Origin of the sequence: Engelhardtia mirabilis (assembly GCF_007748095.1) — a bacterium.
Lineage (GTDB): Bacteria > Planctomycetota > UBA1135 > UBA1135.
Window position 1 is genome coordinate 2,190,849 of record NZ_CP036287.1, and the last position, 57,671, is coordinate 2,248,519.

The 57,671-nt window shown below is 71.7% G+C and carries 44 protein-coding genes (2 of these 44 cut by a window edge); 24 read left to right on the forward strand and 20 right to left on the reverse strand.

Annotated features, from left to right (window positions below; translation table 11 throughout):
- The 4 genes in view from Pla133_RS08000 to Pla133_RS08015 are tightly spaced (at most 9 nt apart) and all read right to left on the reverse strand, a layout consistent with a single transcriptional unit that may run on beyond the window.
- Positions 1-101 carry the start of an efflux RND transporter permease subunit gene (locus Pla133_RS08000; protein WP_145064392.1) on the reverse strand. It extends 3,091 nt beyond the left edge of the window, so 101 of the gene's 3,192 nt are visible here — the first part of the coding sequence; it begins with the start codon at positions 99-101; its stop codon lies off the left edge, out of view.
- Between the two features lie 9 nt (positions 102-110).
- The gene (locus tag Pla133_RS08005; RefSeq protein WP_419192238.1) at positions 111-1,268 is read right to left on the reverse strand and encodes an efflux RND transporter periplasmic adaptor subunit; all 1,158 of its coding nucleotides are present in this window, start codon (positions 1,266-1,268) and stop codon (positions 111-113) included.
- On the reverse strand, positions 1,265-2,695 hold the full coding sequence (locus Pla133_RS08010; protein ID WP_145064394.1) for an efflux transporter outer membrane subunit: 1,431 nt from the start codon (positions 2,693-2,695) through the stop codon (positions 1,265-1,267). Before Pla133_RS08010 ends, Pla133_RS08005 begins: the two co-directional genes overlap by 4 nt.
- On the reverse strand, positions 2,692-3,465 hold the full coding sequence (locus Pla133_RS08015; RefSeq protein ID WP_145064395.1) for a TetR/AcrR family transcriptional regulator: 774 nt from the start codon (positions 3,463-3,465) through the stop codon (positions 2,692-2,694). The genes Pla133_RS08010 and Pla133_RS08015 overlap by 4 nt, the downstream gene beginning before the upstream one ends.
- Positions 3,466-3,570: 105 nt before the next feature.
- Here Pla133_RS08015 and Pla133_RS08020 point away from each other — a divergent pair, with 105 nt between their 5' ends.
- Both Pla133_RS08020 and Pla133_RS08025 read left to right on the forward strand, forming a co-directional pair.
- On the forward strand, positions 3,571-4,680 hold the full coding sequence (locus tag Pla133_RS08020; protein ID WP_145064396.1) for a DUF429 domain-containing protein: 1,110 nt from the start codon (positions 3,571-3,573) through the stop codon (positions 4,678-4,680).
- Positions 4,592-6,046, forward strand: coding sequence for a hypothetical protein (locus Pla133_RS08025; protein WP_419195433.1), 1,455 nt, complete (start codon positions 4,592-4,594; stop codon positions 6,044-6,046). The genes Pla133_RS08020 and Pla133_RS08025 overlap by 89 nt, the downstream gene beginning before the upstream one ends.
- Before the next feature lie 534 nt (positions 6,047-6,580).
- On the opposite strand, the gene Pla133_RS08030 is transcribed toward Pla133_RS08025, so the two are convergent.
- The 6 genes from Pla133_RS08030 to Pla133_RS08055 form a co-directional block, all read right to left on the reverse strand.
- Entirely contained in the window at positions 6,581-8,269 is a 1,689-nt protein-coding gene (locus Pla133_RS08030; RefSeq protein WP_145064398.1) for a gamma-glutamyltransferase family protein, read from the reverse strand.
- 242 nt (positions 8,270-8,511) lie between these two features.
- Positions 8,512-8,760 carry a hypothetical protein gene (locus Pla133_RS08035; RefSeq protein WP_145064399.1) on the reverse strand — a complete coding sequence of 83 codons (249 nt, stop codon included), beginning with the start codon at positions 8,758-8,760 and terminating at the stop codon, positions 8,512-8,514.
- A 109-nt stretch (positions 8,761-8,869) separates the two neighbouring features.
- Positions 8,870-10,045 (reverse strand): lipocalin-like domain-containing protein, encoded by a 1,176-nt coding sequence (locus Pla133_RS08040; RefSeq protein WP_145064400.1) that lies wholly within the window; start codon positions 10,043-10,045, stop codon positions 8,870-8,872.
- Positions 10,038-12,608 (reverse strand): FtsX-like permease family protein, encoded by a 2,571-nt coding sequence (locus Pla133_RS08045; protein WP_145064401.1) that lies wholly within the window; start codon positions 12,606-12,608, stop codon positions 10,038-10,040. The genes Pla133_RS08040 and Pla133_RS08045 overlap by 8 nt, the downstream gene beginning before the upstream one ends.
- Complete coding sequence (locus tag Pla133_RS08050; protein WP_145064402.1) at positions 12,608-13,315, reverse strand: ABC transporter ATP-binding protein; 708 nt, start codon at positions 13,313-13,315, stop codon at positions 12,608-12,610. The genes Pla133_RS08045 and Pla133_RS08050 overlap by 1 nt, the downstream gene beginning before the upstream one ends.
- 194 nt (positions 13,316-13,509) lie before the next feature.
- The gene (locus Pla133_RS08055) at positions 13,510-14,376 is read right to left on the reverse strand and encodes an SDR family oxidoreductase (protein ID WP_145064403.1); all 867 of its coding nucleotides are present in this window, start codon (positions 14,374-14,376) and stop codon (positions 13,510-13,512) included.
- Positions 14,377-14,560: 184 nt separating this feature from the next.
- On the opposite strand from Pla133_RS08055, the gene Pla133_RS08060 reads away from it, so the two are divergent.
- Genes Pla133_RS08060 through Pla133_RS08075 form a run of 4 tightly spaced genes read left to right on the forward strand, consistent with a single transcriptional unit; the run spans position 14,561 to position 17,653 of the window.
- Positions 14,561-15,172, forward strand: coding sequence for an NUDIX hydrolase (locus Pla133_RS08060; RefSeq protein WP_145064404.1), 612 nt, complete (start codon positions 14,561-14,563; stop codon positions 15,170-15,172).
- Positions 15,169-16,038 carry a hypothetical protein gene (locus Pla133_RS08065; protein ID WP_145064405.1) on the forward strand — a complete coding sequence of 290 codons (870 nt, stop codon included), beginning with the start codon at positions 15,169-15,171 and terminating at the stop codon, positions 16,036-16,038. Before Pla133_RS08060 ends, Pla133_RS08065 begins: the two co-directional genes overlap by 4 nt.
- 31 nt (positions 16,039-16,069) lie before the next feature.
- A complete protein-coding gene (locus tag Pla133_RS08070; RefSeq protein ID WP_145064406.1) occupies positions 16,070-16,978 on the forward strand; it encodes a hypothetical protein in 909 nt (302 codons plus the stop codon).
- A gap of 42 nt (positions 16,979-17,020) precedes the next feature.
- Positions 17,021-17,653, forward strand: coding sequence for a class I SAM-dependent methyltransferase (locus Pla133_RS08075; protein ID WP_145064407.1), 633 nt, complete (start codon positions 17,021-17,023; stop codon positions 17,651-17,653).
- 132 nt (positions 17,654-17,785) lie between these two features.
- Here the strand turns inward: Pla133_RS08075 and Pla133_RS08080 are convergent, their stop codons facing one another.
- The 3 genes from Pla133_RS08080 to Pla133_RS08090 form a co-directional block, all read right to left on the reverse strand.
- Positions 17,786-19,345 (reverse strand): hypothetical protein, encoded by a 1,560-nt coding sequence (locus Pla133_RS08080; RefSeq protein ID WP_145064408.1) that lies wholly within the window; start codon positions 19,343-19,345, stop codon positions 17,786-17,788.
- 89 nt (positions 19,346-19,434) lie between these two features.
- Complete coding sequence (locus Pla133_RS08085; protein WP_145064409.1) at positions 19,435-20,121, reverse strand: PH domain-containing protein; 687 nt, start codon at positions 20,119-20,121, stop codon at positions 19,435-19,437.
- A gap of 190 nt (positions 20,122-20,311) precedes the next feature.
- Positions 20,312-20,869 carry a hypothetical protein gene (locus tag Pla133_RS08090; RefSeq protein ID WP_419192239.1) on the reverse strand — a complete coding sequence of 186 codons (558 nt, stop codon included), beginning with the start codon at positions 20,867-20,869 and terminating at the stop codon, positions 20,312-20,314.
- Positions 20,870-21,004: 135 nt separating this feature from the next.
- On the opposite strand from Pla133_RS08090, the gene Pla133_RS08095 reads away from it, so the two are divergent.
- The 3 genes from Pla133_RS08095 (at position 21,005) to Pla133_RS08105 (ending at position 26,376) form a co-directional block, all read left to right on the forward strand.
- Positions 21,005-22,642: a gamma-glutamyltransferase family protein gene (locus tag Pla133_RS08095; RefSeq protein WP_145064410.1), complete on the forward strand. Its 1,638-nt coding sequence runs from the start codon at positions 21,005-21,007 to the stop codon at positions 22,640-22,642.
- 18 nt (positions 22,643-22,660) lie between these two features.
- The gene (locus Pla133_RS08100; protein ID WP_145064411.1) at positions 22,661-24,484 is read left to right on the forward strand and encodes a cation:proton antiporter; all 1,824 of its coding nucleotides are present in this window, start codon (positions 22,661-22,663) and stop codon (positions 24,482-24,484) included.
- Positions 24,485-24,726: 242 nt separating this feature from the next.
- Positions 24,727-26,376 carry a hypothetical protein gene (locus Pla133_RS08105; protein WP_145064412.1) on the forward strand — a complete coding sequence of 550 codons (1,650 nt, stop codon included), beginning with the start codon at positions 24,727-24,729 and terminating at the stop codon, positions 26,374-26,376.
- Positions 26,377-26,488: 112 nt separating this feature from the next.
- Here Pla133_RS08105 and Pla133_RS08110 read toward each other — a convergent pair whose 3' ends face one another.
- Both Pla133_RS08110 and mog read right to left on the reverse strand, forming a co-directional pair.
- Positions 26,489-28,219 (reverse strand): 4Fe-4S binding protein, encoded by a 1,731-nt coding sequence (locus Pla133_RS08110; RefSeq protein WP_145064413.1) that lies wholly within the window; start codon positions 28,217-28,219, stop codon positions 26,489-26,491.
- Positions 28,220-28,224: 5 nt separating this feature from the next.
- Positions 28,225-28,764: a molybdopterin adenylyltransferase gene (mog, locus tag Pla133_RS08115; RefSeq protein ID WP_145064414.1), complete on the reverse strand. Its 540-nt coding sequence runs from the start codon at positions 28,762-28,764 to the stop codon at positions 28,225-28,227.
- Positions 28,765-28,848: 84 nt separating this feature from the next.
- On the opposite strand from mog, the gene Pla133_RS08120 reads away from it, so the two are divergent.
- The 5 genes from Pla133_RS08120 (at position 28,849) to Pla133_RS08135 (ending at position 36,588) form a co-directional block, all read left to right on the forward strand.
- A complete protein-coding gene (locus Pla133_RS08120) occupies positions 28,849-30,600 on the forward strand; it encodes a glycosyltransferase family protein (RefSeq protein WP_145064415.1) in 1,752 nt (583 codons plus the stop codon).
- 172 nt (positions 30,601-30,772) lie between these two features.
- Positions 30,773-32,068 (forward strand): PAS domain-containing protein, encoded by a 1,296-nt coding sequence (locus tag Pla133_RS08125; RefSeq protein WP_419192240.1) that lies wholly within the window; start codon positions 30,773-30,775, stop codon positions 32,066-32,068.
- 459 nt (positions 32,069-32,527) lie between these two features.
- Positions 32,528-34,273: an Hsp70 family protein gene (locus Pla133_RS08130; protein ID WP_145064417.1), complete on the forward strand. Its 1,746-nt coding sequence runs from the start codon at positions 32,528-32,530 to the stop codon at positions 34,271-34,273.
- A 567-nt stretch (positions 34,274-34,840) separates the two neighbouring features.
- On the forward strand, positions 34,841-35,008 hold the full coding sequence (locus Pla133_RS26095; protein ID WP_419192241.1) for a hypothetical protein: 168 nt from the start codon (positions 34,841-34,843) through the stop codon (positions 35,006-35,008).
- The gene (locus Pla133_RS08135; RefSeq protein WP_145064418.1) at positions 35,005-36,588 is read left to right on the forward strand and encodes a J domain-containing protein; all 1,584 of its coding nucleotides are present in this window, start codon (positions 35,005-35,007) and stop codon (positions 36,586-36,588) included. The genes Pla133_RS26095 and Pla133_RS08135 overlap by 4 nt, the downstream gene beginning before the upstream one ends.
- Before the next feature lie 25 nt (positions 36,589-36,613).
- Here the strand turns inward: Pla133_RS08135 and Pla133_RS08140 are convergent, their stop codons facing one another.
- Together Pla133_RS08140 and Pla133_RS08145 are read right to left on the reverse strand one after the other, a co-directional pair.
- On the reverse strand, positions 36,614-38,056 hold the full coding sequence (locus Pla133_RS08140; protein WP_145064419.1) for a hypothetical protein: 1,443 nt from the start codon (positions 38,054-38,056) through the stop codon (positions 36,614-36,616).
- The gene (locus Pla133_RS08145) at positions 38,053-38,793 is read right to left on the reverse strand and encodes a metallophosphoesterase family protein (RefSeq protein WP_145064420.1); all 741 of its coding nucleotides are present in this window, start codon (positions 38,791-38,793) and stop codon (positions 38,053-38,055) included. Before Pla133_RS08145 ends, Pla133_RS08140 begins: the two co-directional genes overlap by 4 nt.
- 227 nt (positions 38,794-39,020) lie before the next feature.
- On the opposite strand from Pla133_RS08145, the gene Pla133_RS08150 reads away from it, so the two are divergent.
- A complete protein-coding gene (locus Pla133_RS08150; protein ID WP_145064421.1) occupies positions 39,021-39,635 on the forward strand; it encodes a hypothetical protein in 615 nt (204 codons plus the stop codon).
- Positions 39,636-40,101: 466 nt separating this feature from the next.
- Here Pla133_RS08150 and Pla133_RS08155 read toward each other — a convergent pair whose 3' ends face one another.
- A complete protein-coding gene (locus Pla133_RS08155) occupies positions 40,102-40,944 on the reverse strand; it encodes an SDR family oxidoreductase (RefSeq protein WP_145064422.1) in 843 nt (280 codons plus the stop codon).
- Between the two features lie 131 nt (positions 40,945-41,075).
- Between Pla133_RS08155 and Pla133_RS08160 the strand changes: the two genes are divergently transcribed.
- Complete coding sequence (locus tag Pla133_RS08160) at positions 41,076-42,632, forward strand: 3,4-dehydroadipyl-CoA semialdehyde dehydrogenase (RefSeq protein ID WP_145064423.1); 1,557 nt, start codon at positions 41,076-41,078, stop codon at positions 42,630-42,632.
- A gap of 160 nt (positions 42,633-42,792) precedes the next feature.
- Here the strand turns inward: Pla133_RS08160 and Pla133_RS08165 are convergent, their stop codons facing one another.
- The gene (locus Pla133_RS08165) at positions 42,793-43,992 is read right to left on the reverse strand and encodes a HEAT repeat domain-containing protein (protein WP_145064424.1); all 1,200 of its coding nucleotides are present in this window, start codon (positions 43,990-43,992) and stop codon (positions 42,793-42,795) included.
- A gap of 11 nt (positions 43,993-44,003) precedes the next feature.
- On the reverse strand, positions 44,004-46,382 hold the full coding sequence (locus Pla133_RS08170; RefSeq protein WP_145064425.1) for a ComEC/Rec2 family competence protein: 2,379 nt from the start codon (positions 46,380-46,382) through the stop codon (positions 44,004-44,006).
- 66 nt (positions 46,383-46,448) lie between these two features.
- Here Pla133_RS08170 and coaD point away from each other — a divergent pair, with 66 nt between their 5' ends.
- The 8 genes from coaD to Pla133_RS08210 all read left to right on the forward strand — a co-directional run.
- Positions 46,449-46,952 (forward strand): pantetheine-phosphate adenylyltransferase, encoded by a 504-nt coding sequence (gene coaD, locus Pla133_RS08175; protein WP_145064426.1) that lies wholly within the window; start codon positions 46,449-46,451, stop codon positions 46,950-46,952.
- Positions 46,953-47,081: 129 nt separating this feature from the next.
- The gene (locus tag Pla133_RS08180; RefSeq protein ID WP_145064427.1) at positions 47,082-47,471 is read left to right on the forward strand and encodes a RidA family protein; all 390 of its coding nucleotides are present in this window, start codon (positions 47,082-47,084) and stop codon (positions 47,469-47,471) included.
- Positions 47,472-47,486: 15 nt separating this feature from the next.
- Entirely contained in the window at positions 47,487-49,472 is a 1,986-nt protein-coding gene (locus tag Pla133_RS08185; protein ID WP_145064428.1) for a carboxypeptidase-like regulatory domain-containing protein, read from the forward strand.
- Between the two features lie 6 nt (positions 49,473-49,478).
- Positions 49,479-51,440 (forward strand): carboxypeptidase-like regulatory domain-containing protein, encoded by a 1,962-nt coding sequence (locus Pla133_RS08190; protein WP_145064429.1) that lies wholly within the window; start codon positions 49,479-49,481, stop codon positions 51,438-51,440.
- A gap of 8 nt (positions 51,441-51,448) precedes the next feature.
- Positions 51,449-52,813, forward strand: a complete 1,365-nt coding sequence (locus Pla133_RS08195) for a carboxypeptidase regulatory-like domain-containing protein (RefSeq protein WP_145064430.1) — start codon at positions 51,449-51,451, stop codon at positions 52,811-52,813.
- 268 nt (positions 52,814-53,081) lie between these two features.
- Positions 53,082-54,266, forward strand: coding sequence for a hypothetical protein (locus tag Pla133_RS08200; protein WP_145064431.1), 1,185 nt, complete (start codon positions 53,082-53,084; stop codon positions 54,264-54,266).
- Between the two features lie 125 nt (positions 54,267-54,391).
- Positions 54,392-55,516, forward strand: coding sequence for a carboxypeptidase-like regulatory domain-containing protein (locus Pla133_RS08205; RefSeq protein ID WP_145064432.1), 1,125 nt, complete (start codon positions 54,392-54,394; stop codon positions 55,514-55,516).
- Between the two features lie 213 nt (positions 55,517-55,729).
- On the forward strand, positions 55,730-57,671 hold the 5' portion of the coding sequence (locus tag Pla133_RS08210) for a carboxypeptidase-like regulatory domain-containing protein (RefSeq protein ID WP_145064433.1). Its footprint extends 23 nt past the window's final position; the window shows 1,942 of its 1,965 coding nt (coding positions 1-1,942); its start codon is at positions 55,730-55,732; its stop codon lies beyond the right edge, outside the window.

The window sequence follows — 57,671 nt, forward strand, 5'->3', positions numbered from 1 at the left end:
TGGATCGTCGGGATGGTCACCACGCCGGCTACCAGGATCAGGGCCATCAGCAGGTTGGCGGCGACGCCGTTGCCTGCGAACCAGCGAATCCACTTGTCCATGGCCTGGCCTCAGTTGCGCGCGGGAGCGTCGGGTTGCTCGACCGCGACGGCCATCCCGTCGACCGCGAGGTCCAGGGCGGAGGTGATCACCCGCTCGCCATCGGACAGGCCGGACTCGATCACGACATCGTCGGTGCCGCGTTGGACGACCTGCACCGTGCGGCGCTGCAGCCGCTGGTCGGCGTCGACGATCCAGACCTGATCGGCGCCACGCAGGGCTTCGGTGGGAATCGTGGCCGCGCGCTCGATCTCGCGGCCCGCGATGCGCGCGCTTGCGAAGGCACCCAGCCGCAGGGGCGCGGAGCCCTGGTCCAAGGGGGCGTCGATGCGCGTGATCGCCATTAGACTCCTGGAGCGGGGATCGAGCTGCGCCGCGGTGCGCACGACGCGGCCGCTGAAGGTCGCCGGTCGCCCGTCGACCTCCACGCTCAACTCCACGGCTGGGCCGTCGATCTCGCCCACGCCGAGGGGCTCGAGGCGCGCCAGGTCGGCCGCGCCCAGGGGCAGGGCCACCTCGTAGGCCTCCGTCGCGATCAGTTGCGCCAGGGGCGTGCCCGCCGCGATCACCTGCCCCGCGTCGACCAGGCGGCGATCGACGACCGCGTCGAAGGGCGCGCGCAGCACCGTGCGCTCCAGATCGAGGAGCGCCTTCTCGCCAGCCGCCACCGCGGAGTCGAAGCGCGCCTGGGCCCGGGCCAGTTGCGGCTCGCGGCGCGCGAGGGCGCTGGGTTCGTCCACGCCCGAGGCCAGCAGGTCGCGGCGCGTGATCTCGGCTTCGGCCTGCTCGAGCTCGAGCGCGGCGCGCGCTTCCGCCACGGCCGCGGACGCCGCAATGCGCGCGATCTCGAGGTCGCGGCGATCGAGCTCGACCAGCACGTCGCCCTGGTGCACCCGCGCGCCCGACTCGAGCGGGGCGGCGATGCGGGTGATGCGGCCACCGACCTCGGCCGCGATCGTCGCCTCGCGCGCCGACTCGACCATGCCCTGGCTCTGGACCTCGAGCACCAACGGCGAGAGCTCGATCCACTGGACTTGGACCAGGGGCACCACGGCCTCGCGCGGCTCGACCTGGACCTCGCCACGGGAGGCGACCAGGGCGCTGACGCCTGCGGCGCCCAGGGCCAGGATCACGGCGCACAGGGCCACTTGGAACAGAACCGGCTTCACTCCTGCACCTCCGCGGTGGCGTCGAACCCGCCACCCAGGGCCAGGTGCAGGTCGATCCGGTTCTCGAGCCAAGCGCGCCGCGTGTCGAGCCAAGCGCTCTCGGCGTCGAGTCGGGTGCGCCGCTCGATCAAGAGCTGCAGCAGGTTCTCGAGACCGGAGCGGTAGCGCTCGTCGACCAGCGCCTCCGAAGCGCGTGAACTCTCGACCGCCGACGCCAGGTGCGTCACCTGCAGTGCCAGGTCGTCCTCGGCGTCCAGGGCGATCTCGACCTCGGCGCAGGCGCGCAGCACGGCTCCGGCGAACTGGGCGCTGGCCTCGCTCGCGAGCGCGTCGCTCGATGCGATCTGCGCGCGGATGCGACCGCCCTCGAAGATCGGCTGGACCAGGTTGCCGGCCAGGCTCCAGACGCGGAAGTCGCCGTCGAGCAGGTCGCCGAGCTCGTTCGAGCTGGTGCCGCCCGACGCCGTCAGCGCCAGCCGCGGGTACAGGTCGGCCCGGGCAGCTTGGAAGCGCTCGTCAGCCGCGCGCAGGCGCAGTTCCGCGGAGAAGAGGTCCGGGCGCCGGGAGACGATCGTGGCGGGAATGCCGACCGGCGGGCGCTCCGGCGGGTTCGGCAGGCTGTCCGCCACCTGCAGATCGCCGGAGGGATAGCGGCCCATGAGGATCTCCAGCCGCCGGATCGAGGCCTCCGCCGCGCGGCGCCGCCCGGCGACGAGGGCCTCCGAGTTCGCGAGCTGGGTGCGGGATTGCTCCAGCTCGAGCCGCGGCGCGAGGCCGCCCTCGAAGCGGTCCTGGACCAACTGCAGCGAGCGTCGGCGAATCTCCACTGCGTCGTCGGCCACCCGCAGCTGGGCCTTTGCCTCCACCGCGCTCACGTAGGCCTTGGCCACCTGACCCGCGATGGACAGGCGCACCCCAGCGAAGTCGGCGGTGGTGGCGTCGCGCTGCAGCTCCGCGGCCCGCTCGAGCGCCGACAGTCGGCCCCACAGGTCGAGCTCCCAGGAGAGGTTGAGCGACAGGCCGAAGGTCGTCGCAGTCGAACTCAGCACCCCGCCCGAACCGGGGATCGGCAGGCCCACGTAGTTGCGTCGCGAGCGATCGGCCGAGAGCCCGGCGCTGACCTGGGGCCGACGGGAGACGCCCGCGAGCTCCGCCTCGGCGTCGGCCTGGGCCACCCGCTCGAGGGCCGCGCGCAGGTCGTAGCTGCGCTCCAGGGCCTCGACGATCAGCGCGTCCAGCTCGGGTGTTCCGAGCTCCTCCCACCAAGCGTCGGCGGCCTGCTCGGCGGCGGGCGGGGCGCTCTCGTCGGCCACGAACACATCGGGCAGGGGCGGCGCCTCGACCCGAGCTCGGGCCTCGGGCGGATCGATCGCGGCGCAGGAGCCGAGGGCCAACAGGCCGAGCAGCGAGGTCGCAAGTTGCTTCATCGGTCGGAATCCAGGTTCGATGGACGGCCGGCACGGGGACCGGTCGGCGAAGCGGTGGCCGGGGCGCGCAGGCCCGCGGCCGTGAAGGAGACGATCTGCTCGACGACGGTGCCCACGTCGTCCGGATCGCACAGGCCCCCGGTCGCCAGTCGCAGGCGATCGGTGTCGGACAGCACCATGCAGAGCGAGGCCAGCCCGAAGTGCAGGCGCCAGACCAGGTCGGCGGTCGAGAGCTCCGGGCAAAGCCGCACGAAGACCGGCATGAACTCCGCCTTGACCCCTTCGAACTCCCGTTCGATGGTCTTCCAGTGGGGACCGTCGGCGCTCAGCGAGCGTCCGATCAGGCAGGCGAAGGAGCGCCCGGCCGGCGTGGCCCGCAACGCCGCCGCGGGTTCGACCAGGGCGCGCAGCACGTCCTCCAGACTCGGCTCGGCGGGCGCGGCCGCGGTGAGCAGCGCGCGCAGCCCTTGCAAGCGTCGGTCGTTGACCGGTCCGACGCGCCGGTGGAACACCGCGCGGAACAGCTCGTCCTTGGACCCGAAGTGGTAGTGGACCGCGGCGATGTTGGCGTCGGCCGCTGCCGTGATCTGTCGCAGGGACGTCGACGCGAAGGTGCGCTCGGCGAAGAGTCGCTCGGCGGCGTCGAGCAGGCGCGTGCGGGTGTCGCGGCTCACGTCGGACGACGGATCGACCTGCCCCCGGGCGGGCGACTCGGCCGCGGGCGAGGCCGGGGGCTGAGCGGGCGGCTGCTGATCGTCGGAGTCCAACATGTGTTTCAAACGATCGTTTGATAGCGGGCTCCAGGTGCGCCTGCAACACCAAATTTCAGCCTGGGGGCCGGATTCCGCCGGCGGCGGCCGGCAACCTCGGGAGCCATGAAGCGCCTTCGCAGGTTCCCCCGAGGTCCCTGGACCGGGGTCGACGGCTGCCGGGCGGGCTGGGTCCGGGCCCGGCTGAGCCCCGCGGGTCGGATCGAGATCGACCTCGTCAAGTCGGCTCGGGCCCTGATCGCGGACCCCGCCGATCCCCTGGTGATCGACATGCCGATCGGCCTCTTCCCCGGCGGCCGCGCGCGCGCCCGGGACTGCGACCGCGCGGCGCGCGAACGCCTGGGCCCGCGCCGCTCGAGCGTCTTCAACCCGCCGACCCGCGCGATGCTCCGCGCGCGCGAGCACGGCGAGGTGGGGCGCCTGGGCCTCTCGATCCAGGCCTTCCACCTGATCCCCAAGATCGCCGAGCTGGATCGAGCTCTGAGCGCGGACGACGCGTCCCGAGTCCTCGAAGGCCATCCGGAGCTAGCCTTCGCGTGCCTGGCCGGCGCGCCGCTCGAAGCCCCCAAGCGCACCACGGCCGGCCGGCACGCGCGCGCGCGCCTGCTCGAGGCCGCGGTCGCCGGATCCCTCGACGCCTTCGCGGACTTCGCCGCCGCGACGCGGCGCAAGGACGTAGCCCTCGACGACATCCTCGATGCGATGGTCCTGGCGGTCGCGGCCCGCGACGTGGCCGCGGGCACGGCGTTGCGATTGCCCGAGGGCGAGCTGGACCGTGATCGACGCGGCCTGCCGATGCAGATCTTCGGCGCGTCGTCGGTCCCGACGCCGGTCGACGATCAGCGAACTCGGATCGACACCCTTCGCCCGTTCGGAATGGCGCGACGGCCGGCTGTGCGGGGCCAGACGGACGAGCGCAGAGCACGCGTCCTGGCCACGGTCGACGCGATCCCATCGGGGAAGGTGGCGACCTACGGTCTCGTTGCGACCGAAGCGGGGCTCCCGCGTCGTGCGCGCTTCGTCGGCGGTTGCCTGCGCGACTTGCCCCCGGGCACCTCGCTGCCCTGGTGGCGAGTGGTCAACGCCTCGGGTGGCATCAGCCCCCGCGGCGACGGCTCGAGCACCGGTGAACAGCGACGACGTCTCGAGCGCGAGGGGGTCCAGCTCACCGGGGGTGGGCGCGTCGACCTCAGTCTCCACCTCTGGCGGCCCTGAGGCGGTGTCCTCGAGGAATCTCGCGCTGGGCTCCAGCGGCGTCACGCGCCGCGCCGAAGTGGCGTGCGGGACCAATCAAAGGGGGGCCCACATGTTTCAAAGAATTCCTGCCCCGTTGCCCGGGGACCAGGCGCCGCGCCCGATCTCCGAGGTGCGGCAAGTCGATCAGGCGGCTGGGGGGCCGCCGGATCGGCGGACGGCTGGTGAGCTGCCGAAGGCTCGGCGCGTCGACGAGATCGCCATCTCACGTGAGGCGGAAGACCGCCTCTTGCGCGAAGATCAGTCGCGCGCCGCCGCGACCCAGCGGGACGGTACGTCATCCCTGCGCGAACGCCCGCAGGGGACCGAGGCGCGCGAGCGCACCGAGGGTATTCAAGCGCGCGAGCGACCCGAGGGCGTTCAGACGCGCGAGGGACCCGAGGGGCCCGTGGAGCGTGAGCGCCCCGAGGGGCCAGCCGCGCGCGAGCGGGTGGATCGCCCAGAAGCCCGCGCTGAACAGGCGCGGGAGCGAGAGGTGAGTCGAAGCCGGCCCGATGACGGGGTTCGGACGTCCGCTTCGCGTGGCGAGGCGACAGATCGCTCCGACGCTGCGCCGCAGAGGGACGCCGAGGGCCCGAGGGCACCTCGGGAAGTCGCCACGGAACGCATCAACGAGCGGATCCAGGCCGCGCGCGCGGACGAGGAGACCCGCACCGAATCGCGCCAGGACGTGGTCGCACAGCAGCGTGCCGTGGTGGAAGAGCGAGGGATCGGGGGCGATGCGCCCCGCGGTGTCGCGGCCGTCGACGAGGCGACTCGCATCGACAACCAGGCCGCCGACCGGGCGCGCCGGGGCGAGGCCGACACCTTCGAGGTCGAGCGCAACCGAGACAGCGTCGAGCTCGTCCGCGAGGACGTCGAGCGCGGCATCGAGCGGCAGGCGTCGACCGAGCGCCAGATCGAATCGGAGGCTCGCCTTCGGAGCGACGACGTAGCCGTGGACGAGCGGTCGAGGGAGGGCAGCGAGCGCGTGGCCGCCGAGCGTTCAGAACGCGAAGCGGCGACCCGCGACGGGATCCTGCGCAACCGCCTGGACGAGGCCAGGGCCGTGCGGCCGAGCGATTCGCGCTCGGTCGAGGCCACTGCGGTGCGCGGCGACGATCTGGACCGACTGCGGGAGTCCGCCGCGAGGCAGCGGGTCGCGGCCCAGGCCGAGTCGCGCCCGAACGGGGCGATGGGGGAGGAGCGTCAAGACCGCGAGGTCAAGCTGCCCTTCCCGGACGGCGGCCGTACCGACTTCGGGCCCGATGCGGCGACGCTGCTCGAAGAGCTCGACGGTCGACCGGATCCGCCCGAGTCGACGCTGCCCGAAGAGTTGTTCGGCTGAGTCGCGACGACGGCCGGCGCGCGGACCCAACTCCCCGCGTCGGTCGTCGTCGGTGCCGATCTCGCCGCGGTCGTCGTGCCACTCGCGCGGGGCGCCCTGTCGCCAGCGGTGGCCCGCGCCTGGCCCTGGCCGTCGACGCCCGATTCCAGGTCACCGGTCCGCGTCGATCCCCTGGATCCACAGCCGGCGAGTTCGGCTGGCCCCGCGGGGTTGTCCCGCGGATCGACGAGCACTCCGGAGCGCCGTCGAATCCAGCCGGGCTCGGCTCGCGGACCTGCGCCGGGCGCGAGGGTCGGCAATCGAGACAGGTCGAGCCGATCGACAGCCAAGATCCACTTCGCGACCGCCCAGGGGCGTGCCCGAGAGTGCCAGCCGTTCCGGGCTAGTGTCCTGGATCAGAAATTCGGCGTCACTTCCCGGGCTCCGATCGCCGCTGGCGTCACCAGCGCCTCCTCCGAGTATCGCAGCGGATACGCGTCTAGCCAGCATCGATCGGACCTCCGGGAAGTGACGCCGAATTTCTGATCCAGGACACTAGAACCCAGCCGCGTGACCGTCCTTGCGCGACTCGCTGGCACCGCGCAGGACACCCGTCTGCGGATCTCGCCAGATGGCCTGGTAGCCGCCGTAGGGGCCTCGAGCCCATTCGATCCGGTGACCGCGATGCATCAGCTCGCGCACGACCTCGGGCGCGAAGCCGCTCTCGAGGTTGACCACGCCGCCGTCCTCCATGCGCTCGCCGGTGGGCTGCGACGAGCCCGAGTGGATCAGTCGCGGCGTGTCGCCGGCCTCCTGCAGGCCCAGGCCGAAGTCCACCAGGTCGACCACGATCTGCGCGTGCATCTGCGGTTGGGTCGCGCCGCCCATCACGCCGAAGGCCATGCGCGCGCCGTCGGCGCGGGTCAGGAAGGCGGGGATGATCGTGTGGAAGGGACGCTTGCCGGGGGCGTAGCTGTTCGCCCGCCCGGGCGTCAGGTCGAACAACTCGCCGCGATCCTGCAACACGAAGCCCAAGCCCGTGGGGGTCATGCCGGAACCCATGCCGCGGTAGTTGCTCTGGATCAGCGAGACCATGTTGCCGGCGGCGTCGGCGGTGCAGAGGTAGACCGTGTCGCCCTGGTCGGGAAAGCCCGAGGGCAGGTGCTTCGACGCCCGCTCGCCGATCAGGGCGCGGCGTTCGGCCGCGTACTCGTCCGAGACGAGCCGCGCGATCGGGGTCTCGAAGAAATCCGGGTCCGCGTAGAGCCGCGCGCGGTCCTCGAAGGCCAGCTTCTTGGCCTCGACGAACAGGTGCAGGTACTGCGCGCTGCCCAGGCCCATCGCGGCGATGTCGTAGCCCTCGAGCACCTGCAGGATCTGCTGGGCCGCGATGCCCTGGCCGTTGGGCGGCAGCTCCCACAGGGTGTGGCCGCGGTAGTCGACGCCGACGGGCTCGACCCATTCGGAGTGGTGCGCGGCGAGGTCCTCGTAGGTGAGGAATCCGTCGTTCTCGGCCATGAAGGCGGCGATCGTGCGGGCGATGTCGCCCTCGTAGAAGGCGTCGCGACCGCCGGCGACCAGGACCTCGTAGGTCCGTGCCAGGTTCTCGTTGCGCCAGATCTCGCCCTCTTCCGGCCCGCGCCCGTCGATCGTCATCTGCTCGCGGAAGCCCGGATAGGGGTGCAGGATCCGCGCGGACGCCTGCCAGTAGTAGGCGATGGTCTGGGTGACCGGGAAGCCCTCGCGCGCGTAGCCGATGGCCGGGGCCAGGATGCGCTCCATCGGCAGCTCGCCGAAGCGCTCGTGCAGCGTGAACCAACCGTCCACGCAACCGGGCACGCTCACCGGCAGGGGACCGTGGGGCGGGATCGATTTCAGCCCCCGCCGCTCAAACTCCTCCAGCGTCAGGGAGCGCGGACTGCGACCGCTGCCGTTGAGCCCGAAGAGCCGGCCCTCCTCCGCGTCCCAGACGATCGCGAACAGGTCGCCGCCGATGCCACTGCCCGTGGGCTCGGTCAGGCCCAGCACCGCATTGGCCGCGATCGCCGCGTCCACCGCGTTGCCGCCGGCGCGCAGGATCTCGAGCGCGGCCTGGGTCGCGAGGGGTTGGCTCGTCGCCGCCATCCCACCGGTCGCGAGAACTTCCGATCGCGTGGCGAAGGGCGCGCCCGTGATCCGGTCCTGGGCCGCGAGGGCGGTGGGTACGAGGAGCGCGAGGCCGAGGGCGATCGACGTGGGATTCATCGCCGCAGCCTAAGGATCCGGCCCGCAGGGCCCCACGGGGTGGAGACAATCGGGCCCGCGGTACAGGTCCCGGGGCGTCCCGGCGTCCGAGTCCGCGCCCGCCATGTACGGCATTCGGAGACCTCCGTTGCTCGGCCCCGATCGCCAGCCGCGGATCGTGACCGGGGGCTCCTCCGCGGCCAGCCTTCAGTGGGCGGTCGTCCGGGGCCGGACTTCAGCGGCCCTCCTCCAGCGTTCAGTCGTCAGTCGCCCAGGCCCTTGGGCACTCGCAACTGCACCGGCCCACGCTCGTCGCTCGAAGGCTTCTCGTCGTCTCGACCGAAGTTCGGCACCGCGACCTCGGGAATGGCGACCTCAAGCAGCCCCGAGGCGGTCCCGCTCGCCATCGAGTGTCTCTCACGCTCGGGCCCGGCCTCCGGCGCCGACGTCAGCTCGACCAGGGCCGCCACCGCACCGATGGCACCGAGCAGGATCAGGATCTTGTTCTTCATGGGGTTCTCCGCCGCGCCGGCCCGCGAGGAATCGCAGCCGCGCGGCCACGGTCCGACGCCCCTCGCGGTCGCATCTTCCCGAAGAAGTCGGGGCGCCGGACGCGGCGCCTCAGCGCGGCGCTCCGCCCTCGCCAATGTCCGCATAGCCCGTCAGCTCGACGAAGCCCACGCCGCGGACCGGGCGGCCGGCGCGCGTGCCTTCGATCTGGACGGCGCCTTCCCAGTAGACGACGGAGAGGGGCAGCTCCTGGTCGGGCAGGAGCGGTGTGATCCGCAGCTCGAGACCCTTCTCGGGCACCACGGCGGTCCAGCCGCTGGGGTAGGGCGCGCCCGAGCGCGGGCTGTGCCAGGTGTCGGCCGAGCGGAGCGTGTAGCCGCTGCCCTCGAGCTTTGAGTGCGAGCCGTCCTTCTCCGTGATCGATCCGTGACTGGTGGCGTCGACGCCCCCGTCCGCTAGGCGCATCTGGTACAGCATCACGTCGGTGCCGTCGTCCAGTTGCAGGGCGAACCAGTCCCAGCCGACCTGGCCCTGGCCGAGCACCGAGGTGCTCCACTCGCGGTCGAGCCAGGCGCTGCCGTCGACGGCGAAGGTCTCGCCGCCCACTTCGACGGAGCCCGAGGCCGTCAGCCGAGTCACGGCGTAGTAGTACGAGGCCTGGCCGGGCGCTGAGCCCTTGATCGACAGGCCCGCGTCGCCCTGGAGCACCGCGGGTTTGCGCGCGGCGAGGTTCAGCTCGAGGGCGTCGTCCCCAGCGCGGGCGACCAGGCGCAATCGCGGCAGCTCGCCCGCGCCGAGTCCGTCGACGAAGGCCAGCTCCCAGTCCTCGAGCCAGACGCGCAGTTGCGAATCGCCAGCACCATCGTCGCTCCACGCCGCGCCTGCCAGCCCGCCAGCGCCGCGCGCGGTCCGCTCGTGGGCGTGGACCTCTCGGCCCGCGCCGTCGGCGATCGCGAAGTGCGCCATCCACAGGTCGCTGGGGGCCAGGTCGCTCGCGCGACCCTCCGGCTGGGCCAACCCGCGGCGGAAGAGCGTCAGGTGGAAGCCGAACGGGCGGCCATCCGCCGAGGTCAGGTTGCCGGTCACGTACCACCACTCGGTCCGAAACCCCGGGTGGGGTCCGTGGTCCGCGGGGAAGGTGAAGTCGCGTGGTCCGTCCGCGCGCGCGAAGCTGGCCGTGTCACCGGCTCCCAGGAGGTCGGACAAGGCGACCGCCGGTGTCGAGGGCTTGGAGCCGCCGCAGGCGGACAGGGCCAACAGAGCCAGAAGGAGTGAACGTCTACTCATCGCGCAGGGCCTCCACCACGGACGAGCGCGACACGCGGCGCGCGGGCCAGGCTCCGGCCAAGACCGCGACGACCACGCTTCCGACCACCGCCGTGGCCACGGCACCGTAGGCCGGCTCGAGATCGAGCAAGGTCCAACCGAACGCCTGTCGATTGATGACCGCGACCATGCACCAGGCCAGGGCATAGCCGAGGGGGATCGCGTACAGACCCGCCGCGGCGCCCAGGAGGGCGTGTTGAGTCGACAGGGTGCGCCACAGTTGGCCGGGGGTCATGCCCACGGCGCGCAGGGTCGCCAGCTCGCGTCGCGCGTCGAGGCCCAGCGCGGACAGGGCCGAGAAGACGCCCACCAGGGCCACCACCAGGGTCAGCGCGCGCAGGACCGACGTCACCGCGAAGGTGCGATCGAAGACCCTCAGGGTCTCGGCGCGCAGGGAGCGGTTGGAGCGGATCTGCAGGTCCTCGTCGGGAGCGAGTCGCTCGCGCAGGCCGGCGATGACCGCGTCGACTGAGGCGTCCTGGGCCACTTCAAAGGTGAACGAACTCAGGCGCTCGTCCTCGAGCAGTCCGTTCAGCAGCTCCAGGTGGACCACGACCACGCCGCTGTCGGAAGCGTAGTCGCGAGTCACCGCCCCGATCGGCAGGGTCAGCGCGCCGCCCGGCGACTCGATCTCGAACTCGTCGCCCAGGCTCAGGCCGTGGTGGAAGGCCAGGGGCTCGGTCACCACGCAGGCGCGCCCGGCCGCGAAGTCGTCCCAAATGGCCGCGCTGCCCTCGGCGAACAGGTAGCGCTCGAAGCGGGCGCGGTCGATGCCCACACCGATCACCTGCACGCGGCCCACGGAGGTCTGCAGCACTCGACCGCGGAAGGTCTGGGTGCCGACGATTCCCGGCGTGCGCTCCAGCCGTTCAACCAGCGACGGATCGATGCTGCCGGTGGTGCGGGTCGCGGTCAGGCTGGGCGAGGTCACGAAGACGTCGCCGACCAGGGCGGAGTCCAACCAGGTCACCACCGTGGCCCGGAAGCTGGTCACGAGCACCGCGACGCCCAGGCTTGCGGCCAGGGCCACCGAGAGGGCCGCGACGGCAACGGAGGTGCGCGAGAGAGAGCGTCTCGCCCCGCGCGCCGCCATGCGTCCGGTGCCGCCGAGCAGGCGCGCAAGGGGACCCTCGGCAAGACCCAGGAGCAGGTCGGTGGCGCGCGGCGCGATCAGCGCTGCGCCCACGAGGCCGGCGAAGAGGCCCGCGTAGCTGATCTGGATCGAGCGGCCGGCGGCGGCGATCACGGCGGCGCCGAGGATCAGGAGCACGGCGCCCAGCACCAACCCCAGTCGCGCTCGGGATTGGGCGCGTTGCTCGAGACTCGAGCGTTGCAGTGCGCGGTGGGGCTCGATTCGCAGGGCCTCGCGCAGGGGAGCGAGCACGGCCACCATGCTGGTGACCAGACCGAGCACCGCAGCCTTGCCGAGGGACCCCGGCGCCAGGGTGCTCGCGCCGACCTCGAGGCTGAAGTAGAGATCGTTGATCGTGCGCAGCACCAGGTGCACGAGGCCCGCGCCCAGGGCCGTGCCGAGCACGAGGCCCAGCACCACGCCGACACCCGCCAAGAGGCCGGTCTCGATCAGTATCGCGACGCTGACCTGGGCCCGGGTCGCACCGAGCGTGCGCAACAGGCCCAACTCCTCGCGCCGCTCGACCACGGCGAAGGACAGGGCGTTGAAGACCAGGAACCCGCCGACCACCAGGGCCAGGAGCGAAAGGGCCTGGAGGTTCAGCCGAAAGCCGCGGGTCAGTCGGGCCAGGGTGCCGACGCGCGCTCCGGTGGATTCGATGCGCTCGCCGGGGCCGAGCAGGGCTTCGACCTGTGCGCGCTGGGCCTCGCCCGCGGGCCCGTCGTCGAGCACCAGGTCGATGCGGGTCAGACGTCCCAGGCTCCCGGTCAACTCCTGGGCCGTGGCGATGTCGCACAGCATCAAGCCCCGCAGCAGCTCGGCGTCGAACCCGTCGCGGGGCTCGAGCACGCCGATCAGCTCCACCGACCGGCGCTCGGCGCCCAGGCGCAGGTCGAGGCGCGCGCCGACTTCAACGCCCAGGCGCCGCGCCGTCTCGGCGCCGAGCAGCACGGCATCGGGCGAGGCCAAGAAGCGGTCCAGGTCCACCGCGAAGCCCGATTCGGCCGAGGCCAGGTAGGGGCGAAAGGGCGCTTCGCAGAAGGGATCCAGGCCGAGCAGGCGCAGGACCTCGTCGGGCGCGGGGGCCGCGGTCGACTCGGCCGGAGAGAGGGCCACGTCCCGCTCGACCACCGGCGCCGCGGCTCGCAGGCCGAGATCCGCCCGCAGGGTCCGCAGCAGTCGCTCGTCCACATCCGGCGATCCGACGACGGAGTGGGTCGCACGGCCCGCCGCTCGCTCGACCGACAGCTCCATCGCGCGCAGGGACGCAGCGTTGGCCAGGTCGATGCCCAGCACCACCGCCACGCCGAGGGCGACACCGAGGATCGCCAACAGGGCGCCGCCCGGCCGGCGCCGCGCGTGGCGCGCGGCGCTCGAGAGCAGCGCGAGCATCAGCCCCCGACCAGCCGGCCGTCGTCCATCTCGAGGGCGCGGTCCGCCCGGCCGGCGGCCTCGGCGGAGTGGGTCACGACCAGGAGCGTCACGCCACGCTCGCGCACCAGGCGCTCGAGCAGGTCGAGTACCCCGTTCCCGGTCTCGTGGTCCAGGTTTCCGGTTGGCTCGTCGGCCAGCACCAGGGCCGGCTCCCCGGCCAGGGCGCGGGCCACGGCCACCCGCTGCTGCTCGCCGCCGGACAGGCGGTCCGGGAAGCTGTCCGCGCGATCGCCGAGACCGACGTCGACGAGCAGCTCACGGGCCCGGGCGCGGGCCGCGCGGTCCGCGCGCCCGTCGAGCTCCAGGGGCAGCAACACGTTCTCGAGCACGGTCAGGGTCGGCACCAGGTTGAAGGCCTGGAACACGAACCCGATCCGCCGCCGCCGCAGGACCGTGCGCGCGGTCTCGTCGAGGGTGTCGACCCGCTGGTCGTCGATCCAGATCTCGCCCTCGTCGGGTGCATCGAGCCCGCCGAGCAGGTTGAGCAGGGTCGACTTGCCCGAGCCGCTGCGGCCCAAGAGGGCCACGAACTCGCCACGCTCCAGGCGCAGATCGACTCCCCGCAGAATCTCGCGTTCGACCCCGCCCTCGGACACGCGCCGCACGAGTCCGTGGGTCTGCACGGCCGCGGGTCCGCCGGTGTTGTGGATCTCGGGGGCAGTCATCGATCGGCTTCCGAGGCAATCTGGGGCGCCCGCTCGGCTCCCACAAGGACCTCCCAGCGATACCGCTCCGATGTGGCCTCGGCTCCTGCGACGCAAGCGAGCCGTCGTCTACGGAGGGTCTGGCTCCCGGCGCGACGGAGATCAACGCGCAGCGCCGCCGACAGCCGCTGCTGCGGGCTCGATGCCCCGCGGACTCATTCAGCCTCTTCGCGGTTCCACAGGGACGGTCCCTCGGCCGCGATGACCTGCTCGTAGCCCTCGCGGAAGGTCGGGTACTTGAACCGGTAGCCGGCCGCGCGCAGGCGGGCGTTCGACACGCGCTTGTTGCCGCCGCGACCCAGGACCGGTTGGGCCACGTGTCGCGGACGGGGCGCGTCGAGCCGGTTGGCGAGCCAGCTCAGCACCTCGCCGCGGGGCGCGGGCCCGTCGTCCACGCCGCAATAGATCGGGGCCGGCCCCTCGGCTTCGAGCAGGTGCACGGTCGCCAGGGCCGCGTCGTCCCGGTGGATGCGGTTGGTGTAGTTGGGGGGCTCGGCGCGAAAGTCGCTCTCGCCGTTGAGCACGCTCTCGATCAAGCGCGTGCGCCCCGGTCCGTAGAGGCCGCCCAGGCGCAGGCTGATCGGCGTGTCGACCCGCGCGCGCAGGTGGGCCTCGGCCTCGAGCAGGGTCGCGCCGCGGTAGTCGGCCGGGACCGTGGGCGAGTCCTCGTCGACCCATTCGCCGCCATCCTGGCCGTAGACCGCGGTGGACGACACGAACAGGGCCCGGGAGGGCAGCGCGCCCGCGCGCTCGAGGGCGTCCAGGACCCGCGCGAGTCCGTCCACGTAGATCGCCCGGTAGCCGGCCTCGCCGCGGGACGACGGCGCGGCCGCGAAGACCAGCCAATCGGCCGGCGCGAGCTCCAGCCCAGGGTCGGTCAGGTCCCCCCGCACGGGCTCGATCGAGTCCGGCAGGCCGGCCGGATTCCGGCGCAGGCCGCGCACCGGGTAGCCGAGGCGCGCGAGCAGGGCGCCGACGGTGGTCCCCAAGTAGCCACAGCCGGCGATCAGGATGGTCTGCATGGTGGTCGGCAGCCGATCCGCCCGGGCCGAGTGCCGCAAGGGCTATAGCACGCTCGGAGCGCGGATCCCGTGGTCATTTCGGCGCCCGGCGGATCCGCTCGGTTCGTGGCTTTCACGCGGGGGAGCCAGGGTCCAGAATCCCGGGGCGCGCGGGCGGGCCCCGGGGGTCCGCGCCGGCCAGGCCATGAACTTCTGCTCCCACTGCGGCGACGCCGTCGACCTGGCCGTACCCGTGGGCGACGACCGGGCTCGGCGCGTCTGCTCCGGTTGTGGGGCGATCCACTACGAGAACCCGCGGGTGGTCGTGGGCTGCGTGATCGAGGAGGGCGGCAAGCTGCTCTTGTGTCGGCGCGCGATCGAGCCGATGGTCGGGCGCTGGACGGTGCCGGCGGGGTTCCTCGAGCTGGAGGAGAGCCTGACCCAGGGCGCCGCGCGCGAGACCTGGGAGGAGGCCTGCGCGCGGGTGCGCGTGGCCGCGCCCCTGGCGAGCTTCGACCTGCTCCACATCGGTCAGGTCTACACGCTGTTTCGCGCCAGCCTGGCGGAGCCGGGCTTCGCGGCGGGACCGGAGAGCCTGGAAGTGCGCCTGTTCGAACCCGAGGCGATCCCCTGGGACGAGTTGGCCTTCCCCGTGATCGACTTCGCCCTGCGGCTGTACCTGCAGGACCGCGCGTCGGGGCGGCCGAACCTACACCTGGGTCACCTGCGCTGGAACGGCGAGGGGTCGCGCTTTCGGGCGGCCAACTACGAACTCGGCGACCACCGGCGCGTGGGATTGGATCCGGACGGCACATGAGCGGCCCGGCGATCGGGCACGCCCAGCCGCGGTCGGGGCCGGCGGCGCGCTTGCTGCTGGCTCTGAACGTGGCCAGCCTCGATGCGCCCCTGGTCGCCGTGGTCTGGGCCGCGCTGCTGGCGCGGGCGGCCGGGCGTCGGGCCGAGCCCGCGGAGTTGGCCCTGCTCGCCGCGGGGGTTTGGCTCGGCTACGCGGCCGATCGTCTGCTCGACGGCCGGCGGCTGGGAGCGCGGGCGGCCACCGCGCGCCATCGCGCCGCCGCGCGCCATCCCCTCGCGATCGGCAGCCTGTGGCTCGTGGTACTCGTCGCCGCGATGGTCGCGGCCTGGACCCAACTCGCGCCCCAAGTCCTTCAACGGGGCATCGCCCTGGCGGCCCTCGTTGCGGCCTACACCCTGGCGGTGGCCCTGTGGCCAGGTCAGGTGCGACGGCTGATTCCGCGCGAGTTGGTGGTGGGGGCCCTGTTCGCCGCGGGCACTTCGGTCTTCGCCTTCGGGGCGACCCTGCCCTCGGCGTCGGCGCTGCTGTTGGCCTCGGGGTTCACGGCCCTGTGCGTCGTCGATTGCGCCGCCGTGGCCCTGGGCGAGGCCGCCGGCGATCGTGCCGCGGGTGAAGTGTCGTGGGCCACGGAGTGGCCGGGCCTGGCGTCGGCCTTCGCGCCGGTGGCGGCGAGCCTCGGCTTCGTCGCGCTCCTGGCTGCCACCCTGGCGAGCGGATCGGCCGTAGCCACGGGCTGGCTCGCCCTCGCGGCGGCGGCGGCCGGCCTGGTCGCGTTACACCGCTCCAATCGGCCCATCTCGACCCTGCCCACGGCCGCCGACCTGTGCCTGTGTGTTCCCGCAGCACTGGCCCTGCTCCTATCCTGAGCGCGAAACTTCGGCCCACGAACATCGATCCATGCTGACCGCCGCCCTGTTTGTACTCGCCCCCCTCGTCGCTGTCCCTCAGGAGCAGGACTCGGGCTACCTGCCGGGGTACATGGACTTCCTCGACGGCGTCGAGTTGGTCTCGCCGTGGGCCAACGGCCTCAGCTTGGAGCTGGCGCTGGAGCGCCGGATGGAGCGCCTACAGGTCGGCCAGTGGACGACGGTCGGCGGCAAGTCGTCGACCATCGCCGTCGATGCCGTGCGGTCGACCGAGAACGGCCGCTGGCTGCTCGACATGACCCTGTCGAGCAGCCGCTCGCTGCTCGCCGCGCCCGGTGACGACGGGTCCCTGGCCCATCGCTTCGCCGCCCTGGCTGACGGGGTGGAGTTCCACCTGCTCTGCGACGAGTACGGCGTGCCGGACACCCTGGTCGAAGTCGAGGGCACGGTCGACGCGTTGAACCGGCGTCGCGGCGAGCTCGTGGCCGGTCTGCCCGCAGACCTCGGTCCTGTCGCAGCGGAGTTGGCGCCGACCCACGACGTGCTGGCAGCCGAGCTGATCGATCTGTGCGAGGCCTGGTGCATCCCGATCGGCTACTTCCTGGTCGCGGACGAGCCCCTGGACCTCGAGTACTACGAGTCGCCGGCCTGGTCCGTGGTCAGCTCGACCCGCACGCTGACGTACCGGCTCGAGGATCATGACGAGCTGACGGGACGGTGCCGGGTCAGTTGCGACGACCGTCCCAGCGCACAGGATTCGCTCCTGACCGAGCGGCTCGAGGACGCGGGCCTGGCGGGGCAGACACCCCTGGGTCCGATCATCCGCACCGAGTGGGACTTCGACCTCGACACGAGCCTGCCGACGCGCGTGAAGCGCGTCAGCCTGGAGTCCACGGGCGCGATCTCGACCCGCGAGACCCTGACCCTGAGCGTGCGCTAGGCGCACCCGATCGGGCCGACCCTGACCGCCGACTTCGACCCCGTGGCGCGGGCCTTCGCGCCCCTCGAGCGGCTGGCGTTCGGCGGCGCGATGCAGCGTTGCCGCGTGCGCTTCCTCGATCGGGTCGTTGGGGCGCGGCGCGCGTTGACGGTTGGGGAGGGCGACGGGCGCTTCCTGCTGGCGCTGCTCCGCGCGGCGCCGGGGGCGCAGGTCACCGTTGTCGACGCCAGCGCGCGGATGCTGGAGCTCGCCCGTTGCCGCCTCGAACGCGAGGCGCCCGACTGGCTCGCTCGGGTGGAGTTCGTGCAGGGGGATCTATCCGCGGTCGCGCTGCAGCGCGGGGCCTTCGATCTGGTCGCGACCTGCTTCTTCCTCGACTGCTTCGAGGGGGACTCCTTGACGGAGATCGTCGAGGGGCTCGACGCGGCGGCGGCACCCGAGGCCACCTGGATCGTGGCGGACTTCCACCGACCGCCGTCGGGCTGGCGCAGCCTGCACGCGCGGGCCTGGTTGGCGCTGCTGTACGCCTTCTTCGGCGTCACGACCGGCTCGAGCGCCCGCCGCCTGGAAGATCCAGCACCCCGCTTGGAGGCGCGCGGATGGCACCGCACCGCGACCCACGACGAGCGCGCGGGCCTGCTGCACTCAGAGGTTTGGCACCGAGCAGCGCGCTAGCGCGGCTCGCAGTGGGCACCGAGCAGCGCGCTAGCGCGGCTCGCAATGGGCACCGAGCAGCGCGCTAGCGCGGCTCGCAGTGGGCACCGAGCAGCGCGCTAGCGCGGCTCGCAACGGGCACCGAGCTGCGCGCTAATGCGGCTCGTCCGAACTGTCGTCGGCTCCCGCCTCTGGGGATCCGTCGCCGCTGGGGTCGGATTCATCGTCCTCGACTTGCCCGTCCTCGACTTGCCCGTCCTCGACTTGCCCATCCCCGACTTCGCCATCTCCGACCGCGGGTGGGCGCAGCGCCGCTTCCAGGGTGGCGCGGCCCCACTCGGCCAGGACGTTGTGTTCCTCGGGCGCGAACACCGCGGACACCTCCACCAGCAGGGGCCCGTTGACCAGCAACACGGTCGTGACCTCCAAGGAGTCGATGGGCGTCTCGACGGTCTTCATCGCGGCCAGGCCGCGTTCGCCGCCCTCGAGGGCGATCTCGAGGTACTCGGACTCGGCGATGTGGATCGGGCCCTCGGCCATCTGCTCGTCGCGGAACTTCAGCAGGGCGCGCTCGAGGGCCAAGCCAGCCAGGGCCTCGCCGGCCGTGCCGAACTGGAACAGGCCGATGCTCCGCATGGCGCCCGGCTGCTCGGGGTCCGTGGCCACGACCAGACGGCACTCGATCATGGCCTCCTGGAAGCGCCGTACCTGGAGCTCCGGGAGGCCCGCGAAGATCGCCCGGACCTGGCTAGGCAGCAGATTCAGCCGCTGTTCGCGCTGGCCCTCCTGGACCACCAGCTCGACGAACCGATCGAGGCCGCGTTCGAGGTCGATCTCCGAGGCTGGGCGCAGGCTGGGGTCCAGGTACCAATCGGGCCGCAGCACCTCGATCGGGCTGCGGGGCGGGGAGCTGAACAGCGCCTCGATGCCCTCCTGCCCGCGGGCCGCCGCGACCGCGTCCACGAGCCGCTCGCCGTCGTAGTAGGCGAAGGCGAAGGACTGGGCGGCGACCTCCATCGTCATGCGCGCGATCGGATCGTCGATCCCCGGCGGCACGGCGTCGATCAGGTCGGTGAACTGCAGGAACCCGGCGCTCCAGCCCTGATCGGCACAGACGGCGCGGGCGACGCGCTGGGCGTGGCCCTCGATCACGGCATTGCGCGCGTGCAGCGCGTCGACGTCGGACGAGCTGTTCAAGAACTCGGCCAGGTCGTGGGTGCGGCTGTCGTTGGCGTGAACGAACTCGTGCACCAACACGGCGCGCAGGATTCCGTCGTCGGTCAGGGACTCGTCCTCGAAGAGCTCGGCCATGAAGTCGAAGTTCTCGGGACAGACCAGGATGGCCTGCTCGGTCCAGCAGTAGCGCGCGAGGACGGCGAAGCCGATGGTCTCGGCGAAGCTCCGGGCCTGGTTGGCGGCGACCTCCTCGTCCTCGAACTGCATCCTCATCTGCGGTCCGAGGTCGACGGTCATGGTCGCCACCAGGCGGTCGCGGTCGACGATCTTCACCGCGACGGGCTCGGCCCGCTGCTGCTCGCCGTAGCGCGCGGCCACCGCGAGTCGGGCCTGTTCGATCAGCGCCAGCAGCTCGGGGTCTCGGGCCCGTTCCGCGTCGGCGACCGGGGCGGACGCTGCCGGGGGCGTTTCCTGGAGCGGCGCGGCGGGGAGCCACAGGAGCGGCAGGAGCAGAATCGTCGAGTGCAGTCGTTGCATTGCAGCGGGGACCTTCGGAGCTGGTGGATCGAGCCCGTATGCAGCGTCGGCGCGACGCTCGGTGCTGGGTCGAGGGCGCCTGGCGTCGCTCAGTCGTCGCTGGACTCGGCCCGGTCGAGGATGCGCTCCTTGATCTGCTCCGCGTCCGGCACGCCGACGAAGCGCACCTCGATGCCCGCATTGCCGGCCGAGGAGATGTCGATCGAGCCGATGCCGAAGATCCGCTGCCACACATTCTGGTGCAGATTCACCAGGCGGATGTCGCTCACGTGGAGCTCGGCGGTCATGCGCGTCAGGAGGCCGTGCTGCTCGCGCACGTAGCCGTCGTGGGTCAGGGCGTAGCGCGTCCCGAGGCGTCGGATCAGCGCGCCGCCCAGCAGGAACAGGCTGATCGCCAGTAGGCCGAGACAGACGTACCAGACCCACGGCGAGTGGATCTGCAGGCCGCTGCCCGCGGTCTGGGCCGCGACGGCTCCCTCGGCGGGTGCCGCGCCCTCGGTGCCCTCGGCCCCGGGAGCCCCGCCCCCGCCCAGGAGCAGATTCCAGATCAGCGGCAGCAGCGGCAGGACGGCGGCCAGGATGTAGCGCCACACGAAGTAGATGTGGCTCATGCGCCAGATGTGCTCCGTGCCCTCGGCCACCGCCGCCGCGCGGGGCGGCGCGCCCCCGTGGCTGGCGGGGCGGTCCATGGGGTGCCCGCAGTGGGGGCAGGCGGGCGCGGCGAGGGAGACCAGCCCGTCGCAGGCGGGACAATTGGTGGTCTTGGGTTCGGTCATGGCTGGCTCGAGTCTCGATGGGTTGCCCGGGAGGAACCGCGGGCCTACGCGCCGCCTTGGCGCGCATTCTGGCGCCGTCGCTCCACCGACGGCCCTGCCGGAGTCCTTGGGCAGACGGTCGTGCTCCTTGCGGCGGTCCGAGCCTAACCGGCGGGTGGGCCGGAACCACGGGCGTGGGCCGATGGCGGGCTCAGCGGCCCGCTCGGCCCACGGCGTCGACCAGCTCGGGGATCAGGGGCGCGGCGTAGCCCTGGTCGTGGAACCAGGTCACGCGCCCCTGGGCGTCCAACAGCAGTACGCGGGCGTTGCGCGGTCCCTCGGTGCCCGTGAAGCGGGCGATCTCCGCCGCGTCGCCGTAGACCGTGACCACGTCACCCCAGAAGCGCTCGGGAATCCCGCCGCGCATGCCCTCGTCGATGGTCCCGGACAACAGGCCGGGGACCAGCCCGCGCACCGTGGGCACCTCCACCGTGCGCACCGCCACCTGGGCCTGAATCAGCCCCAGCAGCCAGCGATCGATGTCGAACTGGGCGTCCTGCACGTAGCCCACGAGCAGTAGGGCCGGCTCGCCCAAGAGGTCGTTGGGCAGGGCCACTTCCTCGCCTTCGAGGGACTTGCCGACTGCGGCCGGGAAGAGCTCGCCGGTGGGGTCCCGACGGGGCAGGGGCGACGAGCAGGATGTGACGGTGAGCAACCCGAGCAGCGCCAGGGCAGCCGCACCGATTCCGACGCGAGCGAGTTTCGACATTGCCTGGGTATGGGCCCGGCGGACCGCTGATTCCAGTCTCTGGCGGGCGGCCGATGGCACGGCGAGTCCGCGGTGATTAGAACGAGCGTCGCCAGCGCTCTCTTCTTCCGAACTCGGCGCGCGCCCCTCCCAACCATGGACCGTCCCATCGGCCGACCGTTCGCCGCCCGCTCGACCGTCTACGCGCGGGGTGGTGTCGCCGCCACCAGCCAGCCCCTGGCGACCCAGACGGCGATCGAGCTGCTGCGCCGGGGCGGCAGCGCGGTGGACGCGGCCATCGGCGCCAATGCGGTGCTCGGTCTGGTCGAGCCCACGGGATCCGGCGTCGGGGGCGACCTCTTCGCCCTCGTGTGGGACGCGGAGAATCGCAAGCTCTCGGGCTACAACGGCAGCGGTCGGTCGCCCCTGGGCCTTTCTCGCGAGCACCTGCTGGGATTGGGCCTCGATCGGATTCCGGCCCACGGCCCCCTGTCGGTCAGCACCCCCGGTTGCGTCGACGGCTGGGTCGCCCTGCACGAGCGCTTCGGTCGCCTACCCCTGGCGGACCTCCTGGAGCCGGCCATCGCCTACGCCCGCGAGGGCTTCCCGGTCTCGCCGGTGATCGCCCACGAGTGGGCCGCAAACGCGCGGCGCCTGGGGGGCTTCGACGGCTTCCGCTCGCAGTTCATGCCCGGCGGTGCCGCGCCCCAGGCTGGGCAGGTCTTCAGTAACCCGAATCTCGCGCGCACCTACCGACGCATCGCGACCCACGGGCGCGAGGGCTTCTACCGCGGCGACGTTCCCGAGCGCATCGAAGCGGCCATGCGGGCCGAGGGCGGCTTCCTGTGCGCGCGCGACCTGGCCGAGCACCGGGGGGAGTGGGTCGAGCCGGTGGGGGCCAACTACCGCGGTGTGGACGTGTGGCAGATCGGTCCGAACACCCAGGGCATCGCGACCCTGCAGATGTTGGGGCTCCTGGAGCACTTCGCCCTGGACCGGCGTGGGCCCGACGACCCGCGCTGGCTGCATCTTCTGGTCGAGGCCAAGAAGCTGGCCTACGCGGACCGCGCGCGCTGGTACGCGGACCCCGACCAAGCCGAGATCCCCGTGGCCGAACTCGTCTCGAAGGACTACGCCGCGGCGCGGGTGGGTTCGATCGACGAGCTCCGCGCGGCGACCGACGTGGCGCCCGGCGATCCCCGCTTGGACGCGGGCGACACCGTCTACCTCGCGATCGGCGACGGCGACGGGAACTTCGTGTCCCTGATCCAGAGCAATTTCCGCGGCATGGGCTCGGGGATCGCGCCCGAAGGCCTCGGCTTCGTGCTGCAGGATCGGGGCGAGCTCTTCGACCTGGCCCCGGGACGACCGAACACCTACGCCCCGGGCAAGCGCCCGTTCCACACGATCATGCCGGGCTTCGCCACCCGCGACGGCGAGCCCTGGATGAGCTTCGGGGTGATGGGCGGCGCGATGCAGCCCCAGGGGCAAGTCCAGATCCTGGTCGGCCGAATCGATTTCGGCCTCGATCTCCAGGAGGCGGGCGACGCGCCCAGGGCCCTGCACGAGGGCGGACCGGAACCGACCGGCGCCGAGCGCCGCGGGGGCGGCCGCGTGTACCTCGAGAGCGGATTCTCCCAGGGGACTGTTCGCGATCTGCTCGCGCGAGGTCATCGTGTCGGCGCCGCGCGCGGCGTCTTCGGTGGCTACCAGGCCGTCGGTTGGGATCCGGTGGCGCGTGTGCTGAGCGGGGCCTCCGAGTCCCGCAAGGACGGCCACGCCGCGGGATTCTGATCCGCACCCCTTCCGACGATGGAACTCTCTCCCACCTCCCAGCTCGGGCTGGTCGCCGCCCTCGGCGTCGGCAGCCAGTGGCTCGCGACCCGCCTGCGGTTGCCCTCGATCCTGCTCCTGTTGCTGGTCGGCTTCGCCGTCGGACCGGTCCTGGGCTGGCTCGATCCCGACGAGCTGATGGGGCCGATGCTGTTCCCGCTGGTCTCGCTGTCGGTGGGCACGATCCTGCTCGAGGGCGGACTCAGCCTGCGGCGCTCGGAGCTGACCGAGATCGGCCCCGCCTTCAGTCGCCTCTTGACCATCGGCGTGGCGGTGACCTGGACCCTGTCGAGCGTGGCGGCCCACTGGACCCTGGGCTTCTCCTGGCCCCTCTCGACCCTGATCGGCGCCCTGTTGGTGGTCACGGGTCCCACGGTGACCCTGCCGCTGCTCAATTTCGTGCGGCCCAAGGGCCCGGTGGGCTCGCTGGTCAAGTGGGAGGGCATCGTCAACGACCCCATCGGGGCCGTGCTCGCGGTGCTGGTCTTCGGTTGGATCAGCGCCGGAGGGGGCAAGGCCGCGACCGGTGACGCGTTCATCGAGCTGTTCGCGGCCGGTGCCGTGGGCGTCGTGATCGGACTGGCCGTGGCCGAGGGCTTGGCCGTCGTGCTGCGGCGCCACCTGATCCCGGACTACCTGCAGAGCGCCGTGGTGCTGATGACCGGGCTGACGGCGTTCGCCCTGTCCAACGAGCTGGCCCACGAGTCGGGCCTTCTGACCGTGACCGTGCTCGGCATCTCCCTGGCCAACGCCAAGGGCGCGCGCATCGAGCACATCGTGGAGTTCAAGGAGAACCTGCGCGTGGTCCTGATCGGGACCCTGTTCGTGCTCCTGGCCGCGCGCCTGCGATTCGACGACTTCGCCCCCCTCGGTTGGGGCAGCGTCGGTTTCCTCGCGCTCCTGATCCTGGTCGTCCGGCCGCTGGCCGTGTGGCTCTCGTGCATCGGCACGGGCCTCAATTGGCGCGAGAAGGTGTTCCTCTCGGTCATGGCGCCGCGCGGGATCGTGGCGGCGGCGATCTCTTCCCTGTTCGCGATCGAACTGTCGCACGCGGGGGTCGATCGCGCCCGGGAGTTGGCCCCGGTGGTGTTCGTCGTGATCGTCGGTACGGTCGTCGTCTACGGCCTGCTCGCAGCGCCCATCGCCCGCAAGCTCGGCATCGCCGACATGGAGCGTGGGGGCCTCTTGCTGCTCGGGTCCCACCCCTTCGCGCGCCAGCTCGGGGTGACCCTGACGAAGTTGGGCGTGCCGGTGATCCTGATCGACACCAACCGCACCCAGGTGGCCACGGCGCGGCTCGACGGGCTGAAGGCCTACCACGCCAACGCCCTTTCGGAGTACGTCGACCAGCGTGTGCCGTTCGACGGCATCGGTCGACTGCTGGCGCTGACGCCCAACGATGAGGTCAACAGCCTCGCGGTGGCTCGCTTCGCCGGCCGCTTCGAGCGCTCGGGCCTCTACCAGCTCCCGCCCGAGTGGCTCAGCGACGGTGAGCCGCAGTCCGAGGCGGCCCGCAATCGCATCACCCAGGAGATGCAAGGGCGCCTGCTGTTCGCTCCCCAGGCGAACTTCTGGGAGCTGGATTCGCGCCTGGTCCAGGGCGCCCGCATGCGCGTGACGCCCTTGACCGAAGACTTCGACTTCGCGTCCTACAAGGAGCACCACGGGGACCGGGCCTTGCCCCTGTTCCGCATCGATCGCAACGGCGAGCTGTTCGTGGCCTCCGTGGACGTGCCCTTCGATCCCAGGCCGGGTGACCAGGTCGTCGCCTTGGTTCTGGAATCGGACACCGAGGTCACCTGATCCCAAGGGGGCCGTTGGAACCCGCCCGCCGGCCCCGGCAGGCGCGGTCGCCAGGCCGCCGGGGGCACCGGCGACCCCGGCGACCCCGGCGGCAAGCGGGTCGGGATAGGCTCTGGGGGCGTTCCGCCCAGGCGGTGGGAACCAAATCGTCCCCAGGACCTTCCAAGGGGACTCCCCTCGCATCGGGAGCGGCCACCGGCGGCTCTCACTCGAATCCCAACACTACCCACACGATCACGTTCATGAGATCCCACGCCGTCCTGGCGGCCCTCTTCGGGGCCGCCCTTTCTTCGTTCGCCAGCGCGGCACCGCAGCAGAACGTGATTCCGGGCACCGATGTCGCCCTCGGCTTGCTCAACGACCTGACCGCCGTCAACCGCTCGGGGACCTTCCCCGGGGGCATGAACGCCGTCGCCATGTCGACCACCTCCTGCAACAAGGGCACGGTCGACGTGCCCTGGCTCGCGCCGATGCAGGAGGACCACCCGATGATCGCCTTCCTCGTCGTGCGCCACGACGACTCGGGACGGATGATCCAGATCTCCGACTACTCCTACGTCAAGCACGGCTTCTTCGCCCTGGCCAGCAGCCAGTGCGACACCTGCACCGTGAGCCCCTTCGGCCACGACGGGACGTACCTCGGGATCGGTTGCTCGGACACCTACGCGGTGTCGAACAACAGCAACAACTTCTACCTCGCGCCCCCGGACGAGATCGATCCGTGGCTCGGGCAGTGGACCGCCCAGTGCTCGTTCTTCGACGCCGGACTGAACCCGACGCCGGGCACCATGTGCGACGGCAACCGCAGCTTCACCATGGGCCAGGCCGGCAGCCTGGGTCCGATCGGCAACCGCATCCACATCCCCGATGCGGCCTTGGATCCGGTTCTGAACCCCAGCTTCGCCTACTCCAGCTACTACGTGATCCGTGGTGAGCCCGAGGCCCGTCGCGGCAACAACCTGGGCTTCCGTCCGTTCAACCCGACCTGGAACGGTTCCAAGTGGAACTTCTCCAACACGGGGCCGCTGGTGAACGACACCGTGCTGTCGATCTGGCCCGGCGCGTCGGTCGATTCGAGCACCAACGGCAACGACGACGGTCGCGTCTTCGTGGCCTCGAAGGTCACCGGTCCGAACGCGAACGGCCTCTACCACTACGAGTACGCGCTGCACAACCGCGACAACGCGCGCGGCATCGACGAGCTGCGCCTGCCCCTGTGTGCCTCGGCCCAGGTCTCGGGCTTCGGCTTCAAGGACGTGGACCTCGACCCGGCCAACGGCTGGAGCTTCAACCACGTGGGCGGCGAACTGGTCGTCTCGACCGGCAACAACCCGCTCAACTGGAACTCGATCTACAACTTCTGGTTCGACTCCTCCGCGGCGCCCGAGTCCGGCCTGGCCTCCCTCGGCCAGTTCCTGCCCGGCACCGGCGCGGACAGCTTCGCCGTGGCGACCCAGGTGCCCACCGGCCAGTACGACCTCGTGCTAGGCCCGGGTTGCGGCAGCTCGAGCGTGCCGACCTTGGCGGCCAACGGTCAGGCGACCCTCGGCAACGCCGGCTTCGCCCTCGACATGACCGACAACGCCCCCGGCGCGACCTCGGTCCTGTTTGCCAGCCCCCTCGCGACCAACCTGCCCCTGGGCAGCGGCTGCACCCTCTACCTGGGTGGCGTCTTCGGTGCGCAGATCTCCCAGGTCGGCTCGGCGATCAACGACGGCGCCGGCGACGGTTCCTTCGCCCTGCCGGTGCCGAGCGACGTGGCCCTCGAGGGCGTCGACCTGAACTTCCAGGCCTTCACCCTGACCGGCAGCGGTCCGGCCTTCGCCCTGGGCGACCTGACCAACGGTCTGCTGGTGCGCCTGGGCAACAACACTGCCGGCTGCGCCAACTGAGCGCGGCGACCCGCTCCGGTGACCGCGCTCGCGCGCTGACCGAAGCGGGCGATCGACGGGGCCGCGTCCGGCACTTGCCGGGCGCGGCCCCGCGCCATTCGCGGTCGGCCGATCAGAGCTCGGAGGCGCGCGCCTCGTCGAGCAGTCGTACCAACCGGGGCTCGCCAGGGAAGCGTTCCAGGGCGCGCTCGAGGTTGGTGATCGCCGTGTCGCGATCGCCCAGGGCCAGCTGGATGCGCGCGATGCAGAGCCGGGGCTCGACCGCGTCGGGCAGCTCCTGGACCAGCCGCACCACCAGCGGCGCGCGGGCGGCGGCCTGGGCCGCGTCGGGCGGCGCAGCTTCGAACTGGTCCCACAGCACCGCGGCGGCTTGCGCCAGTCGCTCCTGCCGCACCAGCAGTTCGAGCAGGACCTCGCGGGCGACCGTCATGGTCGGGTCGGCCTCGACGGCGGCGCGCAGGTCGGCCTCGGCTTCCTGCTCGCGCCCCAGGCCGAAGTAGGCCTGACCGAGCTGGTTGTGAAGTCGCTTGGGCACCAGCAGTCCGAGGTGACGCGCGCGTTCGAGGTGTACCAGGGCCGACTCGATCGCGGCCGTGCGCTGCGGTTCGGCGCCGGGAGCCGTGCGCAAGAGGCGTTCACCTTCGATCGCGCTGAAGCGCACGAGCGCCGAGTGGACCGCCAGCAACAGGAAGCCGCAGCTCGCCACGAACGCCACGCCGCCGCGGGGCGTCCAGCGGCCATTCGACACGAGCACCGAGCGTTGGAAGCGCAGCTCGACCCGGCGGGCGAGGCGCAGGCCCAGCACCGCAGCGAGGCCGGCGAAGCCGCCCAGGGCCAGGGAGAGGAGGAAGGGCACTTGGTCGTAGAGCCCGCGGAAGGCCCAGACCGACGCCAGCGAAACGCTGCCGAGCAGGAACTCCTCGGGCCAACTGAAGTCGAAGGTGCGTGCCGGCTTCGCGCGCCCATCCGCGGGTCGCTTCGGTGGCAAGCTACCGAAGCCGAAGCTCAGCGCGTCCTTGGGACAGGCGCTGACGCAGTCCATGCACTTCATGCAGCCCGGATCGGTGACCTGGCCAAAGAGCGCCACCTCGCGGTGCACGACCACGTTGCTGGTGCAGACGGCGGTGCAGTGCCCACAGCCCTCGCAGGCGTCAGCATCGACGCGGATGCGCCCGGGCGCCACCCGATCGGCGAGCCCGAAGATCGCGCCGTAGGGACAGGCGTAGGTGCAAAAGCCCTTGGCGCCGAGCAGCCAAACCGCGACGAAGCCACACACGACGAAAGTCGCCAGGGCCACCGGCCAGTCCGGGAAGCGTGCCCACAGGTCGTCGGTGAACAGGTGCCACTGCCAGGCTGGACGCGGGCCGTCGCCGACCATTCGCAGCACGCTCGGCACCACGAACATCTCCAGGGCAGCGACGGCCGGGAGCCAGGCCAGGAGGCGCGAGCGCAGCGGCCGGGGGCGCAGACCGAGGCGCCCCAACAGCCACGCGGCGCCGTCCTGCAGCGCAACCAAGTGGCAGGCCCAACCGCAGAAGAAGCGACCCACCACCAGGGTGGAGAGGGTCAAGAGCACCATGAACACGAGGCCGGCGTTGATCACGCCTTGGGCCAAGGAGTGGCCCGCCTCCGAGGGTTCGAGGGCGCTGAGCGTGCGCTCGGTGGCCAGCCAATGGGCTACGCGCACCGCGATCACCGCGTGGACGGCGACCAGCACCGCCGCGCGCCAGCGCCCGCGGGTCGAGCGCGGGCTGGCCGGGACCCCGGCCTCGGGGCCACAGCCGGCGCGGTGCTCACTCGCCCGCGGCAGGTCGCGGGCCGTTGCGCTCGGCGTGGCGGCCATCGGCGCTACTTCTGCTTCGGACGGAAGACCTCGACCACCTCGGGGTTGCCCTCGAGCCAGGCCCCGCCGATCAGGTCGATGCAGTAGGGGATGGCCGGGAACACGGCGTCGAGGCAGACGCGGATCGCCGCCGGCTTGCCGGGCAGGGTCACGAACAGGGTCGAACCCAGGGTCCCCGCGGTCTGGCGCGAGAGGATCGCGGTGGGCACGCCCTCGTCCAGGGACGCGCGGCGCATCTGTTCGCCGAAGCCCGGGAAGAGCTTGTCGCACACCTCCTCGAGGGCCTCCGGTGTGACGTCGCGCGCCGAGGGGCCGGTGCCGCCGGTGGAGCAGACCAGCGAGCAACCCTTGGCCGCCAGCTCGCGCAGGGCGGCGCAGATGCCCTCCCGGTCGTCGGGGATCACCACCCGCAGGTACTCGCAGGGCGTGGCCAGGTAGTCGCGCAGGGCTGCTTCGATGGCCGGGCCGGAGAGGTCTTCGTACTCGCCGCGGCTGGCGCGGTCGGAGATCGTCAGGACGCCGATCTTGGGGCTGTCTTCAGTCATGGGGAGCACGGCCCTCGTTCCGGCCGGCGGCGCACTGTAGAAGGGGGGCGCGCGAGCCGTCCACCGCGGCGCGCCGGTCCAGCCTTGCCCCCGACCGAATCCAACCCCCAGCCCGCGACCGGGACCCCGGCGGTTCTCGAACGCAACGTCCTCGCTCTGCAGCGCCGCGCGCCGGCCCTGCTCGCGCGTTTGGATCTGCCGGCGCGGGAGGACCACCTGCGCGCGGAGCCCGGCGGCGTCGGGATCGACTGGCGCGGGACGTGGCAGCGGCTCGATCTCGAAGCGGCGGCCGCGGACGGCGCCACGCTGGACTTGGCGGCGCGCTCGGGCAGCCGGGCCGAAGGGAGCCTCCTGTTGTTCGGCGTCGGCCTGGGCGAGACCCTGGCGCGCGCCCTCGCGGGGCCTGCGACCCGGATCCTGGCCTGGGACCGCGATCCGCGCCTGCTGCGGCTCTTGATCGAGCGCCTGGACCTGGCCGAGGCCATCGACGGCGGGCGGCTCGAGTTGCTGCTGGGCACGGACCTCTTGGCCTGGACCGGCCAGCAGATCCCGGCGCAGGTGCGTGCCCACCCGATTCTGGGCTCCATGTGGGCCCGCGAGCGGCGGCTGGTCGAGCGCGGCGCCGTCGGTCGCCCGATCGCCCTGGGCGAGGGGCGCCTGTTCGTCGATCAGGTCGGGGAGTGCCTGGAGCGCCTGGGCTTCTGGCCCTGGACGGTCGACATCCAAGGCCTGGCCGTGGAGGAGATCGAGCACCAGGTCGACGCCCTGGACCCGGTGGCCCTGGTGACCGTCAACCACACCCATGGTGTGGCCGAGTTCTGCTCCGCGCGCGGGCTCCCCGCGCTGACCTGGGAGATCGATCCCTCGACCGACTCCCTGGCGCGGCTCGAACGCCCCTGCCCGACCAGCCATGTGTTCACCTACCGGCGCGCCCACGTGGACGCCTTCCGCGCCGCCGGCTTCGAGCACGTCACCTACCAGCCCCTGGCCGCGGACACCCTCGCGCGCAGGCCGGCGCAGCTCGCCGGCGCCGAGGCCGAGCACTACCGGGCGCCGGTGGCCTTCGTGGGCGCGAGCATGGTCGAGCGCGGGCGACGGGCCCAGGACCAGTTCCTCGAGCTCTACGGCGCCTGGGCCCGCGACGAGGGGGCCACGGACGCGAGCGGTCGCGCAGCCCTCGAGCAGGCCCTCGCGGACCAGCGGGGGGATTTCTCCCGCTACCGCCTGGCGACCCTGCTGCGCCCGACCTTCGGCAAGTTCCTCGACGACTGCGCGGCCGAGGCGGAGGCGGGGCACTCGACCCTGCGACCGGAGTCCCTCGCCGCCGAGGCGGCGGCCGCCGAGAAACGCCTGTCCTGGGTGGGTTCCCTGGCCAGCTTCGACGTCCAGGTCTGGGGCGACGAGGGTTGGAAGGCCCTCGAGCCCCACGGCGTGCGCTACCGCGGCGGGGCGGGCCACGCGCTCGAGCTCAACCGGGTCTACTCGGGCGCGTCGATCAACGTGGACATCGGACGCCTGTACCAGGCGGACATCGTCACCATGCGGGTCTTCGACGTGCTGGCCTGCGGGGGCTTCGCCCTGGTCGAGGCCTCCGAGGCCCTGGCGGAGTGCTTCGCGGTGGGGGAGGAACTCGCGGTCTACCGTGACCTGGCCGAGCTGCGGGCCAAGATCGCGCACTACCTCGAGCACCCCGACCAGGCCCGCGCCATGGCCGAGCGCGGCCGGGCGGCGGTGCTCGAGCGGCACGACATGACGGCGCGCCTGGCGTCCATGCTGCGCTCGGCCGGGGTCGATCGCGGCACCGGGGCGACCGATCCAGAGCCGGCCGGAGCCTGAGCGGGCGGGGAGCGGGTCGCCGCAGGGCTCCGCGACCCTTCGAAGTCGCTTCCGGGCACGGGGTCCCGGGAATCGGAGCCGAGGGTGGGAAATGGGTGAACTCCGGTGGGTGCCGCGGCCGATGCAAGGGTGGCCGTGGTGCGTCTGGCCGATTTCCCCTGATCAACTCTCCATGGCCCGAAGCAAAGTCGTCCCCGTCGACCGCAGTGCGGATTTCGACCTCTCGGAGCTGTTCTTCTCCACGACGGACCCGAAGGGTCGCATCAAGTCGTGTAACGACGTCTTCCTTCGCATCGCCGGTTACCCGGCCAGCGAGGCGATCGGCGCGCCACACAGTCTCGTGCGGCACCCGGACATGCCGCGCTGCGTGTTCCGGCTCCTGTGGAGCTACCTCGGCGCGGGCAAGCCGATCGGTGCCTACGTCAAGAACATGACCAGCAACGGCGAGTTCTATTGGGTCTTCGCCGTGGCCTTGCCGATCGAGTCCGGCTACCTCTCGGTGCGACTCAAGCCGACCTCGGGGGTGATTCCGGCCGTGGAGGAGCTCTACGCCAAGCTGCTCGCGACCGAGGCCGGCTTCGGCACGGACACGCCGGCGGCGATGGACGCCTCCACCGCCCAACTCGTCGAGGCCCTCGGGACCCTGGGCTACGAGAGCTACGACCGCTTCATGGTCAAGAGCCTGCGTAGCGAGATCATGTCGCGGCGCACGCTGATGCCGCGCACGAGCGCCGCAGAAGGTTCGAACAAGACGGGCCGCATGTTCGCGATCCTCGAGGATCTCGAGCTGCTCGATCACCTTCGCGACGTGGCCAACGACCAGGCCCGGTCCTCGGACGGCGTCAGCCGCTCGGTCAACCGCATCGCCCTCAACTCGAGCATCTGCGCGGCGCGCATGGATGAACGCGGTCGCGCCCTGGGAGTGGTCAGCGAGCAGACCTCGATCATCTCCGGGGACATCTCCCGCGAAGCCCGCATCCTGGAGACCGAGCAGTCCGTGCTCGACGAGACCATCGAGCAGACCTCGCTGCAGGTCTCGGTGGCGACGCTCCTGGTCGAGACCGAGGCCTACTTCCTGTCTCGATCGCACATCGCGGATGCGGACCGCGCCCAGCAGATCGAGGACTTCGGTGCCACCTGCGAGGAGCTCTCGTCGATGCTCAAGCAGAGCTACTCGGCGGTGGCCGGATCGGCAGCCGAGGGCGTGGCCCAGCTCCGCAAGTCCCTGCGCACCTTCGGGGCGATCACGGACCGCTTCAGCCGCATCCTGCTGACCGCCAAGGTCAACCACGTCACCGGGCGCTCGATCTCGGAGACGGTCGAGGGCGGGCAGCAGTTCTCGGGGCTCTTGGACGAGCTCGCCGGCGTCTCCAACGCCGCCCGCGCGTCCTTGGACGAGCTCCAGGACCTGGTCGATTCGGTCGACCGGCGCGTCAAGCGCTGGAACCTCCAAGCCGTCGGCGCCTGAGATCAGCCCGCACGCACCGCCGATCGCGCCCCCCTGGGATCGGTGGCGAGACCGCGGTGCCCCGACATCGGGGGCAGGGCGAGCGGAACCGTTGCCCGGCGCTCCTCGGCAGGGATCATTCGCCGCCTGCCCCGCCGACGACGAGTGCCGATTCCGTGCGAGGCGGGAGTCTCTGCCCGCCAAGTGTCCTGGATCAGAAATTCGGCGTCACTTCCCGGGCTCCGATCGCCGCTGGCGTCGCCAGCGCCTCCTCCGAGTATCGCAGCGGATACGCGTCGTCGGCGCGCCTAGCCAGCATCGATCGGACCTCCGGGCAGTGACGCCGAATTTCTGATCCAGGACACCAGCTCGATCCGCTCGCGCAGGACCGTTCCGAGTCGCTGGACGCCGACACCCTGGCGGTAGAATCCGCCCGCCCCCCTCCCGGCGCCCTTGGCCCGGGACCTGGATGGGCGCCCCATGGCACGCATCATCGGCATCGACCTCGGCACGACGAACTCCCTGTGCGCGGTCTTCGGGCCCGGTGGGCCGCGCCTTCTGCCGACCGCCGGCGGCGGACTGCTGACCCCCTCCGTCGTCGCCCTGCTCGACAGCGGCGAAGTGCTGGTCGGACAGGCGGCCCGTGAGCACCGGGTGGTGCAGCCGAGAGCCTGCGCTTCCTTCTTCAAGCGCCTGATCGGGACGCCCCGGCAGCTCAGCCTGGGCGACCTGAGCCTCGATCCGATCGAGCTCTCCAGCGTCGTCCTGAGGTCGCTCAAGGCCGACGCCGAGGCGGCGCTGGGCGAGGCCATCACCGAAGCGGTGATCACGGTCCCGGCCTACTTCAACGACCACCAGCGCCTGGCCACCCGTCAGGCGGGCAGGCTGGCCGGCCTGAACGTGCGGCGCATCGTCAACGAGCCCACCGCGGCCGCCCTGACCTACGGCTTCCACGACCGGCATTCGGAGCGCTCGCTGCTCGTGTTCGACCTGGGCGGCGGGACCTTCGACGTGACGCTGATGGACGTCTTCGAGGGCAACCTCGAGATCGTCGCCACCGCTGGTGAGAGCCAACTGGGCGGCGAGGACTTCACCGACGCCCTGGCCGCCTGGGCCCTGGAACAGTTCGACCTGCAAGCCGAGGCCACGGCCCTGGGCGAGCCCGAGCGCTGGGCACGGCTGCGGCTGGAGTGCGAGCGCTACAAGTGCGCCGGCGCCGCCGCGCAGGCGATCCGTCTACCCGCCGCCGACGGGACCATCGGGCCCGACGCGCCGAGCCTGGCGCCGGACGGCGAGGTCATCGATGCAATCTTCGCGCCTCTCGTCGAGCGGCTGGTGGGGCCCCTGACGCGGGTGCTGCGCGACGCCGGACGGCAGCCGCGGGAGATCGACGAGACGATCTTGGTCGGAGGCGCCACGCGCCTGGCCCAGGTTCGCGCCATGGTGGCGGCGTTCACCGGCGGCGAGCTCCTGCAGCGCTTCGACCCCGACCACGTGGTGGCCCTGGGCGCCGCGGTTCAGGCGGCCCTGATCGCGGACGATGCCGCGGTCGAAGACCTGGTGGCGACGGACGTCTGCCCCCACACCCTGGGCGTCGAGACGGCCAAGGAGATAGCCACCCAGTTTCGCAGGGGCTATTTCCTCCCGATCATCCACCGCAACACGACCATTCCGGTCTCCTGCGAGAAGTACGTCTCGACGGTCCATGCGGGTCAGACCTGCGTCAAGCTCGAGATCTACCAGGGCGAGTCGCGCCGCGTGGAGGACAACCTCCGCATCGGCGAGCTGGAGGTGCGGGGCATCCCGTCCGGGCCGCCGGGGCAGGTGGTCGGCATCCGCTTCACCTACGACTTGAACGGTCTGCTCGAGGTCGAGGCGCGCATCGAGGAGACCGGTCAGGTGTTCCAGACGGTGATCGAGCACGCCGTCGAGGGCCTCAGCGAGGCGGACGTGGCCCGAGCCGTCGAGCGCATGCAAGCGATCAAGTTCTACCCCCGCGACGAGCTGGCCAACCGCGAGCTGTTGGCCTTCGCATCCCGAGTGGTGGGGGAGGTCGAGCCCTTGCAGCGCGAGGGATTCGAGGGCGTCGTCGACGACTACGAGCAGGCCCTGGCCGGCAGCGAGCGCAGCACCTTCGTGGCCATGCGCGAGCAGCTCCTGATCGCCCTCTCGGCCCTGGGGTTCCCCTACGTCCCACCGCGCGCGCCCGATGGCGGACAAGACTGAACGCCGCCGCGCCCTGCTCGAGATCATCGAGGATCCCGAGCGCGACCCCTGGTCGTTGATGCGGCGGCACGGAGGCCTGCCGATGCTGCCGCCCGATTCCCGCGACGACGAGATGGGGGCCATGGTCGCCGCGCGCTTCGATCGCATGCAGCGCCTCGCGGACCTGCGCGAGCGGTTCGAGGAGCTCGACGCCGAGACCTTCCGCGCGCGCCTGGCCGAGATCGAGGTCGAACGCTTCCCCGACCTGTCGCATTGGTCGGCGCGCCTGGAGCTCGCGAATCGGGCCCGCCCCGAGTTGGAGCGCCTGGGCACCGATCGGCTGGTGGCGAGGCCCCTGGCCGAGATCCTGCGCCGGCTTCCCGCCGCCCCGTCGGACGTCGCCCGCGCCCATCGCGCGGACCGCGCGCGCCTGACCTCCGGCGACCGCTCCACGTCCCGTCAAGCGCTGATCAAATCGTCGGTGGCGCGCATCTCCCGCGAGTACCCCCACCTCGCGCGCCTCGAGGGGATTGGCTGCGCGAGCTGGCGCCGATCCCGGCGGCCGGCGTCGCGCCCGCCCTGGCGCCGGTGTTGCGACGGGCGGCGGCAACAGTCTTCTTCCTGCTGTGGGGGCTGGCGATCCCGCTCCTGCTCGTGGTGGCCTTCCTTCCGCTGCTCGCCAGCACTCTGGTGCGGACCTGGCGCCTGTTGCACGGTCGCGTCGAGGCGGCCCGAGCCCGGCGGAGGCTCCAATGAGCGCGGCCGAGGAGGCGCCGGAGCCGGACTGGAACTTGCTGCCCGACGATCCCCTGGGCTTCTTCGGACTGTCCTCGCCCCTCGACCAGCGCGAGTTGAAACGGGCCTACAACCGACTCGTCCGGCGGCACAAGCCCGAGCGCGACCCCGAGGGATTCCAACGCATCCGCGCGGCATTCGAGCAACTCAGGCAGGGCCCCACAGACCAGCCGTCGTTCGAAGCTCCGCCGCAGGTCGCGCGCGCGAATCGCGATGCGGAGCTGCGCCGAGCCGAGCTGCACGGGGAGCGCGACGACGCGGCCGAGACCGCCTGGCCCGCTGAGCCCGGGCAGAGCTCGCCCGCGCGTCAGTTCTTCATCGACTCCCTGCGTCGCGACATCGCCGCTCCGGATTCGGCGCCCTCCTTCGACGATTTGCTGGTCCAGGCGCTCGACCGTTGGCCCGACGACGGGGTGTTGCACTTCCTGGTCTGGAAACGCGCGCGCGGCGAGGACGACCCGGGGGACTTGCTGGCCTTTCTCGAGCGCGTCCAGCGGGTCCTCGGTTCGCGGCCACTCCTGCGTGGCGTCTGCGATCACCTGATGCGCACGGCGTCGGGCGCCGATCCGGACCCTTGGCAAGAGTTCGTCGACCGCCTTGCCGACGACCCGGAGCTGCGCTTCGACCGCTCGCGGGTGTCGTTCCTGCTGACGATTCTGCCCACGGCGACGTGGATCGCCGAGCGTACCTGGGTCGAGGCGCGCTTGGCCGAGGTCGACGAGGAGTTGGGCTTCGACGACGACAGTCGGCTGATCGATGTCGCGCTCCTGTTGGACTACCAGGCCGAGCGCCAGGCTTTCGTCGCACCCTCGGGGCGTCGCCACGGGGTCCATCCCCTCGTGGCCGAGCTGGACGAGTTGTTGCGAGAGCTCAGCGGTCCTGCGCGCCCGCGCGTGGATGAGCGGGTGGTCGCCCTCCTGGTCCAGGTGGCCGACGATCCAAGGCCGCTGCTCGACGCCGTCGGAAGCGGTCGGCCGGGCTCGGGGCGATTCGTGCCGGCCTTCGTGCACCTGGCCGCCCAGGCCCTTGACCGCACCGACGCCGAGGAACGCGAGCCCATCGGCTTCTCTTCGCAGCAGGCCGACGAGCTGGTCGAGGCTTTCCTGGCCCGGACGGAGCGCGCCCGCACGGACTCGCTCTCGTCGCTCCTGCGCTCGGCTCTGCTGGGGCTGAGCTCGCTCGCCGCGATCGTACTGGTGTTCAGGATCGGCTCGGACCTGGGCGACGTGCTCGTCGAAGCGATGCCCGACTGGCTGGCCCAGGCCCTGGCTTACGTCAGCGCCGTCGCCATCCTCGGCTTGCTGTGGCTGTTCGCGAAGGTCCGCATCGATGGGCTCTTCGGCCGTCACCTCTGGCGCAGATGGTGGCGTCCGATGCTGCACGAGTTCGTCATCCGATCGGGCCTGCCGGCGACCGAGATCCTGGCGCGCTTCGAGGGCTTCTCGAGCCCCCCGTTGACGATCTCGGAGCAGCTCTCGATCCACGCCGCGGACGACGAGGTCTTGGCCATCAGCGAACTCGCGCGGCGGGTCGTGCGCTGAGCTTCGCCCCGGTCACCGGATCCCGTCAGTGCTCGGTCGCCCTGCGCGCGGCCCGCACCCAGTTGCGGACCTCGCGGTCGTAGGGCGCCGGGCCGTAGCGTCGCAGCAGGGATTGGGCCACCGGTGTCGCGCTGCCCGCCAGGCTGACGACCCTGCGCCAGTCGAGTGCCGCGAGTTCGTGGGCGTTCTCGACGCTGATCGCGTCCAACCAGGCCACGCCCCGTGCTCCCATCAGGGCGGTGTTCATCAGCTCCATCTCGGACTCGGCCGCGGCGCGCAGTTGCGGCGGCAGGCTGCTCCATGCGGTGGGAGCGTGGTCCCCGTGGATCACGGCCAGGAGGTCGCGCACGTCGGTGTAGCCCGCGCGCGTCAGGGCCGTCTGGCTGCCGCTCGGCAGGGACTTCATCTCGCTCACCAGAGCCCGCGTACCGCGCACCACCTCGGCGTCGGTGGCGAACATCATCGGGACGGCCAGCACGGCGGCGGCCAGCGCACCGAGGGTGGCTCGGGTCGTCGTGGTGCGCGCGGCGTCCTCGGCGTCGAAGCCTTCATCGAAGGGCGGGCAGAGCCCGAGGGCGACGAGGATGCAGGCGAAGCTGTAGCACTCCAGGGCAAACGGCGGGAAGCCGAGGAAGCCCAGCAGCGGCATCTCGAACAGCTTCAGGTGCTCGAAGAACGGCACCGTGTACATCCACTTGGCGCCGGCGAAGAAGTTCCAGGACTCCCACAGGCCACCGGTGACGAAGCCCGCGGCGAGCAGTTGCAAGGCGGGGCGCGGATCCCCGGCGGCCAGGCACACGATCAGCCCACGCTGGCCACGGTGCACCAGGAAGGCCTCACCGAGGAAGAAGGTGGCGCCCCAGACGAGGGGGTAGAAGTAGGTGGGCCAGATCAGCGGCAGGGCGGTGAACAGCACGCCGCACAGGGCCAAGTTGCGCGACGCGCCGGCGCCGATCGGCCGCGCGCGCAGCCTCGCGCCCGCCGCGAAGCCCAGGGCGGCGATGCAGTCGCGGGTGACGAAGACCCCGGGCAGTACCGTCGCGAAGCAGACCGTCATGCCCAGCAGGCGCCCGGCGAGGGTCGGCATCGAGCCGACGTAGTACCAGTTGTCGAGGGCGATGTTGAGCACCTCGAACAAAAGCCAGAAGGTCACCGACCACAGGGTCAAGAGGCCGAAGGCGCGCGGCCTGGTGAACAGCAGCGAGCGCCCCGCGCGCGCCTGGGTCCAGCCGCTCGCGGCGGCGATCCAGCCCCACCAGACGAAGGCGTAGAAGTAGGTCCGGAAGGGCTCCACGCCCAAGGCCAAACCCACGGCGCCGACCAGGGCCAACAGCAGTCCGCCGCGCATGGCCCAGCGGGGGCCGGCTGCGGGCGGGGGCTCATGCTCGGTCGGGGCGCGGTCGCGGGCGGTGCCGTCGGGGGTGATGCGGTCCGGCGCCGCGGCGGGGAGGGTCTCGAGGGGAGTCATCGACCCGGATTGGATCGACCACTGGTGGCGTGGCGCTCCAGGTCGATTGGCCGCTCGACGATTCCGTTGCGGATCGGGAACAGATGCTGGTCGGGGCGACGGCGCACCGGGTGGGCGTGGGTGCCCGAGCCGAAGGCCGGCAGGACCAGGCCGCGCCCCTCGACCAGGAAGGCGGGAGCGCGGGGCGCGTCCCGTGGCCCCCCGAAAGTTGCCGCCGGGTGCAGGTGGCCCGCGACCCAGCCCGCCGGCGAGACTCCGGGATCTCCCGGCTCCGGCGGGTAGTGGTGCAGGGTCAGGGGGCCTTCGGGCCGTCCGGGCGCGTGGATGTGGAGACCGGGCGCGTCGCTCGGGTCTCCGGCGGCCTCGTCCTGGTTGCCGCGCACCATGTGGATCTCGAGTTCGCCTCGCGCGGCGAGCCACACCGCCAGCACCTCGTCCGCCGCGCCCAGGCCGGACGCGCTCGAGTGGCGCAGGTCCCCGAGGATCCAGAGACGGCGCGCCCCGAGCTGATCGAGCAGCTCGCCGAGGCGGGACAGATCGGCGGCGGCGGCGATCGTCGGATCCGTAAGGTAGGGGTCGTCGGTCGGCGGGCGGCCCAGGTGCAAGTCGCTCACCAAGAGGGTCGACTCCAGGGGCCACCAGGCCGCCCGCTCGGCCAAGAGCCACAGCTCCTGCCCGCCGACTTCGACGCGCCGGGCGCCGGTCCGCGGGGCGCGCCTGTTCTCGCGATCTCCCATGACGCGAGGTTATCGGCGGCAGCGGGGACGCGGGTCGCCGCGCCGTCGCGGGCCGCCCCGACCTGGGAATGCCCCACGACGAACAACGCCCCCACCGCGCACAGGCGCGATGGGGGCGGGGTTGGGACGCCCGCCGGGCCGCAGTCCTCACGGGGCGGTCCGGCGGGTTTCGTCGAGGCGACGGCTCAGATCGCGCGGCGGTCGATCTCGACTCCGCGCGAGCGACGGTGGGGCCCCGCTTCGGCCGGACCTTCACGGCGGCCGCCGTTCTGGGTCGGTCCGCGCCGCTCGTCGACCCGGGTGCCTTGTCGCAGGGCGTCACGATGGGATTGAAGGCGCTCGCGCAAGCGTTCGATCGCGGCCTTGCGGCGCTCGGTCGACTGGGTCTCGCGCTCCTCGCTGCGGGGTTGGTCGACCTGCCCCAACTGCTCGTCGTCACGTTGGGAGCGCCGACCGCGCGCGTCCTCGAAACGATCGCGCAGGTGTTCGCGGAGCTGTTCGCCCGGTTGGCTGCCCGCCTCGCTCCGAAGCCGGTCGGGCTCCGAGCTGCTGCGAAGCTCGGACCCACGCTCCCGTCCGTCGTGAGGCGCCGGGATACGGTCGGCGCGACCTGCCCCGAAGCCAGCCCGCCGGCCGGCCTCACGCCCGGCCGCGCCGCGTCCGATGAAGTCGCGTCCGATGACGTCGCGTTCGACCGCACCGCGCCCGAGCCTGTCGCTTCCGCTGACCCCACGATCATCCTCGCCGGGTCCCGTGGCACCGCGACCGCTTGCACCGCGGCCGATTTCACCGCGGCCGATTTCACCGCGACCGCTTGCATCGCGATCGAGTCGGCCGCGTAGGCCGGCACCACGATCGTCGACAGTGTGCCGAGACCGGCGATCTGTCAGCGGTGACGGCTCCCGGTCTGCGCCGCGAGGCCGCTCGACGCGTTCTTGCCGGAGGCTGCCCTGGGGGATGCCGAAGCGTTCGCGCAGTTCTTGAACTCGATCGCGGAAGCGTTCGACGCGCGCGTCGTTGCGCTCGCCTTCGGTGTCGGAGTCGAAGCGTTCCGCGCGCCGCTCGAAGCCGTGTTCGGTGCCCGGGCGTTGCTGGGCGTCGGCATGGCCTGGGGTCAGGGCCAAGAGGGCCAGGGCGATGGCGGTCGCAGGCCGGCGGAGTATCGCGGGCCGGCGGAGTATCGTGAGTCGGCGGAGCATCGTCGAATCCTCGTGATTCATGGCTGCGGAAGCAGCGTTGGTCTGATCGATGCCACCCTCAACCGCACGGCTCCGCGGCGGTTCCGGCGCGCCGCCACATTTGGATCGCTCAGGCCTTCCTGCGCCCGACGCGGTCACCCGGTGTCCACATCCCCTTGCCCAGGGAAGCGCCTCCGTCCTGGACGAAGACCTCGCCGTTGACGTACGCGCAGGCGGGGGAGAGCAGGAACAGGGCGTGGCTGGCGACCTCGTCCGGCGTGGCGAAGCGACCCAGGGGCACGCCGCGCAGGATCGCTTCGCGCACCTCTTCGCTGGGCCACAGGTTGGCCTCGGCGCCCTTGCTCTCGAAGGGGCCGGGGGCGATCGCGTTGACTCGAATGCCGTGGCGGGCCCACTCGACGGCGAGGGTGCGGGTCATGGCAAGGACGCCGGCCTTGGCCGAGGCGGAGTGCACGACTCCGGGCATGCCCGTCCAGGCGTAGGTCGCGAGCACGTTCAGCATCTGCCCACCGCCCGCCGCGATCATGTGCCGACCGAAGGAGCGGCTGCAGTAGAAGGTGCCGTCGAGGACGATCCCGAGCACCGCTCGCCAGGCCTTGGCGGACAGCTTCTCGGCCGGGCAGACGAAGTTGCCGGCGGCGTTGTTGACCAGGATGTCGACCTTGCCCTGCTTCTCGACGACGCGGTCGGCCAACTCGCGCACGCGGTCCGCCTCGCGCACGTCGACGGTCTCGGAGTAGACCCGCCAACCGGCGGCGTCGCCCTCTTCGAGCAGTGCTTGGTGATGCTCGGCGGAGCGGCTGGCGATCACCACGGTGGCGCCCAGGGCGGCCAGGCCGCGACTGATCTGCAGGCCCAGCCCGGTGCCGCCCCCGGTGACGACGGCCACCTGGCCGGAGAAGAGGTCGGGGGCGAGGAAGCGGATGGCCTCGGGCGGGTCGGACTGGCTCATGGGGGCAGGGTGACAGACTCGCCCTGGCCGTGGAAGCTGCGCCGGAAGGCGTGGGGGCGACGGCGGATTCGGAGGCGGGGTCGGATATCCTGTTCGCCCCCGCGCCCGGCGCGCCACCCCCCGAGAGCCCCATGATCAAGCTCGAGAGCTACCTCAGCGGCACCTGGCAGACGGGCCAGGGCGATCCCCAGGTCCTGGTCGATCCGGCCACCGAGATGCCCCTGGCCGAGTGCGCCAGCGACGGCATCGACCGCGGCGCCGCCGTGGCCTACGCCCGCGAAGTGGGCGGTCCGGCCCTGCGCGCCATGACCTTCGCCGAGCGCGCCGCGGCCCTGAAAGCCCTGTCCGGCGCCATCCACGAGCACCGCGAGGCGCTGATCGAGTTGTCGATCCAGAACGCCGGTTCGACCCGCGGCGACGCGAAGTTCGACCTCGACGGCGCCACCGGAACCCTGGCGGCCTACGCCAGCTTCGGCAAGCGGCTCGGCGACCGGCCCTTCCTGACGGACGGCGAGGGCCAGCAGCTCGGCCGCACCCCGCGCTTCTGGGGCGAGCACGTGCTGGTGCCGCGCCCCGGCGTGGCGGTCCACATCAACGCCTTCAACTTCCCGGGTTGGGGCATGGCCGAGAAGATGGCCTGCTCGCTCCTGGCCGGGATGCCGGTGATCGAGAAGCCCGGCACGCCGACGGCTCTGATCGCCTACCGCATCGCGCAGATCGTGGTCGAGTCGGGCGTGCTGCCCGAGGGCGCCTTCCAGTTCCTAGCGGGCAGCGCGGGCGATCTGCTCGATCACCTGGGTCCGATGGACGTGGTCGCCTTCACCGGCGGTTCGAAGACCGCGGCGCTGATCCGCGGCCACGAGAACCTCGTGCGCCACAACGTGCGCGTGAACATCGAGGCCGACTCGCTCAACTCCTCGGTCCTCGGTCCCGACGTGGACACGGACTCAGAGCTGTACGGCGAGTTCCTGGCCAATGTGATGCTCGACATGACCCAGAAGGCGGGTCAGAAGTGCACGGCGGTGCGGCGCATCCTGGTGCCCAAGGACATGGTCGAGAGCGTGGTCGCCGACCTGACCGCCGACCTCGAGCGTCAGAAGCAGGGTAGCCCCGGCGACAAGGACACCCGCGTCGGGACGCTCACCTCGAGTGGCCAACTGCGCGACGTGCGCGCGGGAATCGAGAGCCTGGCCGAGAACGGCCACGTGCGCTGCGGCGGCGCCGACAGCGTTGGCGATGCGGGCTACGGGATCCGACCGACGCTGATCGAGGCCATCGACGCCGACGCCGACACCTTCCACGAGTTGGAGGTCTTCGGACCCGTGGCCTCGGTCCTGCCCTACACCGGCGAAGCCTCCGAGGCCGTGCGCCTGGTCAACCGTGGCGGCGGTGGGCTGGTGGCGGCCGTCTACTCCGACGACGCCGATTGGACCACCGAGGTGACCCTGGGCATCGCCCCCTGGCACGGACGGGTCTGGATCGGCTCCAGTCGGGTCAAGGGTCAGTCGACGCCGCCCGGGTTGGTGCTGCCCCAATCGGTCCACGGCGGCCCCGGGCGCGCGGGCGGCGGCGAGGAGCTCGGCGCCCTGCGCGGGCTGTCGCTCTACATGCAGCGCACCGCGGTCCAGGGCTTCCAGGGTCTGGTCCAAAAGCGCTTCGGGGCACCAACCGCCGACAGCGAAGACTGAGCCCTCTCGCCACCCGGACGCACTGCGCCCCGTCGGTCACGGACCGGCGGGGCGCTGTGCGTTCGGATGCCCTGGCAGCTCGAGCGCGGCCGCTCGAACGCGCTCGTTCGGACGCACTCGATCGGACGCAGCCGCCGGGACGCGATCAGTCGGTCGGAGATCAATCCGGGGTGGTCGGCGCGGGCTGGTTGACCGGGTTGTAGGGCGAGTTCGCCCACCAGGCTTCCCAGTCCGACTTCTGGCTGCCGATGTCGACGCCGGCCAGGTGCTCGATCGATTGGCGCAGCACCTTGCGCTGCCGGGTCGACGAGCCGCCGCCCGAGACGCCGACGACGCGCACGTCCAGCACGGCGCCCGACACCAGGGTGTTGATCACCGGGTCGGCGATGGACGACCCCGTGGCGACCTCGACGTCGTAGTCCTGCACGTAGGCGGACTGGTTGCCAAAGAAGACGTAGCTGCGCGGCGGCGGCGCGTAGCTGCTCGAGCTCGAGGAGAGCAGCGCGTTGGTGAGCGGCGCGATCGCCTGGCTGTAGCCCATCGAGCCCAGGGCCTGGGCTGCATTGAAGCGCAGGTTCGCGTTCTTGGCGGAGAGGGCACGCACCGCCGGCGCGGCCACCGCTGGATCGCCAACGAGGGACAGGGCCAAGGCGCTCTGGCGACGAACGTCCTCGTCCGGGTCGAGCAGGCTGCGCTCGATCAACGGATTCGCATCCTGTCCCGGTTGTAGGCGTCGCAGCACCAGCGCCGCGAAGGCGCGGGTCGGAGCACGCTCGTCGCGCAGCTTCGCGAGCGCCGTCGAATGCACGAACTCCGGGTGCACGGCTTGTTCCAGTCGCCAGACGACGACTTCACGTGCGCTGGGCGGGAGCGGGCCGGCCTTGGCGAAGGCCTCTTCGATCGACGCTTCGAGCGCGGTCTCCTCGAGCTCCCAGACCCGCGGCGGCGCGGGGAGGGGCAGGTCGATGACCAGGGATTCGCGCAGCTCGGCGATCAGGTCCAGGGCGCCGGCATGGTCGGGCTCGAGGACCAGGGCCCGGTCCAGGAGCTTGATCGCGTCGACACCCAGTCGCGCAGCCCAGGCCTTCGCCGCGATGGCCGCGAGTTCGTCGGCCGAGGCGTCGCCCCGGCGCGCGACCTCGCGCACCTGGCCCCGCACGTCATCGGTCGGCGCGGACCGCTCCGCGCGCAACGCGATGTGGGCCGTCGATTGGGCAACCCGGCCCTGGGACGCCGTGGCCGCTAGGGCGTCGCCGGAGAGAGCTCGGCTCGGAGGAACCCCGCCGGGGGCGCCCGAAGCGGTGGTCCCGGCGGCGACGAGGGTGAGCACGCAGATGGCGGTGGGCTTGGCGCTGAACATGGCATTCGAGGCTAGTCGAGCCAGCGCACGGGGTTGTCATCGGACCTTGGTGCCGATTCGAGGACCGCGCGCAGGGGGCCCAGGGCGCCGGTGGAAGACCACCTCTGGCCCCTGCGGTCGAGCTCTCCGGCCATCGCTGGCCGCGCCGCGCCGCTGACCCAGACTTCCCGTGGCTCGACCTGGTCGAGCAGGGCGCAGACCGCGGTGCCGTGGGACCCGTGGTGGGGGAGCAACAGGATGTCGATCGGCGCCTGCAGGTGCCCTGCGGCCAGGCTGGCGGCCAGGCCCCCGTCCACCGCATCCCCGCACAGCAGCACCCGCCGACCACTCCACTGGACCAAGAGGCTGCAGGAGCCCTCGTTGCCCTCGCCGTCGCCACCGCGGATCAGGGTCAGCTCCAGGCCGCTCGGCGTGCACAGCCGCGCCTGTCCCGCCGGGCTCCCATCCAACTGGAGGTGTCGCGTGCTCCGTCCCTTCAGGTCGTCGTCCGTCCAGCCCAGGTGCCACTGCGGCTCGAGCCGCGTCGCGATCCACGGCGCCGCGCTGCGGTGGTCGTGGTCCGAATGGCTCAGGCACAGGTTGACCGACTGCACCTCCCAGGCGCGCATCAACGGCGCCAGGCCCTCGGACACGAGCCTAGGCCGATCGCGCGTCCCGGCGTCGAAGATCCAAGTCCCCGACCCCGGCGCGCGCAGGGCCACCGCCGTGCCATGCCCCACGTCGAGGGCAACGACCTCCAGTCCGCGCGGCCCCGGTCGCAGGGGCAGGACTAGCACCGCCGTCAAAGCCAGGGCGAACCCCGTCGTCGGAAGTCGCAGGCGAGTCGCCTCGCGCATCGCGAGCAGCGCGAACCAAGTCAGCGTTGCGAGCCAAGGCAACCAATGGGGACGGTCGTGCACCAGCCAAGGCGTGCCAGGCAACTGATCCATCAGGCCGAGCAGCGCGATCAGGCCGCGCTCGAGTGCGCCCGTGAGGTGAATGACCCAAACCCATCCGGTCCAAAGCGCGAGCCACAGCAGCGGCAGCAGCAGCGCGATGATCGGAACGCTCAAGACCGTCGCCAGGATCCCCACCGGGGCGATCTCGCCGAAGGCGTTCCAGGCGACCGGCAGGGTGGCGACCACGGCGGCGACCGAACAAGCCACGCCCGTCACGAACCACGCCTGCAGGCGGTCGCGGGCGATCGAGGCCGCGATGATCGGTAGTGGGCGGTGCCAACGCAGCACTGCGACCGTGCGCCGCTCTTTCCCGCGCCGCAGGGCGAAGCTCGAGCTCAGTCGCGTCGCCGCGAGGAGGATGCCGAGGGTCGCCGCATAGGAGAGGGCGACCGACAGGGACTGGACCGCGCGCGGATCGAGGGCGCACTCGAGAGCCAGGGCTCCGCCCCAGATCGAGAGGGCGTCCGCCTGGCGACCCTTCCACGGAACGCCTACCGGACCCGGCAGGTGTCGCGCGGCCAAGATGGCGCCGAGGGCCAGGGCTGCTCGCACGACTGGCGGCGCCGCCCCCGCCACGAGGGCGAAGCCGCAAAGCCAAGCGACCCGCGCCAGGTCCGCCACCAGCCGCGAGTGCCGCGCGCCGACCCCGACCAGGCGCGCGAGCCGCGCTGCCAGCGCTCCCAGGGGCCAGAGCACGACCGCGGCCAAGAGACCCACGTGCAGCCCCGACAGGGCCAATAGGTGCCGGGTGCCCGTGCGTGTGAACAGATCCGCCAAGTCGCGGTCGAGGTTGCGGCGGTCGCCGACCAGCAGCGCGCCGGCCAGCCCCCGGTCGGCGTCGAGGCCCAGCTCCTCACAACGCTCGACCAGGGCCCGCCGGACGCCGTCGATGCGTTCGCCGCCGGGCCGCCGGTCCGGCTCGCTGACCCGCACCAACTCGTCGATTGCCACGCGATGCATCCCCATCAGGTCCCCACGTCGACCCACGGAGCCCGGCTCGGGCCCTCGCACGAAGGCGCGCAGGTCCCCCGGGGGCAGCAGCAGCACCTCACTGCCCACCGCGGGCGCCGGTCCCTCGAACTCGAGCAGCCACGGGTGGGGTGGGTCGCTGCGAAGGCGCAATTGACCGCCCTCGGCGACGATGCGGCCGGCCACTGGCTCGGCCAACTGGACTGACCGGCTGATTCCCTGCTGGATCGGTGCCGGGGCGTCCACCGCCGCGCGGGCCGCGGACCCCAGCAGGCCTGCCAACGCCAGCAGCACGGCCGCGCGACCCCAGATCGCCAGTCCCAGGGCCAGGGCCGCGCAGCACACGAGCCAGATCGCGGCCGCGCCTCCGAGGAGCCGCACCCATTCGAGCCCCCAGGCCTGGCCCGCGGCCAGGACCAGGGCCGTCGTCAGGGCCGGCCGTGCGCGGAGCCCGCGCTCGATCCAATCGAAGACCGTATTCACACCCTGCGGACGGTCGGGAGCGCCGGTGGTTTCACCCGAACTTTCGATCCGTAGACTCGGGGCCCCATGGCCGACGCAACCGACCGCCCGAGCCACGCCCTGTTCCCGGGCACCTTCGATCCGCCGACCTTCGGTCACTTGGACCTGATCCGCCGCGGCCTGGCGCTCTTCGATCGGGTCACGGTCGCCGTGGCCGCGCACCCCAGCAAGCACGCCAGCCTCACCGCCGAGGAGCGCATCGCCCTCCTGGAGGCAATCACCGCCGACCTGGAGGGCGTCGTCGTGACGCGCATCGAAGGCCTGGTCGTGGACGCCGCCGAGCAGCTCGGGTGTTCCCAGATCCTGCGCGGCGTGCGCAGCGGCACCGACTTCGACTACGAAGTCACCATGGCACGCACGAACCGCGAGCTGTTGCCGCGCATCGACACGGTGCTGTTGGTTCCGGACGCGCCCTACGCCCACATCACCAGCACCCTGGTGCGCCAGATCGCGGGCCTCGGCGGCAGCGTGCGCGCGTTCGTGCCGGCCGCCGTGGCCGAGGTGCTCGAGGCTCGCCGCCCAGGCGCCTGAGCCGTGTTCGAGCGTCGACCTTTCCTGCGCCTGGTCGCGGCCCTGTGCCTGGCGCCCTTCCAACGTCGCGCGGCCCGCGCCGCAGACGATCCGCTTCCCATTCATCCGACTCCCCCCGAAGCTTCCCCCATGACCGAGCGCACCAAGATCCACTCCGACGGCGCCCCCGCCGCGATCGGCCCCTACTCCCAGGCGATCCGCGCCGGCGACACCCTCTACTGCTCCGGACAAGTGGCCCTCGATCCGAAGACCGGCGAGTTCCACGCGGGCACGGCCGCCGAGGAGGCGCGCCACTGCCTCGAGAACCTCAAGGCCGTGCTCGCCGCCGGCGGCTCGAGCTTCGACCGGGTGGTGCGCTGCACGGTCTTCCTGGTCGACATGGCCGACTTCGCCGCCGTCAACGCGGTCTACGGCGAGTACTTCACCGGCGACACGCCCCCCAGCCGGGCCTGCGTCGCCGTGGCCCAGCTCCCCAAGGGCGCGCGGGTCGAGATCGACGCCATCGCCCTCTGCGGGTGATGCGGTGAGGTCCACTTGAGCAGCCGCGCGGTCCTCGTCGCCTTCGCCCTGGCCCTGGGGATCGCGGTGCTGCTGCTCGCAGGGCGGGGCCCGTCGGAGGAGGTTCCGACCGGGCCCGGGCTCGAGGCGGCGCCCCCAGTCGCGAGCGGGACGGCGGCCCTGGCCGAGCTGCGCGAGCGTGCCGCCTCCGAGGCTGTCGGCGAGCGGCGCGCCCTGGCGGAGCATTCGCCGCAGGCCGTCCCGGCGGGCGAGGTCCGGCTCCGATTCCGCCTGGTCGACTCCCTCGGCGAACCCCTCGCCGCGGCGTCGGTCGATCTGCGCGCGTGGCCGCGGGGCGGCGGCCCCGCCGAGGACTTGAGGGCCGTGCTCGAGGGCGACGGCGAGTACAGCGTTCGCGTCGATCGTCGCTTCGAACGGGTCGAGTGCACGGCCCGTGCTCCAGGGCGCCTGTCGGTCCTGTTCGTCGCCTCGCCGCCCGCTCAGGAAGCGGAGCACAGCTTCGAGTTGAAGCTGGTTCCCGCCGCGATCGTGCTGTTCTCGATCGTCGACGCAGAGGGTCAGCCGATCGATCGGGCCCAGGTGTCCGCGACGGCTACCGGGAGTCCGAGCGAGGACGAGCTGAAGCTCTCCGTGGTCGACGCCGAAGGGTTACTGAAGGGCGTGGGCGGCGAGCACGTCCGCCTCGAGGTCGCGAGCCCGCGACACGGCCGCGTGGTCCAGTGGATCGACCTGCCCTTCGATTCCGAGCCACTCTTCCTGGGGCCGATCGCGATCGGCGGGGGACAGCGACTCGACGGGCGCCTGACCGTGGACGGCGGCACGCCCCTGGCCTTCGTCGGCGTGACCGTGCGGGCCAGCTCCGGCGCGACGATGGCCGGTCTGGTCGAGGCGACGACCCGCACCGACGGGCACGGGCGGTTCACCTTCGCCAACCTCGCCGACGCGAACTTCCGGCTCACGGTGGACCCGCAGGTCGACCCCCTGGGTCTGATGGACGCCGACGTCACGCCTTCCACCGAGCCCGTGGTCGTGAATCGCAGCGCGTGCATCCTGCAAGTGATCGGTGTCGATCGGATCGGCAATCGGTTGCAGCTCCAGCGGGTCAGCCTGGCCGAGACCGCGCAGGGGGCGAACCTGGCCGACCAGAGCTCTGCGCCGGACTACATCGGTCAGGTGAACTTCGTCCTGCCACTGGACAGCCGATGGTTCCTGCGCGGAAGGGTCGAGCCTGCCGGAGACATGCGACGGGAACCCGGAGCGTTCCAGGAGCTGTCCGGCGAGGTCGAGATCCATGCCGAGTCGCAGCTCGAGCACGTGTTGCGATTCGAGGACGGCGACCTTTCGGCTGCGGTGGAGTTCTCGGTCGAGCGCAATGGAGAGGTCGGGCCGCTCGAGCTCACCGTCGCGTTCGAAGCGGACGACGGACATTCCCTTTCGCGCACGGGACGGATCGGCGCCGAGGCTTCGACGCTGCGCTTTCGGGACCTCCCCGCGGGTGCCTGGCGCTGGACCGCGCGCGTGGTGGGCGCTGACGGGAGCCCGCTCTCGGCGAGTCCGCGCCCTTCGCAGAGCTGGGCGAGCTCACGCCCGCTCCCGAGGGAGCTGCGCCTCGAGGCTGGGCTGGTCTCCACGGCCTGGCTGAACCTGAGCCGGGAGGAGCGGCTGCAGATCGACCTGACCGCGGTCCCCCGGGAGTCAGCGGGAGTTCCCGTGCAGGTCAGCGTCGAGCGGATCGATGGCGATCGCGCAGGGCTCCAGCAGCTGGCCTTCTCGACGGCGCACACCTTCGCCCTGACCGTCGCCTCCGACGGCGGCGACCCCGCGCGCGGCCTGTTGACCACCGGCCAGCTCTGGCAGACGCGCACACCCCTGGCGGTGGGGCTCTATCGTGTGCGTCTCGAGCAGGCGGATCGGGAGCCGCTCGAGTTGGAGGTCGACCTCGGCGACGGTCGCTTTCCGCGAGTCGAACCGGGCGATTGGCTCCTGCCCGACGGACGCTGAACGAACATGCGAAAGATCCTGCTATCGCTCTTCGTCGCAATCGGCCTGTCCCTGGCTTGGCTGCTGTTCCGAGGATCGGGCGGCGATGAGCCCGCGCACGAGTCGCAGGCCGGCGCCGAGCGCGCGCGGGCGGGTGAATCGGCGGGTAGCGAGCTACCGACGCTCCGCGATGCCCCCTCGATCGCGACGCCCACGTCCAGCACCGACGACGCCCGCGAGGTGGTCGAGCCGGCCGGCGCCGTGGCGGCGAGCCGCATCCTGACCGCGCAGTTCGTGGATCCCGACGGCGCGCCCGTCGAGGGCGTCGTCTTGACCCTGCTGGCGAATACCTTGAACGCCGCCAGCCCAGACGCGGTGCGCCTGGTCGACCACCGGGTCGTGGACGGCGAGGTCGAGGTGCCGATCGGCGACGACGTGACTCACGTCGTCGCGGCCGCGAGCGCGCCGGGCTTCTGCCCTCTCAATCACGCCCAATCCGTGGCCCAGGGCCCGCGGCCGCGATTGCGGTTCATGTTGCAGCCGGGCGGTGCGGCCCGCCTGCGGGTGGTCGACTCCGCCGGCACCGCCGTGGCCTCGCCGCGCTTCCAGTTCATGCCGAGCCCTGGTAGCGGCAACCTGAGCTTCACGCACGGCGGGGGCGAGGGCGAGTTCGTGCTGTTCACCCGCGAGGGCGGGAACTTCGCCGTCGACGTCTCGCAACCCGGCTCGGGGTCGGCCCACCTCGACCTCCAACTGCACCCTCCGGACTCCCTTGACCTGGGCGACGTGGTCCTGGAGTCGGGGCCGACCTACCGCGGCCGCGTGCAGCTCGCCGACGGCACGCCGGTGGCGGGGGTGACCGTCGTCGCGGTCGACCCCGCGTCGCGGCCACCGCGCTTTCAGAACAACGGTGAGGCGCGGACGGACGCCGACGGGCGATTCGTGCTCGCCACCGACGCACCCGGTCCCTTCGAGGTCGCCGTCAGCGACGGCGACGATCCCTTCGCGACGACCTTCGTGATCCCGGACGCGGGCGACGGTGAGCTCGTGCTCAGCTCGCAGGCGATGTTCGTCGTGCTGCGGGCTCTGGGGCCCGACGGACCCCTACCCCTCGAGCGAGTGACGGGGACCTATCAACAGACCGACCTGCCCTTCCAGGAGTGGGGCACGCGGAGCCTGCCCAGCGGCCTGGACCGAGTGCTCGGCGGCGAGACGGAGTTTGCTGTGCTGCTGCCCACGGCGTTCCTCTGGAACTTCGCCGCCGAGGTCGCGGGCGCCGACGGGGGCTACTTCGGCAAGCTGGAGTTCGACCGCCGCTCGAGGCGGGTCGAGCTGGACCTCCTGCCGAGCCTCGGCGCGGCGGACGGGACGATCGCGGTCCAGGTCGAGTTCGCGCCAGAGCTCGGGCCCGGGACCTTCAGCGTCAGCTTGTCCTGCGACGAGCTCGGACTGCAGCGCAGCGCGTCGATCGGAGGCCCCGACGAGAGCATGGAGTTCACGGGGCTCCTGCCCGGCCGCTACGAGCTGTGGGCCTTTCCCCGCGAGAATGGAACCACTGGCCCGCGGCTGTGGACGGTCAACCCCGCCAGCCTGATCGTCGATCTGGTCGCGGGCGACACGGCCCAGGCCCGTTTCGCCGTGGAGCTCGGCGGTTGGCTGGTGCTCGACCTGACCGACTTCCCACCGGTCCTGCCCAACGGCTCGGACACCGCCTGGGTCACCCTCGCGGGCGTCGACGAGCTGCGCTACGACGGCCGCGGGCTGGAAGCCTTCGAGCGCTTGAAGGACGACGGCGAGACCGATCGCGCGGACCTCAGCGACTTCCCGCGCTTCGGGCAACGCTGGCGCTCGAGCTCGGTGATCCCACCGGGCCTCTACACGGTGCGGGTCGCGGCCCGGGGCTTCGAGTCCTGGAGCGCCCAGGTCGAGATTCTCCCCGGCGCCGCCATCACGGTGCACCCCGAACCCAGAGAGCAGAGCGAAGAATGAACGGCGGCATGCGGATCGGATCGGGTTTGGTCATCGCCTGCGTACTCGGTGGGGTCCTGTGGACCCTGCTCGGCGAGGGCGAGGAGGGCGCGGGCGAGGCGGCCGTCGTCGCACCTGTGGATGTCCCGAAGGAATCGCCGATCGAGGCCGAGCTGGCGACGCCCGAGGCGCGCAGGCCGGCGGCGCCCGTGCCCGTCGAGGCTCGGCCGGACGAGCCGCCGGAAGTGGCGGAGTCTGTTCCCCCGGGCGACGGACTGCCGCTGGCCGGACGGGTGGTCATGGTCGATGGTCGCGGGCTGCCCATGGTCGATGTGCACGCGCCCGCGCTCGATCTGCGCGCGCTGACCAGCGCCAGTGGCGAGTTCCGCATCGAGGGACTCGAACCCGGTGAGGTCGAGTTGGAGGTCGGTAGCTCCCGTTCCGGCACGGGCGACGGCTACGAGATCGTCGGTCGGCGCACCTTTCGCGCCGGTGACGAGGCCGTGGAGCTGGTCGTGCGCGCGTGTCTGCTGCGGGTGCGTGCGGCGGACGAGTCGGGTGCTCCCGTGGCGTTCAACTCGGTCGAGGTGACCGATGTCGGCGACGACGGCTACCTGAGTTCGATCCTGTCGTGGTCGTCGGGGGGCGGGGCGCAGTTCGCGGACCTGCCGGTGCCGGTGGATCGCAACCTGCGAGCGCGGGTCCAAGGGGCCGCTGGGAGCTTCGCCGGGCTGGTGCACACGCCAGTCGCGGGGGGCGCCGTGGAGGTGGTGCTCGAGGTCGACTCCCCGAGCATGGCGACCTTGGAGTTGGCCCTTGGCGGACCCTTGGACCGGGTCATCGGCGCACGACTCGACGTCAGCCTCGTGAACCTCGATCGAGACGACCGCATCGACCAATCCGACGCGCTCTCCGAGCGGATCCTCATCCCGGGCCTGACCACCGGGCTGCACACGCTCGAGGTCTCCGTCGCGCAGCCCCAGGGCACTCGCCAGTCCCAGATCTTTGCCCTGGTCGGCGCGCCAGCCGAGATCGAAGTGACCGGCACCGGGCGCATCCCGATCGCGCTCGAGTTGGTGCCGGGGGGGGAGCTCGAGCTGGTGCTCTCCGCCGACCTCGACTTGCTGCCGAGGGAGATGCTCCCCGTCGTGGTTCAGGTCGAGGTTCGCCCTGAGGGGCGTAGCGAGGCCCTCGACCTGCGCTGGACGGGTTGGCACGGCGGTGGCGCCGTGAGCCGTCCGACGATCGGCGGGGGCTGGGTCGCTGACCGCTCCCTCCCCCCCGGGCGCTACGACGTACGGGTGCAGGCCGAGGGCTTTCGCCCTTCGCAGACCACGGCTAGCGTGGTCGGGGGCCAGGCCTGCAAGGTGGCGATTGAACTCCTGCGGGAATGACCCGTTGGATCCAATGATGATGTCGAACAACCACAGGCGCACAGCGGGCGGCACGCTGGCGGTCATCGCGGGGTTGGTGGTCGTCGTGTCCTTCGCCATCTGGGCTCTGGCCGGCGCGGGACCCGGCGAGGGCGGATCGGCCGTCCCCGGCGCTGCGGCCGCGTCTTCGCAGCCGGAATCGGAGGCCGCTCTCTCCCCTCCGCTCGCGCCCAGAGCACAGGCCACGGCCACCATCGGGACTGGCTCTGCGTCTGCTCGCGTTGCAGCCGTGGTCGAAGACGAGCAAGAGGTCGTCGAAGCTCCGATGAGCACGCCGCCGCAAACCGCGGCCCTGGCCGGGCGGGTTGTGATGGTGGATGGCCAACCGGTTGCGAGCGTGACGGTCCGCGTCGAGGGGCTGGGTCTGCACCAAGCGGTGGCTGGCGACGGGAGCTTTCGCATCGAGGAAGCGCCGCTCGGTCAGCACCGACTGTCCGTCGGGACCGGCGAGCGGGACGGCGGCTTCGAGCTCATCGGTCCGGACCACTTCGACGCCGGCGACGAAGCGATCGTGTTGGTGGCGCGCGTGAGCCAAGTGACGTTCACGGCGCAGGACCGCGATGGCGCGCCCGCCCTGTTCCGCTCGCTCAGCCTGGAGGTCACGCCGCACGACGGCACGCCCATGGGCGGGGGCGGCGCCTACTCCTCGCGGGAGCGGTCGTCGACGACCAGGGCCCTGCCGCCGAACTGCACCGTGCGCGCCTGGGCCAAGGGCTCGCAGGGGATCTTCGCGGGGACGATCGAGACGCCCCTCGACGGCGGCGCGCTGGACCTGGTGTTGCGATCGGACTCCGAGGACACGGCCACCCTGGAGTTGCGGGTGAGTGGTGGGATCGAGCGCCTGGTCGAGCCCCGGGTTCACCTGCGCGTGAGAGGTCTCGATGCGCACACCTACATCGCGGCGGAGCAGGCCCTGGAGCGCACGATGTTGGTACCGGGTCTGGCGCCCGGTCGCTATTCGTTGGAGGTCTCGCTGATGCAGGCTTCGGGCACCGAGCCTGAAGAGGCCCTGGCCTTGACCGGTCTGCCCCGCGAGTTCGAGATCGAAGGACCGGGGCCGATACCGATCGACGCGGTCCTCGCACCTGGGGCGTTGGTCGGGCTGGAGCTGGTTCCGAGCGACTCGTGGACCGCCGAGGGCGGGGCCGAGGGCGCGGTGACGGTCGAGGTGACGCCGCAGGGGGCGGAGCGGCCGCTGGAGATGGAGTGGTGGCAGGTCACCGACGCGCCCTTGATCCAGTGCGCCTTCGACATGCCTCCGGTCGGTGTGCGCGTGCGCTCCGACCGTTCCCTCGCGCCGGGGGCCTACGAGTTGCGGGTCGAGGGCGAGGATTTTCAGCCCTTCATCCAGGACTTCGAGGTCGGCGTTCAAGGCGGGCTGGTGGAGCTGCTGGTGCCCTTGGTCACCAAATAGAACGGGGGTGTAACCGATCTCGAGCGGGTCGGTAGATTCGGAGCGAGGCCATGGCGCTCTTCACCCCTCCGCATTTGCCGCATCCGATATCGCTCGTACCGAGTGCGCTCAGCCGGGCATCGTCGGTGCGTGCTCTGCTCGGATCGTGCAGCCTCGCTCTCGTGGGCTGTCTATCGCCGGCCGATCCGGCGAAAGCTCCGCAGTCGCGCGACCAGGACGAAGCGGCGCCGGTTCGAGAAGGTGAACTCGACGGCGCGAGCGAGCAACCGGTTCCAGCCGCGGACCTCTGGCGCGGCGAGCGGCCCGATCGCATCGCCGGTCGATTGATCGACGTCGAGGGCGAGCCCCTGGCGGGGATCTGGATCGGAGCCAGGGCCCAGGACCTCTACCCGCGGCCGGGGCGACTGTCAGCGCACACGGAGACTTCGGCGACGGGTGAGTTCGCGTTCACGGGACTAGCGCAGGGCGAGTACACCCTGTCGATGCTCGCGCCTGGAGCACCGGTTGCGCTGACCGTGCGCAACGTGTCGACCGACTCCCTGGAGCTGGTCTTCGGGATCGTCGAACCGATGCCTGCCGACCCGCTCCAGTACCACTCGCATGCCAATCCCCTGAGTGGCGCGGTCGCACAGGTGGAGTTGGATGAGAACGGACGCGTCCCCGCCGACTTCGATCCACGCTCGGCGAGCTTGAGCTTCGAGTGGACCGCTGACGAACCCGGAAGGGGTCAGTTCCTCGAACTCGAGATCGAGGACCTCGCGTCGGGGATCGGCGGGCCCTACTTGGGCGAGCTGCAGCGCAACGGACTCGTGCAGCGGGACCTCTTGCCGGGTGACTACCGCTGCAGTTGGCGGTTGCGCGGCGACTGGCACGTCGGAATGACCTACGTCGCGGGGGACGCCGAGGCTCGGGTCAGCGTCGGTGCCGAGGAGCAGGCGCGGGTTCCGGTTCAGCTCGAGGTTGGTGGCTTGATCAGGCTCGACCTGGGTTCGGAAGCCAAGGCGGCACGGACCTCGAGCACGGGCACGATCGAGGGCTGGGCGAGGCTCAGGCCCCAGGGACAGGCTGATTGGATCCAGACTCCGATCACGGTCGCGGGGCGCGAGCTGTTCGTGGGCCGCGTGCATCCGCCTGGCCTGTGGGAGCTCGAATGGCATCCTCCATTGGGTGAGGAGCCGATTGTCGAGGTCCTGGAGGTCCGGCCCCGCGAGACGGCCGTGTTCGAGGTCGACTTGCCCGGGCCGCGCTGAGAGGGCGACGCGGCCCTCCGGCTGTGGTTCCGGCTGCCGCCCGGTCCTGTCGACAAGGCGTCGTCGCGGCGCAGCCGAGAGCGGGGTTCCCATCGAGAGGACGCGCCCACCGAGGCGCGCGAGGGCAGGGCCGATCGACTCCGGAGCGTGGATTGCGAGGCTTCGATGGCCTCGGGCGCGTCCGGGGCAGTTCCTCCATGCATCATGTCCACCATGGTCACCCGCTCAGCCATCGCTGTCCTGGCCTTGGCCCTCGCGCTTGGGCTGGGCTACCTACTCTTCTCTCCGTTCGGGGACGGCTCCACGGACGGCGCGGCCATCGGCGCGGCGCCGGACGTCGGTCGCACGTCGCGGACCGTCGAGGCCAGAGGCGGTGGGACGCCGGCCCTGCGCTCGGCGACGTCGCGGGAGCTCCAGTTGCCAGGTAACAGCGAGACCCAGCGCGAGGCGGCCCCCGTTGCGACGGCGGATGCTGAGCTCGCGGCGAAGAAAGGCGTCCTGGCGCGCATCGTTGTCGTGGATGTCGATGGCGCGCCCATCGAGGGTGCGTGGTTGGACGTGGCTCGCTTCAGCGACAGCTTCGTTCAACTCGACACACTGCTGTCGGCGGAACCCATACCCTCGTCAGGCCTTCTCGAGCAGTCCATCGACGCGCAACCCGAGGACCTGCTGGCGGTGCGCGCCGGTGCGCCGGGCTATCTTCCGCAGTTCGCGAGGCTGCCGTGGACAGGGGATCGCGTCGAAGCTCGCCTGGAGTTGAAGCGGGGAGCGACGGTGGTCGGCCGCATGGTCGACGTCGGCGGAGCCCCCCTCGGCGGGGGATGGGTGCGCTTCGATCCGATCGGTGAGGACCGTGATCCGATCTTCCGTCAGGTGATCATGCCCCGCGACGGCTACTTCGCGGTGCAGGCTCCCGATCCGGGGGGCTATCAGGTCAGTGCCGAGCTGATCGGTCTCGGCACGAGCGCGCAGGTGCGCGTCCGCATCGATTCCTCGGCCGAGAGTGACGTGGGCACCCTGACCCTGGTCGGGCCCGGGTCGATCGCCGGTCGTACGGTGTTCCCGAGCGGTGAACCGGTGCCCGGCTTCGGCCTGCGGCTCGAGGCGATCGGGGCGCAGGGCCTCGGCTTCCGGTCGGCCGTGGTCGAGACGGACGAGGAGGGTGGCTTCGTCTTCAAGGGCCTGGCCCAGGGGCGGTACGACCTCACGGGCCAGGACCCCAGTGTGCCGGTGGACGCGCCCATCGCATCGACCGGCATGGGGGACGTCGAGGTCGTCGTTGACGCCTGGCTGCTCACGATCGGAGCGCTCGACGAAGCGGATCGTCCGGCGCTCTTGGCCAAGCTCGAAGCCGTCCCGCGCTCGACCGTCGACGCGGCGCCGTCCACCGCACTCGAGCTGCCCTTTCTCGCCAGGTCCCAGCTCTTCTCCACGCCCGTGGTGCAGACCGAGCAGTTGGTCGCGAGGCTCCCGCTCAAGTTCACCGCCGAGGACGAGGCCGGAGCGCACTACTTCGGGCAGGTGGACGTGGACCTGCTCCCCGGACGCCACGGGGTCGTGCTGAGGCCCTGGGATCCGTCCCTGGCTTCCTTGCGTGTGCGCGTCGGTGGCAGCGGCGTGCCCGAAGGAGTCGCGATCAGCGCCAGTCTCCAGCCCCTCGCCGAGGGCGCCTTCACCTGGGGGGCGAGTGACGAGGGGCAATCGGAGTTCATGCTGAGCGGCCTGACGCCGGGCCGCTACCTGGCGAACTTCTCCGTCTCGGGCGACGACATGCTGCTGCTCGAGGGCTCCGGCGTGGAGCTGGAGCTGACGGCCGGTAGCGAGCAGACGGTCGACATCGCGATCGTCGCCGGCGGTCAGCTCGAGTTCGAGTTCGCCGTGGCCGGACTGGACGACCAGGCCGCACTCGGACTCGAGCGCTCGGCGGTGGGGAGGATCCGTGCAGCCGGAGAGCTCGAGTGGCAGCCGCTGCTGCTGAATCTCGTCCGCGACGACGGCGGTGTCTCGGTCGTCGCCAAGGCCAGGTTGGGGCAACGCTACGAGCGCTACGGCGTGCTGCGCGCCGGCAGCTACGAGCTCGAGGTCGAGGCCACCGGCTTCACCAGGCACAACCGGCAGCTCACGGTGATCCCCGGCGAGACGAACGTCGTGCGGG

What these genes read in the sequence shown, in the direction of transcription:
- Pla133_RS08010 (WP_145064394.1), bottom strand. Translation starts at nt 2,695, where the DNA reads ATGAAGCAACTTGCGACCTCGCTGCTCGGCCTGTTGGCCCTCGGCTCC.
- Pla133_RS08015 (WP_145064395.1), bottom strand. Translation starts at nt 3,465, where the DNA reads ATGTTGGACTCCGACGATCAGCAGCCGCCCGCTCAGCCCCCGGCCTCG.
- Pla133_RS08020 (WP_145064396.1), top strand. Translation starts at nt 3,571, where the DNA reads ATGAAGCGCCTTCGCAGGTTCCCCCGAGGTCCCTGGACCGGGGTCGAC.
- Pla133_RS08030 (WP_145064398.1), bottom strand. Translation starts at nt 8,269, where the DNA reads ATGAATCCCACGTCGATCGCCCTCGGCCTCGCGCTCCTCGTACCCACC.
- Pla133_RS08035 (WP_145064399.1), bottom strand. Translation starts at nt 8,760, where the DNA reads ATGAAGAACAAGATCCTGATCCTGCTCGGTGCCATCGGTGCGGTGGCG.
- Pla133_RS08040 (WP_145064400.1), bottom strand. Translation starts at nt 10,045, where the DNA reads ATGAGTAGACGTTCACTCCTTCTGGCTCTGTTGGCCCTGTCCGCCTGC.
- Pla133_RS08045 (WP_145064401.1), bottom strand. Translation starts at nt 12,608, where the DNA reads ATGCTCGCGCTGCTCTCGAGCGCCGCGCGCCACGCGCGGCGCCGGCCG.
- Pla133_RS08050 (WP_145064402.1), bottom strand. Translation starts at nt 13,315, where the DNA reads ATGACTGCCCCCGAGATCCACAACACCGGCGGACCCGCGGCCGTGCAG.
- Pla133_RS08055 (WP_145064403.1), bottom strand. Translation starts at nt 14,376, where the DNA reads ATGCAGACCATCCTGATCGCCGGCTGTGGCTACTTGGGGACCACCGTC.
- Pla133_RS08060 (WP_145064404.1), top strand. Translation starts at nt 14,561, where the DNA reads ATGAACTTCTGCTCCCACTGCGGCGACGCCGTCGACCTGGCCGTACCC.
- Pla133_RS08065 (WP_145064405.1), top strand. Translation starts at nt 15,169, where the DNA reads ATGAGCGGCCCGGCGATCGGGCACGCCCAGCCGCGGTCGGGGCCGGCG.
- Pla133_RS08070 (WP_145064406.1), top strand. Translation starts at nt 16,070, where the DNA reads ATGCTGACCGCCGCCCTGTTTGTACTCGCCCCCCTCGTCGCTGTCCCT.
- Pla133_RS08080 (WP_145064408.1), bottom strand. Translation starts at nt 19,345, where the DNA reads ATGCAACGACTGCACTCGACGATTCTGCTCCTGCCGCTCCTGTGGCTC.
- Pla133_RS08085 (WP_145064409.1), bottom strand. Translation starts at nt 20,121, where the DNA reads ATGACCGAACCCAAGACCACCAATTGTCCCGCCTGCGACGGGCTGGTC.
- Pla133_RS08090 (WP_419192239.1), bottom strand. Translation starts at nt 20,869, where the DNA reads ATGTCGAAACTCGCTCGCGTCGGAATCGGTGCGGCTGCCCTGGCGCTG.
- Pla133_RS08095 (WP_145064410.1), top strand. Translation starts at nt 21,005, where the DNA reads ATGGACCGTCCCATCGGCCGACCGTTCGCCGCCCGCTCGACCGTCTAC.
- Pla133_RS08100 (WP_145064411.1), top strand. Translation starts at nt 22,661, where the DNA reads ATGGAACTCTCTCCCACCTCCCAGCTCGGGCTGGTCGCCGCCCTCGGC.
- Pla133_RS08105 (WP_145064412.1), top strand. Translation starts at nt 24,727, where the DNA reads ATGAGATCCCACGCCGTCCTGGCGGCCCTCTTCGGGGCCGCCCTTTCT.
- Pla133_RS08110 (WP_145064413.1), bottom strand. Translation starts at nt 28,219, where the DNA reads ATGGCCGCCACGCCGAGCGCAACGGCCCGCGACCTGCCGCGGGCGAGT.
- mog (WP_145064414.1), bottom strand. Translation starts at nt 28,764, where the DNA reads ATGACTGAAGACAGCCCCAAGATCGGCGTCCTGACGATCTCCGACCGC.
- Pla133_RS08125 (WP_419192240.1), top strand. Translation starts at nt 30,773, where the DNA reads ATGGCCCGAAGCAAAGTCGTCCCCGTCGACCGCAGTGCGGATTTCGAC.
- Pla133_RS08130 (WP_145064417.1), top strand. Translation starts at nt 32,528, where the DNA reads ATGGCACGCATCATCGGCATCGACCTCGGCACGACGAACTCCCTGTGC.
- Pla133_RS08135 (WP_145064418.1), top strand. Translation starts at nt 35,005, where the DNA reads ATGAGCGCGGCCGAGGAGGCGCCGGAGCCGGACTGGAACTTGCTGCCC.
- Pla133_RS08140 (WP_145064419.1), bottom strand. Translation starts at nt 38,056, where the DNA reads ATGACTCCCCTCGAGACCCTCCCCGCCGCGGCGCCGGACCGCATCACC.
- Pla133_RS08145 (WP_145064420.1), bottom strand. Translation starts at nt 38,793, where the DNA reads ATGGGAGATCGCGAGAACAGGCGCGCCCCGCGGACCGGCGCCCGGCGC.
- Pla133_RS08155 (WP_145064422.1), bottom strand. Translation starts at nt 40,944, where the DNA reads ATGAGCCAGTCCGACCCGCCCGAGGCCATCCGCTTCCTCGCCCCCGAC.
- Pla133_RS08160 (WP_145064423.1), top strand. Translation starts at nt 41,076, where the DNA reads ATGATCAAGCTCGAGAGCTACCTCAGCGGCACCTGGCAGACGGGCCAG.
- Pla133_RS08165 (WP_145064424.1), bottom strand. Translation starts at nt 43,992, where the DNA reads ATGTTCAGCGCCAAGCCCACCGCCATCTGCGTGCTCACCCTCGTCGCC.
- coaD (WP_145064426.1), top strand. Translation starts at nt 46,449, where the DNA reads ATGGCCGACGCAACCGACCGCCCGAGCCACGCCCTGTTCCCGGGCACC.
- Pla133_RS08180 (WP_145064427.1), top strand. Translation starts at nt 47,082, where the DNA reads ATGACCGAGCGCACCAAGATCCACTCCGACGGCGCCCCCGCCGCGATC.
- Pla133_RS08190 (WP_145064429.1), top strand. Translation starts at nt 49,479, where the DNA reads ATGCGAAAGATCCTGCTATCGCTCTTCGTCGCAATCGGCCTGTCCCTG.
- Pla133_RS08195 (WP_145064430.1), top strand. Translation starts at nt 51,449, where the DNA reads ATGCGGATCGGATCGGGTTTGGTCATCGCCTGCGTACTCGGTGGGGTC.